Source organism: Arthrobacter endolithicus (genome assembly GCF_026627425.1).
Taxonomy (GTDB): Bacteria; Actinomycetota; Actinomycetes; order Actinomycetales; family Micrococcaceae; genus Arthrobacter_M.
The window spans coordinates 1-55,859 of sequence record NZ_JAPNLH010000012.1 but is presented as its reverse complement, the minus strand read 5'-3'; the positions used below and the strand labels follow the sequence as shown (position 1 = coordinate 55,859).

The window sequence follows — 55,859 nt, the reverse complement described above, 5'->3', positions numbered from 1 at the left end:
GACTAACGTTTAGCACCCTTCCGGCAGATCCGTGGGGGTGTCCACACCCTCACCGCTCCCGGGCACGCCGTAGTGGCCGGCTGTAATGACAAGGATTTCCGATGGACTCGCACACCAAAAATACCACCCGTGACAACACGCCCCGTTCGGGTAAAACCAGGCGTCGCGCGCTCAAGGCGACGCTTATTGCCGGGGCCACTATTGGCCTGATGACGGCCGGGCTGTCCGCGGCCTCGGCGCACGTGGATATTTCCCCGGACAGCACCGCTGCCGGTTCCTACTCGCTGCTGACGTTCAGCGTGGGGCACGGCTGCAACGGATCCCCCACCACCAAGATGACCATCGATCTGCCGAAGGAACTCAGCGACGCCACGCCTACGGTGAACCCGAACTGGACCATCAGCAAAACGACGGAAAAACTCGCAACGCCGCAGAAACTGGCGAACGGCAGCTCGGTCACGGAGCGGACCAGCCAGATCATTTACACTGCGAAAACCCCGCTTGACGCCCATCAGCGCGACGCGCTGGCGCTGTCCTTGCAGTTGCCGGACAAGGTCGGGGAGACGCTGTACTTCCCCACTCTGCAGACCTGCGAAACCGGCGAGACCAACTGGGTGGAGGTTGCCGCCGCAGGGCAGGATCCTGAGTCCTTGAAGGCGCCGGCACCCCTGGTGACGGTCACCGCGGCGCAGGCGGCTCCGAGCACGACGACGGCCGCAGGGGCAGCGTCCGGCGGCGGCGCCAACGTCGCGGGCGCCGACACCGGGAACTCCGACAGCGCCAGCCAGGCACCCGGATGGATCGGACTGGCCGCCGGCGTCTTGGGCCTGGGTATGGGCGGGGTCGCTCTGGCCCGGACGCGCAAACCGGCCGCAAAGTAGGTACGGAGAACTAGGCGCCCGGCGCTCCAGGTCCGGAGCGCCGCCCGGGGCTCCAGGTCCGGAGCGCCGGGCCGTTGGCCAGGGTCACGATCCTAAGAAGAATGCGCCGCAGGCTGTGGCGGAGATTGACTCGGGCAACCTGAGGGGTAAGTCTGGTTCAATGATGACTCGGGGACACGCGAAGATATTGACCGTTCTAACAGCGACGGCGGCAGCGATTGGGCTGGCTGGCTGCGGGGGTTCGACGACGCCGGTAGCCACCGGATTGGCCGGCGGCAGCACGCCGTCGTCCTCTGCGTCCAGCACGTCCAGTCATTCTTCCGCCGGCCCGTCCGCGAGCGCTTCCCCGTCGGCAGCGCCGTCCCCGTCGGCAGCGCCGTCGTCGGCAGTTCCGTCGTCAACAGCTCCGTCGTCAACGGCGCCCTCAACTACCGGGTCTCCGGTTGCCGGGCCCGCTCTCTGCACGGCCGCCATGCTGTCTGGCTCCGTTGATGACACCGGAGGCGGGGCGGCGGGCAGTATCTACATGAAAATAATCCTGCGGAACACCTCGAACGCAGCGTGCATCTTGGATGGCTATCCGGGAGTTTCCCTGGTCGGCAACGGCAACGGCACACAGTTGGGCGCTCCGGCCTCCCGTAACCCTGACCTGCCTTCCTCCGGCCCCATCACGTTGGAAACCGGTTCCAGTGGCGTTGCCGTCCTGCGGTACACCCAGGCGGGGAATTACCAGGGCTGCACCCAGGCACCGGCTGACGGCCTGCGGATCTACCCGCCAAGCGCCACCGACGCCCTCTATATTCCGCACCCGCTGACGGCCTGCACGGACACCAGTATTGTCCTGCTGACAATCGGTGCATTCCAAAAGTCCTAAGGGCACTGTGGCCGGGGCCTAGCGCCGACTAGAAGTGGATCAGCGAATCCAGATCGACTGTCTGGGCCGGAGGCCGCCGACCGTACCGCATCAGATGCAGGCGAAGGGCCGCCATGACAAAGGCGGCCGCCGTCAGGCCTTGAAGCGCGCCGCCCCACACTGCGGCGGTAATGATCATTCCCAGAAGGGCTGTCACGCAGGCCGTGGCCCCGGCCGTGACAATCACGCGAACGCGCTCCAGCACGCCGTAGGCGAGCACCCCGCCGCCAAGGGCCAGCCAGGGGACGCAGCCGTGCAGTATGCCGGTGAATCCGCCCAGCAGCAGCCCAAGCGCAACGGCACCGGCCGTATAAAGATAGGGCCGGAGCTCACCGCGCAGAACCGGCGGATTCCGGTAGGACCACCAGGCGGTGGCACCGGTAAACAGCAAAGAGGCAATGAGGTAGTAGAAAGGCACCGCGGCCTTACTGGAGTTGGCCATCAGGGCAATGGCTGCTCCGCCCAAAAAGAGCGCGCCCATGCAAGCCATGGGGAACCATGCATTCCCCATCTGCCGCGAACCCACGGCCCCTCCGTCCCCGATGTTTGGTGCTCTGCCGCTAGTGACCCACGGCAGAGGCAGCGTTGCCGTTTATACCGTCACAGTACAGCCAGATCGACGCGCTGCCGCGCAGACACAGCGTACGGCGGGAAATGTCAGTGCCCTGCGAGATGATGGAACCGTGGCGAGAAGTTCATGAGTCCTCAGATGGAGCAGTTCACGGCGGCAACCCGGGAGTGGTTTCTGGGTGCCTTTCCGGCGCCCACGCCCGCTCAAACGGGTGCGTGGAAGGCGATTTCCGGCGGATCCCATTCGCTCGTGATCGCCCCTACAGGTTCCGGCAAGACGCTCGCTGCATTCCTCTGGGCGCTGGACAGGCTGATTGCCGATGAGCGGGATCCGCAGGCCGGAGCCGGCACACGCGTGCTTTATATCTCACCGCTGAAGGCACTCGGTGTGGATGTGGAGCGGAACCTGCGCGCTCCGCTGATCGGCATTACGCAGACCGCGAAGCGGCTCGAGTTGGCAGCCCCGCACATTTCCGTCGGCGTGCGGTCCGGAGACACGCCCCCGGCGCAGCGGCGATCGCTGCTCGCGCACCCGCCGGATATCCTCATCACCACTCCCGAATCTCTGTTCCTGATGCTCACATCCAAGGCCCGCGCCACGCTGGCGCAGGTGGACACGGTGATCCTTGACGAGGTGCACGCCGTGGCCGGGACAAAGCGGGGCGCGCACCTGGCACTTTCGCTGGAACGCCTCGATGCGCTGCTGGACAAACCCGCGCAGCGGATTGGCCTCTCCGCCACGGTGGAGCCGCGGGAAACCGTGGCACGTTTTTTGGCCGGCTCGGCGCCGGTGGAGATCGTTGCTCCGGTCACGGCGAAGAACTGGGACCTCTCCGTCACGGTGCCGGTGGAGGACATGACGGCGCTGCCCGCACAAGCGGGAACGCGTGGTGGCGCGGGCGTGGACGGGCCGCCAGCGAACGCCTCGATTTGGCCGCACGTGGAGGAAAAGATTGTCGACCATGTGCTGGCCAACAAATCCACCATCGTCTTTGCCAACTCCCGACGGCTTGCCGAACGCCTCACCGCGCGGCTGAACGAAATCTACGCCGAACGGCTCGCCTCGATGGAGGCCGACGCTGTACTTCCGGATGCTGACCGGCCGCCGTCGGGAGCCCTCTCCACTCCGGCGCAACTGATGGCGCAGGCTGGAGCAACCAGTGGGGCCGAGCCTGTCCTCGCCAAGGCCCATCACGGTTCCGTATCCAAGGACCAGCGCGCCCTGATTGAGGACGATCTCAAATCCGGCCGCTTGCGCTGCGTCGTCGCCACGTCCAGCCTGGAACTGGGCATCGACATGGGCGCTGTGGACCTGGTGATTCAGGTGGAATCTCCACCGTCGGTGGCCAGCGGCCTGCAACGGGTGGGCCGCGCGGGGCACCAGGTGGGCGAAATTTCGCACGGTATTTTGTTCCCGAAGCACCGCGCGGATCTTGTCCATTCCGCTGTAACCGTAGAGCGGATGCTGGCGGGCCGGATCGAATCCTTGTCCATCCCGTCGAATCCGCTCGACATTCTGGCGCAACAGACGGTGGCGGCCACGGCCCTGGGCAGCATTGACGTGGAGGAATGGTTCGATACGGTACGGCGCTCGGCCCCGTTCGCAACATTGCCGCGGTCCGCCTTCGACGCCACCTTGGATTTGCTCGCTGGCCGCTACCCCTCTGACGAGTTCGCGGAATTGCGCCCGCGGATTATCTGGGACCGGACCGGCGGCACGATCACCGGACGCCCCGGAGCCCAGCGACTCGCGGTGACCTCCGGAGGAACCATCCCGGACCGCGGCCTCTTCGGCGTCTACATTGTCGGCTCGGAACAGGACGCCGCACCGGGAGCGAAGGCCAAGGGCGGCCGGCGGGTGGGTGAGCTGGACGAGGAAATGGTGTACGAATCCCGTGTCGGTGATGTCTTCGCCCTCGGGGCCACGAGCTGGCGGATCGAGGATATTACCCATGACCGTGTCCTGGTGTCCCCGGCGTATGGCCAGCCTGGAAAGCTGCCGTTCTGGAAAGGCGACTCGCTGGGCAGGCCCGTGGAGTTGGGCCGTGCGCTCGGTGCCTTCATGCGCGAGCTCTCCGGAGCGGACCCCGCCGCCGCGTTGCAACGATGCCTCGCCACGGGGCTCGACGACTGGGCGGCCGGCAACCTGCTCGGCTACCTCACGGAACAAAAACTGGCGACCGACGTCGTCCCCAACGACACCACCTTGCTGGTCGAGCGCTTCCACGATGAACTGGGCGACTGGCGGGTGGTCCTGCACAGCCCGTATGGAATGCCTGTGCACGCGCCGTGGGCACTGGCGGTGGGAGCGCGTCTGCATCAAAGGTATGGCCTGGACGGCTCCGCTATGGCCTCCGATGACGGCATAGTGCTGCGCGTGCCGATGATGGACGACGACCCGCCGGGGGCCGACCTTTTCCTCTTCGAAGCTGCCGAACTGGACAGCATTGTCACTGCGGAAGTCGGCGGTTCCGCACTGTTCGCCTCACGGTTCCGCGAATGTGCCGCCCGCGCTCTGCTGTTGCCGCGGCAGAACCCGGGTAAGCGCTCCCCGCTCTGGCAGCAGCGCCAGCGCTCCGCCCAACTTCTGGACGTGGCGCGCAAATATCCGACGTTCCCGATCGTGCTGGAAACCGTGCGCGAGTGCCTGCAGGATGTCTACGACCTGCCCGCACTAAAGGAGATCGCGGCCGGTATTGAACGGCGGGAATTGCGTTTAGTGGAGATTACGACCCCGCAGCCTTCACCCTTCGCCAGATCCCTGCTGTTCGGCTACGTGGCGTCGTTTTTGTATGAGGGTGATTCGCCGCTGGCCGAGCGCCGCGCCGCGGCGCTGTCCCTGGATCCGACCCTGCTTAATGAACTATTGGGCCGTGCGGAACTGCGCGAGCTGTTGGATCCGAAGGTCATCGACCAGACGGAGGCTCAGCTGCAACGGCTGGCTCCGGACCGCAGGGCGCGCGGCATGGAGGGTGTTGCGGATCTGCTGCGGCTGCTGGGCCCGCTGAGCGAGGACGAAATCCAGGCCCGGCTGGAACCGGCGGGGCTTACCGATGGCGACGGCGTCCCGGCCGGCGACTACGCAGACGGGACCGCCGCCGCGGCTGGCCTGCATGCGGCTGCCTTGGTCACGGCCAACCGGGCCTTGAAAGTCAAAATGGCCGGAACGGAACGATTCGCAGCTATCGAGGACGCGGCCCGGCTCCGCGACGCACTGGGAATTCCGCTGCCCATGGGCGTTCCGTTGGCCTTTATTGAACCGGTGGCGGACCCGCTCGGCGACCTCCTGGGCCGCTATGCGCGAACGCACGGGCCGTTTACCGCAGCGGAAGCTGCCGTTCGGCTGGGACTCGGTGTCGCCGTCGTCGGCGGCGGCCTTGCCCGGCTGGCCGCGGACGGGCGCGTGACCGAAGGCGAATTCCGTCCCACCGGGGCACCAACAGCCGCAACACTTACACTTATTTCATCGTCAGCAGCAGCCCCCTCGGAGTGGTGCGATGTTGAGGTGCTCCGCAAGCTGCGCCGCCGCTCGCTGGCGGCCCTCCGTGCAGAGGTGGAGCCGGTGGATCCTGCCGCCTATGCGCGGTTCCTTCCGGCGTGGCAGCATGTCCGCACCACCGGCAATCCCGTGCCGCAGGGCCAGACCACGCAGCTAAGGGGGCTCGATGGCGTGCTCACCGTGGTGGATCAGCTTGCGGGGGTTCCGATTCCGGCATCGGCCTGGGAGCCGCTGGTGCTCGCCGGCCGCGTCGGGAATTTTGTCCCAGCCATGCTCGATGAGCTCACCGCCGCCGGCGAAGTCCTTTGGTCCGGTGCGGGTTCGCTGCCCGGAAATGACGGCTGGATCAGTCTCCACGTCGCCGAATCGGCGCCGCTGACCCTTAATCCGCAGGCCGGGTTCGAACCCAGCGACCTGCAGCTGAGATTGCTGAATCATCTTTCCGGCGGCGGCGCTTACTTCTTCCACCAGTTGAAAGAGGTGGCCGGACCCGCCGCCGGGGATACCGAAGTACTCACCGCCCTGTGGGAGCTTGTCTGGGCCGGCCGAATCAGCAACGACACCTTCGCCCCGGTCCGGTCCCTGCTGGCAGGGGGCCATACGGCGCATCGGCAGCCGCCGGCAACTCCCCGACTGCGCTCGGCCGGCCGGTACGGGCGCTTGGGCCGCGCCTCGGCGGCGGGAACCGGGAGCAGCTCCGGCTCCGGTTCCGGTGGACCCGGCGCTGTTTTATCCGGGGGTGGACCACCCGGCGCCAGGGCAAAGCGGAGTGCGCCTGCGCTGGCCGCCGGGCGCTGGAATGTTTTGCCGGCCAAGGAAGCGGAGTCCACTGTCGCGGCCCATGCCATGGCCGAGTTGCTGATGGACCGGTACGGCGTCGTGACACGGGGCTCCGTGATGAATGAAAATATTCCCGGCGGCTTTGCCCTGATGTACAAGGTGCTCGCGCGGCTGGAAGAATCCGGGCACAGCCGGCGCGGGTACTTCATTGAACATCTCGGCGCGGCTCAGTTCGCCGTTCCGGCAACGGTGGACCGGCTCCGCTCCTTCACCCAGGATGACGCCGCGCGGCAATCCGAGCCGGCGGCCCTGGCCCTGGCGGCAACGGATCCCGCCAACCCCTACGGCGCCGCCCTTGCCTGGCCGGCGCTGGAGGTGGGGCACCGGCCGGGACGCAAGGCCGGGGCGCTGGTGGTGATGGTGGACGGCGAGCTGGTGCTGTATGTGGAGCGGGGAGGCAAGACAGTGCTCGCTTTCACCACCGACCCCGTTCATCTCACCCTGGCCGGACGGGCCCTGGCCGCCGTGGTCAAACGCGGCGCGGTGGACAAGCTCGCCATCGAAAAGGTCAATGGCCAGGGGATTCTGGACACGGTGCTGGCCGCTGCGCTGGTAGAGGCGGGCGCGTACACCACGCCCCGCGGGCTGCGGATCCGTGCCTGAGGGGGATCATGCCTGAGGGAGATACTGTCTGGCGCCAGGCCCGGCAGCTGGATCAGGCGCTCACGGGCAAGATCCTCACACGCTGCGATATCCGCGTGCCAACGTTCGCCACCGTGGACTTCACCGGTTCGCTGGTGGAAGGCGTTCAGTCCCGCGGGAAGCACCTGCTCATCCGGGTCGCCGGTGCGCTGATCCACTCGCATTTGAAAATGGAGGGCAGCTGGCATGTGTACCCGGCGGATGGCCCGGCGACGGGCACTGCACGAAATACCGTGAAGTGGCGTCGGCCGGCCTTCACCGCCCGCTGCATCCTCGGCACCAAGGACGCGACGGCCGTCGGATTTTCCCTCGGGCTGCTGGAGGTGCTGGCGCAGGAACGCGAGGCGGACGCCGTTGGCTATCTGGGCCCGGATCTGCTCGGCCCGGATTGGGACGCGGAAGTTGCGCTGCGCAGAATTTCCGCTGCCCCGGCCCGCTCCATCGGGCTTGCCCTATTGGACCAGCGGAATCTGGCCGGAATCGGCAACGTCTTCCGGTGCGAGCTGTGCTTTTTAGCCGGCGTCCATCCTGCCCTCCCGGTCAGCGACGTAGCGGCCCTGCCCAGGCTGATCGAGCAGTCCAAGCGGCTGCTCGAGGCTAATAAAAACCGTTCCTCGCGCAGCACCACCGGCGGTCCTGCCCGGGGGGACGCAGCCGTCTGGGTCTATGGCCGGGAGTCTAAACCCTGCAAGCGCTGCGGCGCCCTGATCCGGCATGGCACTCTGCCGGATCCGCAGTTTCCGGCGCAGCGGGCCCGCGACATCTACTATTGCCCCCGCTGCCAGCCGCCCCCGGCGTAGCCCCGGGCCGTTGACGCCTGGGCCATAAACGCCTCATAAGTGCTGCCTCGACGGGCCGGTAGAATTGAACCGTGATGAAATCCCCCCTTCCGGTGCGCAATGGCGTCAATGCAACTCGGCTGCGCCTGCCCGCGGAGGGGCCATGGCTCACCGCGATGGACTATGTACTGGAGCGCTTTGGCCATGTGGACGCCGCCGGCATCGTGAACCGATTTGCCCGCGGCGAGGTCCGTGCGCTCACCGGCAGCGTGGTCACCGAGCACACACCGCTGGCCGAGCACAGCTTCATCTGGTACTACCGTGAGGTCCCCCCGGAGGTTCGGATACCGGTAGAGCTGGAGGTGCTGCACCAGGACCATGATCTGGTGGTGGTGGACAAGCCGCATTTCCTCCCCACCACCCCCGGCGGCAGATATGTGGCCGAATCGGCGCTGGTCCGGCTCCGCAACCTGCTGGAGCTGCCGGAATTGGTGCCGATCCATCGGCTGGACCGGATGACCGCCGGCGTTTTGCTGTTTTCAGCCAACCCGGCAACCAGGGGAAAGTATCAGCTGCTCTTCGAAAAGCGTGCCGTGCAGAAACAGTACGAGGCCGTCGCAGAGGTCCGTCCCGAGCTGGAACTGCCGCGCACTGTGACCTCCCGGATGGTTAAATCCCGTACTTACTTGCTGGCGCGGGAGGTTCAGGGAGACCCTAATACGCAAACGCGCGTCGAGCTGTTGGATACGCACGACGACGGCACGGGCCGCCGACTGGGCAGGTACAAACTGGAGCCGCACACCGGCAAGACGCACCAGCTGCGCGTCCACATGGCCGGCCTGGGCATCGGCATCCTGAACGATCTGTTCTACCCCGAGCTGCATCCGGAGACCGCGGATGACTACAGCAAACCGCTGCAGCTGCTGGCACGCAGCATCGCCTTCACCGATCCGCTCACCGGCCGGGACGTTGAATACCGCAGCCGGCGTCAGCTCAGCGCATTGCCAGCCGCATAGGTTTCCCGGAAAACCGATGCAATGTCCCCCGTGAAGAGCACAAATTCAATCAGCTCAGGCTCACTCAGCGCAGCCCTAATCAGCGCCGTCTCACCCGGTGCAGCCGCACCCGCTGAACTATCGCCCGCGCGCTGCGCATGCTGGTACCGCCCGATCCCGTCAAACGCCACCTGGGCCACCTGGGCCGCCGGCCAGCCGTAGACCCCGGCACCAATAGCAGGAAACGCGACGGACCGCGCACCCAGCCGGGCGGCCTCCTGCAGGCTTGCAGTAAAGCACGATGACAGCAGCGCGGGGTCACGCTGACCGGCATGCCGGTTCGGACCCACCGTATGGATCACCCAGCGTGCGGGCAGATCGAAGGCCTCCGTTGTCACGGCCGCCCCCACGGGCAGGCCATCCGGGAGCACCGTCCGCCGCAGCTCACGGCACGCAGCCAGTAGCCGCGGCCCGGCCGCCCGATGAATGGCGCCATCGACGCCGCCACCTCCGAGCAGCGAAGAATTCGCCGCATTTACGATTGCATCGACCCTGCGGAGGGTAATGTCGCCTTCGACGATACTGATGTCCATGCCGCCAGTTTGGCACCGGCTAAGCGGCGGCACCACCGTCAGCCGGCGTGCTACCGGGATCGGCGTGCAACGGTTACATTGAAGCAGTGGACCTCTTGAGTGCAGGCGACTGGGCCTTCGCGCTCTACCCGATCATGGCAGCCGCTGTGGCGTTGGACGCTGCCATTCCGCCTATCCCCTCCGAAGCAATGGTGATTGCCGCCGGGTCGCTGTCGGCCCGCGGCGACGCGATTCTACCGCTGGCCTTGGCTGCGGCAGTTTTGGGCTCGATCCTCGGGGACCTGTTGGTCTATAGCCTGTTCAAGCGCCGGCTCACGCACGTGCTGGACCGTTTCCAGTGGGGCCGCATGGTCCATAAGGGCATCCGCAAGGCGGCGGCCAAGGGCGGCCGCTCCTCCACAGCTGCGGCCATGGTCGCGGGAAGATTCATCCCTGCCGGACGCACCGCCACAATGGCGGCCGCGGGGATTGCGAACGTCTCCACGCTGCGGGTGTGCAGAGCGAGCGCGCTGGGCTCGGTCATCTGGGCCTGCTGGATGGTTGGCCTGGGCTATCTCACCGGCCGCAATACCAGCCTGCCGTTCTGGGCCAATTCATTGATCGGCGTTGGGGTTGGCCTGGCCATCGGCGTCCTGATGGCCGGCATGATCGCTCTGCGGCGCCGCCAGTGGAAATACCGCCGAGCTGTGGGACCGATGGACACTTCAGCTGCGGAGCCGGACGACGTTGCCGGTCCGTCGCAGTCAGAGCCCGGTTCGTAGCAGTCAGAGCCCGCCGGCTCCACCGATCGGCAGCCACTTTCCCCGGATCCGCCGGGCAACAGTGACCGGCCCGGTGACGGCTACGGACTCCACGGCGTGCCGCACGCTCGCCCCGGCGTTGCTCGCCTGACGGTTTTCAGCGTCGAACTGGCCCGCCTCCACGGTGAAACGCAGGCTGATCTGCGGGACCCCACGGACAACGTCCAGCTGGTTGGCCTCTACCAGATGGATGGACCCGAGCGTGTCCACGGCGGTTGAAAGCACGGACTCCGGCGCGTTTCCCGGGCGCAGGCCGGAAATCCTGAGAATCACGCGGAAGGACGGCATGATTCCAGCGTACCGAATGGCTACAGAATCCGGCCTCGGGGCTAACGTGGATAACATGTCTAAGACCAATTCATCCATCGTCCTTCCGGCCACCGACACCGGTACCGCCCATCAGGAGTGGGACCGTTTCCGCCGGGACCGCAATGCCGGGTTGGCCGCGGAGCACGGCTGGCTGAGCCCAACATCGCTGCAGTGGCTCGGCGTCCAGGCAGCTGAGCTGCAGCTGTTTCCAGGGTTATGGTGCGCGGACAACGGACGGCCTGCGGAGAACGGACGGAACGCGGACGACGGCGCCGCCACCTTGCGCACGGAACCGGAAGACGGTCTCCAGCTGGTGGCCACCCAGCTCCCCGCCACCGGTAAATTAACCGCAACCCTGGCGGACGAGGAGTCGCTGCTCTGGGTGCAACATGGCAGCACAGTTGCGGAGCTGGCCCGGCGCGGAGGCCGCTATTTGGTGCGGACCAGGAATTCGCAATCGCCGGTGCTGCAGGCATTCCGCGGCGTACCCGTCTTCGATTTCCGGCCGGATCTGGTACTTCACGGCAGGTTCGAGCCCTATCCTGTGCCGCAGGTGGTGCCCCGTGCTACCGCGAATGAGTCGGTGCCGGCAAGCACGACCATTGTGGGCGAGCTGGTCTTCGAGCTGGACGGCCACAATCACCGCCTGTTGGCGGAGGACGGCGGGAACGGGTCCTTGGACGTCACCTTCCACGACGCTACTAACGGCCGGAGCACCGCCGGTTGGCGCAAGCTGACCGTCCCGCCCCCGGTCGGCGCCGCCGTCGTGCTGGATTTCAACCGGTCGGTGAACTACCCCAGCGCTTTCACCCCCTTCGGCACCTGCCCCATGCCCGTGCGCGGGAACCGCTTGGACGCGCCGATCGAAGCCGGTGAAAGGGCTCCGGACTCACACGATCGCTGAGACTCCGGTGATGGCCCGGCCCGTGATCAGCGTGTTGATCTCCTGCGAGCCCTCATAGGTGTAGATGGCCTCCGCATCGGCGAAGATTTTCGCCATCCCGTAGTCCGTGATAATCCCGTTTCCGCCCAGCACAGCGCGGCCCATCGCCACGGTCTCGCGCATTCTGGCAGTGGTGAAGGCCTTAGCCAGCGCTACCTGCTCCATCTTGGCTCCTGAACTACCGCCGGCTTCGGCCGCATCACGAAGCCCAGCGATCCGCACCATCATGGCCAGACTCGCGGTCGCATTTCCCAGCATCTGCACCAGCTGCTGCTGGATCAGTTGGAAGCGCGCCAGCGGCCGGCCAAACTGCTGACGTTCGACGGCGTACCCGCGGGCGACGTCGAACGCTGCCAACTGCTGCCCTACCGCCTGCCACGCCACCATCACCCGCGAGCCCAGGAGCAACTGGTTGGTGTCGGCGAACCCGTCAACCCCGGCAAAGCGGTCCGCTTCCGCAATCGTTACGTTGTCCAGCAGGATATGGGCATTCTGCACCGTACGCAGCGCTATTTTGTGCTCAATCTTGGTCCGCGTCACGCCCGGCAGTTGCGCATCGAGAATGAACCCGCGCACCTGCCCCGTATCGGTGTCCTTCGCCCAGAGCAGCATGTAGTCGCAGAACGTCCCATTGCCGATCCAGCGTTTGGCGCCGTTGATGAGCCAGCTGTCAGCGCTGCCTCCGGTGCCCCGGATCCGGGTTGCCGTCGTCGTCATCCCGCCCGCCACGTCGCTGCCGTGCTCCGGTTCGGTCAGGGCAAAGGCCCCGGTGATCCGCAACGCCATGGCATCGGCCAGCAGCCGCGACTTCTGCTCCGCAGAACCGAACTCCTGCAGCGACTGGACGAACAGGTCATGGTGGACCAGAAAAAACGTCGCCAGCGAGGTGTCCACCCGCGTCATCTCGGCCACTACAAAGCCGGCAAAAAGGTGGCTGTACCCCTGCAATGCCGGCGAACTCAGCTCCAGACACGCCAGCGCGGGCAAAATATGTGCCGGAAATTCCGCCGCGTTCCACCAATCCGCGGCGAACGGCGCTACCTCCGCTGCCAGAAACTCCCGCAGCTGCGCCAGCTTGGCCCGCTCCGGGACCGAGAGCAGGGCCTCAAAGTCGTAGAAATCCGCCGGCGGCAACTCTTCGCAGTCACCGGGCATTATTTGGGCTGCATTCGGATGGCGCCGTCGAGCCGGATGGTCTCCCCGTTGAGCATCGCGTTAGCCACAATGTGCTCCACCAGTGCCGCATATTCGTCCGGCCTCCCCAGCCTGGCCGGATGTGGAACCGCCGCGCCTAAAGAGTCCTGGGCCTCCTGCGGAAGGCCGGCCATCATCGGCGTCTGGAAGATCCCCGGCGCGATCGTCATTACCCGAATCAGCGAGCGGGCCAGTTCCCGGGCCACGGGAAGCGTCATCGCGGCCACCGCGCCCTTGGATGCTGCATATGCCGGCTGGCCGATCTGCCCGTCATAGGCCGCGACGGAGGCTGTATTGATGATCACGCCTCGCTCGGACGTCCCGAAGGGCCCCTCCAGAGGCTCGGTGGCAGCCATCGCCTGCGCAGCGAGCCGCAGCACATTGAACGTGCCGATCAGGTTGATCTGGATGACCTGACTGAAGTTCTCCAGCGGCAGCACGCCGTCGCGGCCCAGCACCTTGCCGGGGGTAGCGATGCCGGCACAGTTGACCAGGATGCGCAGTGGTCCCAGCTTGGTCGCGGCGGCGACGCCGGCCTGCACCTGCGCTTCGTTTGTCACGTCCGCGGCCGCGAAGACAGCCCGATCCCCGAGCTCCGCGGCCAGCTCCTCGCCCGCGGACTGCGGCAGATCCAGCAGGACGACGGCGGCACCAGCTGCGTGCAGGCGTCTGGCGGTTGCTGCTCCAAGACCGGAGGCACCCCCGGTAATGAGCGCGACGGCATTGTTGATGTCCATAATTTCCTCCACGATGAGGCTGCGATGGGATGAGGCTGCGAGGGTCCGTACCGAAACTGTTAATGAAGCCTAACTGAAATGTCTGACGCCTGGAACACGGGGAGGTTGGGCCAGTCGAGCCAGCCGAAATCACTGCCAACGGTAACGTTGCGACCGTGAGTGGGACACCGAGAACCGATGCTGCGCAGTGGGCCTTGCGGGCACAAGCCGCCGCGGACGCCGTGAACGTCGGCTTCGGCCACCGGCTGCTGGGATTGCCGTGCACCTGGCTCGCCTCCGTCCACAGCCCTGGCCCCCACCCTGCCCCACCGGGTCGATTCCGGCGCCCCTCCATACGCCATCTGACACCGTGGGCACACTGGCACTATTGGTGGCAGGCGCACTATCTGGACACCCTCGTCGATTTGGCCTGGCGGCAGAGGACGGAACACGGCACCGGCACGGGTACCGGCGCTGGCGGGCCGGCCCCTTTCGTGCAGTCCCGGCGGCTGCTGCGCACCATCAGGGTGCGTAACTTCCTGCGTCTGACCAACAGCTATTACGACGACATGGCATGGCTGGCGCTGGCGGCAGGACGGCTGGAGGCGTTGGCCCTGGAGATTAACAACCGCGGTCTGCGCAGCGCGCGCCGGGCCGGGGCGGTGTTGGAGACCCAGCTGATCCGGGCTCACACGAACGATCTGGGCGGAGGAATTTTCTGGTCGCGGAAGCGGGACTACAAAAACACTCCGGCCACCGGTCCCTCCGCGCTGCATTTTGCCCGCAGCGGCCGGCCCCTACGCGCCCAGCAGCTGCTGGATTGGCTCCACAGTACGCTATTCGATCCGGAGCAGGGCCTGTACATGGACGGCGTTCACCCGCATCCGGCCGGTCCCGAAATTGAACGCACCATCTACAGCTACAACCAGGGTCCGGTCCTGGGCGCGATGCTGGAGCTCGGCGGCGAGCGCAACCTGGCGCACGCCGCCGACCTGATTGACGCCGTCGCCCATCACCTGACCATTGCACTGACCGCAGACGACGGCGGCACTCGCCGCCCGCTGCGGCTGCACGGCGGGGGCGACGGCGGCCTGTTCACCGGAATCCTGATCCGCTATTTGACTATCGCGGCGCGGCATTCGGCTCTGCCCGAACGAACGCGCCGACTGGCTGAAAACCTAGTCCTGGATACCGCCGAGGAACTGTGGGCGGGCCGGAGCCCTGGCCCGCGCCCCATATTCAGCAGCGATATCGGCCCGCCCGCGGCCGCGACCTATAAGACGCCGCAGCCGGTGGAATTTTCCACCCAACTTCAAGCCTGGATGGCCTTCGAATCCTCCTTCCGGCTCACCGCCTCCAGCGATTTTTGATTCCGGTACGGCTGGCCGGGCACAGGGACGCGCGTATAGTAAGCGTACTGACGGTTCGAGGACTTCCCCCACTTCATGGTGGGGTGAAGGTGGCTTGTGCCGCGACTGCGGGAGCCACGAACGCCGGATCCGTATCCTTCGAGGATGTGGGAGGCGGGCAGACGCAGATACATCTGTCGCTGGACTACGGGGGACGATCAGCGAAGGCACCGCTGCCGGCACGCCCGTCCGCGGAGGACGCCGACCAGTCACGCGTCGACGCCGGCACCGGCGTCCTTCCGCCGGGACTGCCGGGCGGCAGCGTCAGCGGACAGCACTAATCTTGTACGATTAGCGCAGGGGAATAGTAATCACACTGATTATCGCCGGAGTCATGGACTTTGACGAAGTGTGAGGAAGAACTGTCGGCGTCACGCCGTCTTGGGTGCATCGAGTCAGTAGAGCCATAGTCACCGGAACGCCAACGCAGGCGCATTTCCTCTGTTGTGGCGTTCCGTTGTCTGTGCCCAGCACTGGGCCACGTTCCCAGCCCAAAGATAAGGACATGAGAAGACTATTGGGGTATGAGATTCCGACGCCCAGGACAGGAAAGCGGCAATGCAGGCTTTGACGCCGGGTTATTTATTGAGCGGTCGATACAGGGTAGCCAACGTCATCGGACGTGGCGGCCGGTCGATTGTCTATCGTGCGGTGGATGAGCTTCTCGAACGCGAAGTTGCCGTGAAGGTTGCGCATAACGAATACGAAGACGTCGAGCAGATCCGCCAGCACGAAAAGGAAACGAAAATTCTCGCGGGACTAAGCCATCATGCGCTGGTAACGCTGCTGGACGCCGGAGCGGACTTTAGCGATCCGGGGAACCGGCGCACCTATCTGGTGATGGAACTAATCCGTGGAGCTAATCTACGGGCCAGGGGCGCCCAAGGTCCCTTCTCAGCGGCGCATATGGCTCTCATAGGCCACGATCTTGCGGATGGGCTCTCCTACGTCCACCATCGCGGTATTGTGCACCGCGATATTAAACCGGCGAACATCCTACTGGTGGACTACAGTGGCCCGGACGTCCGTCCCCGGGCGAAGCTCACCGATTTCGGTGTTGCCACACTGCTCGATTCGCATCGAATTGACGACGAAGGTGGAACATCCGGTACCCCGGCCTACCTCAGTCCGGAACAGGCCGCCGGGGAAATTGTTGGGCCACCCAGCGACGTGTACTCCCTCGGGCTCGTCCTACTGGAGGGTCTTACTGGCATTATGGCTTACCCCGGGGCACCCTTGGAATCGGCCCTGGCACGGCTGCTCAGAGACCCGCAGATCCCCACCGGTTTAGCGCCCGTCTGGGCGGCTCTACTAACAGCGATGCTCGCCCGGGATCCGGCCCAGCGGCCGGACGCCCGGGAGGTTTCCCTGACACTGCGCCAGGAAGTCATCACCGGCTCCGGCCGGCACCGGAACTCCTCGGCACTCCTACCTTCCGATGAAGAGGCGAGGATGCAGGCGGTCCGCCGCTACCGTATTCTTGACACCCCGGCTGATGGCGCGTTCGACCGGATCACATCGCTGGCGGCGCGGCTGTTTTCCGTACCCGTCGCCATCGTCAGCATCGTTGACCACGACCGGATCTGGTTTAAATCCCATTTCGGTACCGATGTCGATCAGATCAGCCGGGACCCAGGGCTATGCGCCTCAGCCATCCTGCAGCAGAAAACGTGGGTAGTTTCAGATGCCCTTGCCGATCCACACACACTCACCAACCCCCTGGTCGCCGGGGAATTTGGGCTCCAATTCTATGCCGGAGTCCCCCTGCAGACGGTCGATGGGTACAACCTCGGCACGCTCTGCGTGCTCGATACCAAACCGCGCCACTTCGGCGAAGCTCAACTACGAATACTGCAGGACCTGGCAGCAATCGTCATGAACGACCTCGAAATGCGCCTGCAAAGCCGCCACAGCCGGATCACCCGCAGAGAGACTGAGCGTAATTAGATAAGGATTTTGTACTGTAATTGACGTGATCCTGCTCACAAACAGCCATTTTTGCTTGGAAACTTAGGATTGGCTCACCTAAAGTCGGTGGAGGAAACCGGGCAAACCGCCCTTGCGGTTCCACACCTCCTCTGGTCAATTACGGAAAGGCCTCCCAGACGTGAAGTTCCCCTTTAAGGTTGCATCCAAGTCCGCGGCCGGCATCGCGGCGCTCACCGTTGCCACGCTGGCGCTCACTGCGTGCGGGGGCGGCGGTTCCACCGGCGCTGGGAGCGGGGCCGCCGGTAACGGCATCACGGTCTACAACGCCCAGCATGAATCACTGACCAAAGCCTGGGCGGACGCCTTCACCAAGGAAACCGGCATTAAGGTCACCCTGCGCAGCGGCGACGATTCCGAGCTCGCTGCCCAGCTGACCCAAGAGGGCAAGAATTCCCCGGCTGACGTTTTCCTGACGGAAAATTCCCCGGCCATGACGCAGGTGGAAAATGCTGGCCTGTTCGCGGACATCGACAAGGACACCGTGGCGCAGGTTCCTGAGCAGTTCCGTCCCTCCACCAACAAGTGGACCGGCATTGCCGCCCGCAGCACGGTCTTTGCCTACAACAAGACCAAGCTCTCCGCCGATCAGCTGCCCAAGTCCATCATGGACCTGGCCGATCCCGCGTGGAAGGGCCGCTGGGCCGCATCTCCTTCCGGCGCGGATTTCCAGGCCATTGTCTCGGCCATGCTGGAACTCAAGGGTCAGGATGCCACCCTCAGCTGGCTCAAATCCATGAAGGAAAATTCCAAGGCGTACAAGGGTAACAGCACCGCGATGAAGGCCGTCAACGCCGGCGAGGTAGATGGCGCCATCATCTACCACTACTACTACTTCGGCGACCAGGCCAAGACCGGGGAGAACAGCAATAACATCTCATTGGAATACTTCAAGAACCAGGATCCGGGCGCGTTTGTTTCACTCTCCGGCGGCGGCGTTTTGGCCTCGAGCAAGCATCAGGCGCAAGCCCAGCAGTTCCTGAAGTTCGTCACCGGCAAGGCGGGGCAGACCATCGTGCAGACGGGTGGTTCCTTTGAATACCCGGTGGCCAGCAATGTCCCCGCCAATGACAAGCTCACGCCGCTGGCGGATCTGGACGCCCCGAAGATTGACCCCGCAAAGCTGAACTCCCAGAAGGTCAGCGAGCTCATGACCAGCGCAGGGCTACTCTAGAAGCTGTGGCAAGAACGACGGCGGCACGGCCGCTAACCGGTCCCGCCGGCACAGCTTTGGGTCCAGCACCCGGGCCAGCGGGGCGCAAGAGCAATCGCTCCGGCCCCCCGCTGGTCGTCGTGCTGATCTCCGTGCTGATCGCGGCATTTGCTTTGCTGCCGCTGGGTTATGTCGCCGTCATGACCGTCGGCGCCGGTTGGGAGACCATTTCCGCCCTGGTCTTCCGCCCCCGGGTAGCCGAGCTGCTGATGAACACCATCGCCCTCGTGGTCATTACCGTGCCGCTGTGCGTGGTGCTCGGGGTGGGCGGGGCGTGGCTGGTGGAGCGCACTTCGCTGCGCGGGCACAGGGGCTGGTCGCTGCTGCTCGCTGCCCCGTTGGCCATTCCCGCCTTCGTCAACAGCTATGCCTGGGTCAGCGCTATCCCGTCGCTGAGCGGGATCTTCGGCGGCGTGCTGATCTCCACGCTTTCGTATTTCCCACTGGTCTATATTCCCGTTGCCGCGACGCTGAGCCGAATGGACCCGGCACTGGAGCAGTCCGGCGCCTCCCTGGGCCTGGGGTCCTGGCGGGTGTTCGCCCGCGTGGTGCTGCCCCAGCTGCGACTGGCCATGGCCGGCGGCGCCCTGCTGGTGGCGCTGCATTTGCTGGCCGAATACGGCGCCTTCGCGATGATCCGCTTCGACACCTTCACCACGGCCATTTACGAGCAGTATCAATCCACTTTTAATGGAGCGGCGGCCAATATGCTCGCCAGCGTGCTGGTGGTTTTCTGCCTCCTGCTGCTGCTGGCTGAATCCCGCACCCGCGGCAACGCCCGCTACTCCCGGATCGGTTCCGGCGCGCAGGCCTCCCCCAGCCGGCTCGCACTCGGCCTGCAGGCCGTCCCCGCCCAGCTGGCGCTGGCGGCACTGACCGCACTGGCCCTCGGCGTTCCGCTCTATCACGTGGGCCGCTGGCTGATCGCCGGCGGTGGCCTCATCTGGGCCCGTCCGGAGCTGGTGTCCTCGCTGCTGCAGACGCTCGGCTACGGACTCGCCGGCGCCCTGGTCACCACAGCGCTCGCCTTCCCGTTGGCGTATCTTGCCGTCCGGCACCCGGGCTGGCTCAGTAAAACCCTGGAGGCAGTGAACTACATCAGCAGCTCCATGCCGGGTATCGTCGTCGCCCTGGCGTTTGTCACCATCACCGTGCACGGGCTGCCGACCATCTATCAGACCTCCACCGTCCTGGTTGCCGCCTATGTGCTGCTGTTCATGCCACGGTCCCTGGTCAACCTGCGCGCTGGGCTGGCACAGGCGCCCCGTGAGCTGGATGAAGCTGCGCGCGCCCTGGGTAAGGCACCTTTCACCGCCTTTTTGAAGGTGACGCTGCGGCTCAGCGCCCCAGCCGCGGCGGGCGGAGCGGCCTTGGTCTTTCTGGGTATTGTCAACGAATTGACCGCCACGCTGCTGCTCTCCCCGAATGGCACCACAACTTTGGCCACGGAGTTCTGGACGCTGAGCAGCGAAATCGATTACGCCGGTGCGGCCCCCTATGCGCTGCTGATGATCCTGCTTTCCACCCCCATGACCTACCTCCTATTTTCGCAATCCAAGAAAGCAGCCGGACAGTGACCGAATCGCGCCAGACCCAACAGCGGCCGCGCCACCCGCACACAGCCCGCGTCCGGCGGCCCTCTGCGCCCGTCGCCGCCACGACGGATAATCACCTGCTGATCGAGGGAGCCCGCAAGAGTTTCGGCGGGACCGAAATCCTGAAGGGAGTTGACCTAGCCGTCGCCAAAGGACGGACGACGGCGATAGTCGGGCCATCCGGATCGGGCAAGACGACGCTGCTGCGCCTCATCGCCGGCTTCGAGGCACCCGACGCGGGCACCATTTCACTGGACGGTCAGGCAGTGGCGGGTCCGTCGGACTGGATCCCGGCGCACCGGCGCAAGGTGGGTTACGTGGCCCAGGACGGCGCACTGTTCCCCCATCTGACGGTGGGGCAGAATGTAGCCTTTGGTCTGGCCGGCCGCAGCGGAAAGGCGGCTGCGGGCCGGGTGGCAGAACTGCTCGAAATGGTGTCCATGGACCCTTCCTACGCAAAACGGCGCCCGCACCAGCTCTCCGGCGGCCAGCAGCAACGCGTCGCCCTGGCCCGTGCGCTGGCCCGGGAGCCGGCGCTGATGTTGCTGGACGAGCCGTTTTCCGCACTGGATGCCGGCCTGCGTGTGGCCACCCGCCGGGCAGTGGCGGCGACACTGTCCGAGGCCGGGGTGACCACCATCCTGGTCACCCATGACCAGGCCGAGGCGCTCTCCTTTGCGGACCAGGTGGCCGTTATGCGGGACGGAACGCTGGCACAGATCGGCAATCCCTTTGTTGTCTACACCCGCCCTGCCGACCGCGCCACGGCTGAATTCCTCGGCGACGCCGTCATCCTTGAAGCGTGGATGGAGGGCTCCTTGGCCACCTGCTCGCTAGGCGGGATTCCCGTTCGCCGCCCACCCGCCCAGGGGCGCGTCCTGCTGATGCTGCGGCCCGAGCAGATCCGCATTGCCGAGGACGGTCCCATCCACGGAACGGTGGTGGACACGGACTATTTCGGCCCCGAAACCACCGTCCGGCTGCAGCTTGAACCACTTGCCCTGTCCGGGGATCCGCACCAGCCCACGGGTGGGGAAATCATCAGCATCCGGCACTGGAATGCCATGCTCGCCCGTCCGGGCGTCCGGCTCAGCCTGCGCGTGGTGGGCGAGGGCGTGGCGTTCCCCTTCGCCTAACGCGCTGCACCAGCGGCGTTTAAGGGGACCAGGTAGCAGCCCGCAGGATTTACTGCGGCCTTCGCTTTTGCGGGTAGGGTGTCTCCCCCGCTGCCAGCGCCCGGACAAAGCCGGCAATTTTGGCGTCCCGGGCAGCGGCATTCTTTGCCGCTCCCACTCGATAAATAAGTGCATACCGGTTAGTTGCCGTGAGCACATCGAACATCGCCTGGGCACGCGGGTCAGCGGCCACGGCCGCTGCCAGATCAGCCGGAACAACAGCCGTCCGTTGCCCCGCGTAGGCCCTTTCCCACTGCCCGTCCGCCTGCGCCGCCGCCACGGCGGCTTCCCCGGCCGGCTGCATCAGGCCCTCCTCCCGGAGCCTGGCAACATTGTCGACATTATTCTTGGACCACGCACTTCCCTGCCGCCGCGGCGTAAATCGAGTCAGGTAGCTGCCCTCGTCCCGGCGCCCGATCACGCCGTCGATCCAGCCGAAGCACAGTGCTTCCTTCAGCGCAGCCGCGTAGGTCAAAGCCGTCACGGAACCGCCCTTCTTGTGCAGCACCAATCGCACCCCCGGGCTGCTCCCATGGTTCTCCGCCAGCCAGCCCCGCCATGCCTGCTCATCCGGTACCAGTAGCTCGGCAAGTTCCGTCCCCATACTGCACACCTTACCCATCGCCGTCACCCGTGGCACCCGACTACGCCTCGTGCCGACGGTGAACATGGGTGCCGCCTGCGGCGTCGAGGGCAGCGGATGGGGTAGAACAGAAGCATGAGTGTACGCACCCCCGATCCCTACCCAGGCTGGCTTTCCGAGGATGACCTCTTCGAAGCCCGCAACCGGCTCCCGATGGTTTACGTGGAAGCGGTGCCGGTTCGGCTTGATCCGCTGGGCTATGTGAACGAGGTGGGTCTGCTGCTGCAGGCGGACGACGACGGCGCAATGGTCCGGACGCTGGTGTCCGGCCGGGTGCTCTACCGGGAAACGGTGCGGGCGGCCCTGCTGCGGCACCTTGAAAAGGATCTGGGGAACTTCGCCCTGCCGCAGCTGCCGATCAGCCCGGTCCCCTGCACTGTAGCCGAATACTTCCCCTCCCCGTCCCAGACCGGCTTCACCGACGAGCGCCAGCATGCTGTTGCCCTGGTCTACGTGATCCCGGTGACCGGCGAATGCAGCCCGCGGCAGGACGCCTTGGAACTGAGCTGGATGACCCCGCAGGAAGCACTCAGCCCCATGGTGCAAAGCGAATTCGCCGGCGGCCGCGGGGACATCCTGCGGCAGGCACTGGCCTTTGCCGGGATCGCCGGCTAAACAAAAGACTCCGCAGTGACGGGCGCAGCAGCGCGCTTTGGTCGTAAAACCGGGAGCCGTTGGAACCGGTCCGGGTCAGCGTTCGCGGCTGACGGCCCCCTCGGAGACCGGGGCCAAGGCCACCTCGAGCCAGAACTCGCCGTCCTCCTCCACCAGCCGCGGCTGGTACACCACCGTGGCCCGCTTGTGGTTCAGATACGCGATGCAGCCGCGCGAGGCGGCCAGCTTTTCCAGGATGATTTCACAGCCGGGCACGGTCAGCTCCGAGAGGGTGAGCCCCACCGTGTTCGGCTGACCGATCTCCTCGCCCAGGGCGACGCCGTCGCGTCCCGCGACCAGCTCCTCGGCACAGGCCCAGCGGCCCCACACTCTCTTGCTGTCCAGCTGTGATGGCGTCTGGTTCACGGGTGCGGCCGCCGCGAAATAGCGGGTATTGAACCTGCGGTGGGCGAAGTCCGGACTGAGCCAGTTGACCAGCGGCCTGAGCAGGTCGGTCCGCAGCGCCAGGCCGCGCTTGGCCAGCATTTCCCCGAATGTCTTGTCCTGGTTGGCAATCGCTTCCCTGGCAGCCATCCACTCGGGGCCCTGGTTTGCCTCGATCAGCGAGGACGCGTTGTCGCCGGCGAGCAGAATCCCGGTTTCCTCAAAGGTCTCGCGGATAGCGGCCACCACGTGCCGGCGCGCCAGCAGCTCGTCGCTCATCCCCATACTTTTGGCCCACGCGGCCGGAGAGGGGCCGACCCAATCCACGCCGTCGTCGTCGTGCGCCTCAACGCTGCCGCCCGGGAAGGAGACGATGCCAAGCGGTGAGACGCCGCGGCGGTAACCGAGATAGGTCTGCGGACCAGCGGGGCTGTCCTTGAGCAGAACTACCGACGAGGCGTACCGCGGCTTACTGGGGGTCCGCCCGCCGAACTCCACCCAGGTCCGCGCCGCGTCCAACTGATCGGGGAGCAGCCGGAACGTCCGGATCCCCGAAGGCTTACTGGAACTGAGCAATCAACTCAACCTCGACGGGCGAATCCAGCGGCAGCACTGCCACTCCCACGGCGGAGCGGGCGTGTATGCCGGCATCGCCGAACACCTGGCCCAGCAGCTCGGAGGCGCCATTAACAACGCCCGGCTGGCCGGTGAAGGACGGGTCGGAGGAGACAAAACCGACCACCTTCACAATCCTGGTAATACGGTCCAGGTCACCGATGGCGCTCTTGACGGCGGCGAGGGCATTAACGGCACAAACGGCGGCCAGCCCCTTCGCATCCTCGGCCGACACGCCCGCGGTTCCGACCTTGCCCGTAACTGTGAGTTTGCCGTCAATAAACGGCAACTGCCCGGACGTGTAAACGTGGTCGCCGGACACAACGGCTGGGACGTAGGCGGCAACCGGCGCGGCTACGGCGGGCAGGGTCAGTCCCAGCTCCTGCAGACGGGCCTCAACGGCGGACGATGCCGGAGCGCCTTCGGTGTGCTGGCGGATGTTTTGGTTCCCCGCGCTGTCATTTTCCGAAACTGTCACGGCTACGGCTTCTCCCTCTTCAGGTAGGCAACCAGACCATTGCCGTCTGGTCCGGTAATGACCTGGACAAGCTCCCAGCCGTCCTCGCCCCACTGGTCCAGGATCTGCTTCGTGGCGTGGATGATGAGCGGAATCGTGGCGTACTCCCATTTGGTCATGAGCTAAAGCGTAGCCCTTACCGGTAAACTGGGAAAATGGCAGCACTGAAGAACCCCATTTTCGACACGGCGACTACCCTGGGAAAGATCCTGGGGTTCCTTGCTGTCAGCGGCATCTGCGGCGTCTTGGTCGCGGGGCTGATGGTCCCGGCCGTGGCGGTTACGGGCACCACGGCGAGTAACTCCATCAGTTTCTTCGATAACCTGCCTGGCGAGCTGAAAATCGACGCGCCGGCACAGTCCACCAAGGTGCTGGCCAATGATGGCTCCGTGCTCGCCACGTTCTACGACCAGAACCGCCAACAGGTGGGATTGGACGCCATGTCACCCTTCATCAAGGAGGGCATTGTCGCGATCGAGGATTCCCGCTTTTATGAGCACGGCGGCATTGACAGCACCGGCATCCTGCGGGCGCTGGTTGCCACCGCCCAAGGCGGCCGGCAGGGCGCATCGACGCTGACCCAGCAATACGTTAATAACGTGATCATCCAGGCTCAGGAAGCCAAGGGAAACACGGCTGCGATAAAATTCGGTGACCAGAAGACCGTGGGCGACAAGGTCCGGGAGATGAAGCTGGCCATTGCGCTGGAGAAGAAGTACTCCAAGGACGAAATACTCCGCGGTTACCTCAATATCGTCTACTTCGCCAATGGTGCCTACGGCATTGAGGCCGCCGCGAACCTGTATTTCGGCGTCTCCGCCAAGGACCTGACGCTGCCTCAGGCGGCACTGCTGGCCGGCGTCGTCAACTGGCCCGAACATTACGATCCCATCCACGATCCGGCCAACGCCCTGGGCCGGCGGAACATGGTGCTGGACAAGCTGCTGCAGTCCGGGAAAATCACGAAGGCCGATCATGACGCTGCCGTTGCCACGCCCGTGACGCTGAACGTGCAACCCAGCAAGCAGGGCTGCACCTCGGCTGCCTCCGCACCATACTTCTGCGCTTACGTCCGCCAGGTCATCCTTAACAGCAATGCCTACGGGAGCACGCCGGAGGACCGGCAGAAGTTCCTGGACCGCGGCGGTCTGACCATCAAGACCACGCTGGACCCGCGGCTGCAGACCGCCGCGCAGAATCAGGTCAACGACACCCAGCCTGCGGATGACCCTAGTCAAAAGGGGACCTCACTGGTCACGGTGGAGCCCGGCACCGGCAAGATCCTGGCGATGGCTCAGAATACCGTCTACTCCAATGTCGACGCCCTGGGCAATACCAACCTAAACTTCAACGTGGATCAGGGCGACGGCGGTGGCGCCGGCTTCCAGCCCGGCTCAACCATGAAGGTGGTCACGTTTACGGAATGGCTCAATGAAGGCCATTCCATGAACGAGGTGGTTGATGCGAGTAAGCGGCTTTACCCCGGCAACTTCCCTTGGAAGGCGACGTGCATGCCGGACAAGCACTATTTCGGCGCGTACGATCCCGCTGAACCGGGCAGCTTTTTGCTTCCCAACGATGAACCGGGCGACTACCAGCAGATGACGGTGCTGAAGGGCATCACCCGGTCCATTAACACCGCAACCTTTGCTTCAGCCGCCAAACTGGACTTGTGCGGTCTGAACAATGTCGGCCAGACCATGGGCCTGCATGACGCTACGGACGGCACGCCGCTGGATTGGACCAGCCAGATCTCGAGCCTGATCGGCGGTGGCAAGAACGTTTCCCCGTTGACCATGGCCAATGGCTTCGCGACCTTCGCCAGCGGCGGGATCTTCTGCAACCCGACCGGCATCGTGTCCATCACGGACTACCAGAACAAGACCTACCCTGTTCCTGGATCGGACTGCAAGCAGACCATCAAGCCCGAGGTTGCGGCCGGTGTCAACTATGCCCTGCAGAACGTCGTCAAGGAGGGATCGGGCTACGGTCTGGGCATCCCCGGAACACCGGTTGGAGCCAAGACGGGTACCACCGACGGCTCGGAGCAGACCTGGTTCATTGGCTACACACCCAAGCTGGCTACGGCGTCCTGGTGGGGTTACTGGAAGGAAGGCGCTACCCGCTACGCCTTGGACTACACCTACAAGGGCAAGTTCTACCCCCAGGTCGATGGTGCTTACATCGCCGGTCCGCAGTGGCAAAAATACATGAAGCAAGCCGTGACGTTCTATCCGGGTGGAAGCTTCACCGCACCCCCGCCAAGCATGCTGGGTGCTCCGACGGCGCCGCGACAGCAAACTCCGGCTCCCAGCAGTCCTGCCACCAACCCGGCAGCCCCTGCGTCGGCACCAGCTCCGTCGGCACCCGCTCCGCCGGCACCCGCTGCGTCCCCGGCGTCCGCACCTCCTGCGCCCCCTGCGTCTGCACCCGCCACCGCGGCTGCGACACCTTAGGCCTATGGTGTCCTCATCGACCCGTCGGCCCAACCCTTGGTTGACGGGTATGGCGGCCAGCGCCGCCGCGGCCGCCGGCTGCGTCTCTTACGGCGTCTTCGTGGAGCGGAACTGGTTTAAACTGCGCCGGGAAACGGTGCCGTGCCTACCCGCTGGTGCCGGGACCCTGACGGTGCTGCACCTTTCGGATATTCACCTTGCCCCGGGACAGGGTAAAAAAATGCGCTGGCTGCGCTCCCTGGCGCAGTTGCGCCCGGACCTGGTGGTCAATACTGGGGATAATCTCAGCCACGTAGGCGCCATTGCGCCACTGCTTCAGGCGCTGGGCCCGCTGATGGACTTCCCCGGCGTCTTCGTCCCGGGATCCAACGACTATTTCGCCCCGATGCTGAAGAATCCGTTGCGCTACCTAACCGGCCCATCCAGACTCCCTGACCGCGCACGCGCGGTGCGACAACCCGCGAGGCTGGACACGGCCGCGCTGCACGCCGGTTTTGGGAAAGGCGGCTGGACCAACCTGACCAACCGTAATCAGTCCATCGGGCTGCGGGGGCTACGGCTCGATTTCACCGGAGTAGATGATCCGCACCTGAATCGGGAACGCTACGCCGGCTGGCCCGCGGGCGCGGTGGGACAGGACACTTCCCCTCACGTGAAGATCGCAGTGGCGCACGCCCCCTATCAGCGCGTGCTGGACAGATTCACCGCTGATGGAGCAGACCTGATCCTGGCCGGACACACGCATGGCGGCCAGGTGTGCATCCCCGGCTATGGCGCCCTGGTCACCAACTGCGATCTTCCGTCCTGGCGGGCGAAGGGCCTCAACGATTGGGTGCACCGCGGGCGCACCTCACCCGTCAACGTCTCCGGTGGCATCGGCACCTCCCCCGCCGCGCCCTTCCGCTTCGCCTGCCGACCAGAAGCCGTCCTGCTGACGCTCACCGCCCGTCCCTGACGCCGTCGCCCCTCCCCGCCCAACTAGGTCGCAGTTGGGGCACTCATACGTACCCCATACGTGCCGTGTGTGCGACCCAGTTGGGGGCTGACGCGGGGCCGTTTCGCGATGCGGGCGCAAATCCGCTATTCTTGAGAGGTTGCTTTTCCCAACCTTGAAAATGTTTGGGGCGGGACAACGGATCGGGGTGTGGCGCAGCTTGGTAGCGCGCGTCGTTCGGGACGACGAGGCCGCAGGTTCAAATCCTGTCACCCCGACCACAATGAATGTCCGAAATGGCGTCGAGAAATCGGCGTCATTTTTGTTGCCCACAAGCGGCCGCTGGACGAGAGAAGCAAAGAGGGCCCGTCTCCGAAATTCCGGAAGCGGACCCTCTCTCAGCTCATTGCGGCAAAGTGACGCCGCAGCCTATATTACGCCAGTGGGACGTCTCTACCTGGCAGCGACCGCCGGAGCAACAGCATCCGGCCAGTTCCCGACAAACTTCGCCGGAGCAACAGCATCCGGCCAGTTCCCGACAAACTTCAGCGGAGCAACAGCATCCGGCCAGTTCCCGACAAACTTCAGCGGAGCAACAGCATCCGGCCAGTTCCCGACAAACTTCAGCGGAGCAACAGCATCCGGCCAGTTCCCGACAAACTTCGCCGGTTGGACCGCCGATGCGGACGGTACGGACTGGAGTGCCGCTGCGTTGGCTGTGGCCGGCAGGGCGCACGCGGATACTGCCACGACTGCAGCAATAGTGAGGGACTTCGCAAACCTTTTCATCAATTCAGCCTTTGGATCGGTGGAGAAGGAGTGATTTCCAATTGTTGACAACAATTGTAAACTGAGTGTAAACCAACTGTCACAATAGTTACAGTGCCGGCGGCAACCTGCAGTGCGGACAGTGCGGACAGTGCGGGGCGGGTATCAGGAGGAACGAATGGGAAACAGTTTCGGAGACCGGCTTCGGGCTGAACGATTGTCCAGAAGTCTCACTCAGGCTGAGCTTGGGGGCGACCTCTACTCAGCGAGCTACGTGTCGTTACTGGAAAATGCCCGGCGTGAACCGACAGCGGAAGTCATCGTCCAGCTCGCCAAGCAGCTGCAATTGGCGCCGCATGCCGTCCAGGAATGGACCACTCCCGTTTCGGCGGAAGAAACCGAGTACCTCCTGGCTGTTCTCTACGCCCGGCAATCTTGGGATATGCGCGACTATGCCAGAGCGGCCACGCATGCGGCCAAGGCTGCATCGATGGCGCAGGAGAACAAGGACACGGTGTCCTGGTGGAACATGGCTCATCTGCACGCCAGCGCGCTGCTAAAGGATGCGGACTTCGAGCAGTGTCAAGAGGTCACCAGCGCAATTCTGAAGCATCCCCTCTCCGAGGAGACACCGGGGCTGGAAGTCCGCGCCCGGCAGCTGATGGCCTCGGCATGCCTTGGCCTGGGGAAGCTGCCGGAGGCCGTGGAGCATGCCTCCGTCGCCGTAGCCCGCGGTGCTTCCCTTCCCCAGGAGTCAACCGCCTATATCGCTGCCATTCGGACCCTGATCGCCGCACTCGCTGAAAGCGGGAGGCTGGATGATGCGTGGGTGCATTGCCAAACACTCTCCGACCTCGATGATGGTTCCATGCTGCCGCAGCTGGCAGGGGAAGTGTGCTGGGTGATCGGCAACGTAGCCTTCATGCGCAATGACGTTGACCAGGGCCTGGCCTACCATGCCAGGGCTTCGCTGCTGCTCTCCCCGGCCAGCGATCTGGCGCTATGGGCCCGCTTCAACAAGGCCACGGCGTCCGTTCGGTTATCTGCAGGCGTCGTGGAACCGGCCACTCTGGAGGCAATCGAACGGGCGGAACTTGCGCAGTCCGTGGTGGGCGCAAACCTTGCCGACGAGCTCGAGGTGGCCTTGATCCGCGCCCGCTGGCTGTACCTCACCGGCGCGCTCGATCCCGCGCTTGACCTTCTCAGTGACATTTACCGGCAACGGGAGAATCTGGCCAAGCACACAGCCGGGGAGGTGGCACTGCTGTTGGGCAAGACGCACAAGGCCATGGGCCAGTTCCCGGAGGCGCTCCAGTTGTTGACCGAGGCGAAGGAGCAGTTTGCCCATGCCGGGGCCGGGGACCGCGTAGCGCTGGCACTGGATAACATACTGGAAATGCGGGCTGCCGGGCGGGTCAGCTAGCCGGACACGCCTTTTAGTGGACGCTCAGTCAATGGAAACAAGACAGGAGACGGTGATGGGACGGAAGAAGAAGTGGAAGGACATGTCCGCCGGGAAGCGACGGACAACTCTGCTCGCGGCCGGCGTGCAGCTTGCACTGCAGGGCGCGGCGCTGGCGGACCTGAAGAAGCGCACGCCCGCGCAGGTCAACGGTCCCAAAGCCCTCTGGGTGGCCGCTTCGTTTATCAATTTCGCCGGCCCCATTCTTTATTTTCTTTGCGGGCGCAAGAACTAACGGCACGGCCGCACCGGCTCCGCTAGGCGAAAGTGCGCCCGGTCAGCTTTTCGAAGGCCTCTACGTAGCGGGCGCGGGTGCGTTCGACGACGTCGGCCGGCAGCGCCGGCGGCGGCTCGTCCGCGGTGCGGTCCCAGCCGGACGCCGGAGAGGTCAGCCAATCCCGCACAAATTGTTTATCAAAGCTCGGCTGCGCTTTTCCCGGCAGCCACTGCGCTGCGTCCCAAAACCGGGAAGAATCGGGGGTGAGCACCTCATCCCCGAGCGTGATGGTTCCGGTGGCGCGGTCCACGCCGAATTCAACCTTGGTGTCGGCCAGAATTATGCCGCGGCTCCGCGCGGTTTCCTCCGCCCGGGAATAGATTCCCAACGTCAGTGACTGCAGCTGCGCGGCGTTCTCCGCGCCAATGGTTTCGACCACCGCTGCAAAGGTGATGTTTTCATCGTGTTCGCCGACCTCCGCTTTCGCGGACGGTGTGAAGATGGGGCGCTCCAACCGGGACCCGTCCAGCAGTCCTTCGGGCAGCGGCAGATTGCACACCGTCTGCGTTTGCCGGTATTCGAGCAGCCCGGATCCGGTGAGATACCCGCGGGCAATACACTCGATCGGAAACATGGTGAGTTTCCGGCAGATCATCGCCCGCCCCGCCACCGCTGCCGGCACGCCGTCGGCAACGGTGCTGCCCAGCACGTGATGGGGGACCTGAAGCTGGTCGAACCACCACAGGCTCAGCTGCGTGAGAACCCGTCCCTTGTCCGGTATTTCGGTTGCCAGAATATGGTCGAAGGCGCTTATCCTGTCGCTGGCCACCACCAGGACCACATCTGCTCCGGCAGCTGCATTGCCCTCCGCGGGCTCGTACAGATCGCGTACCTTGCCAGAGTAAACGTGCTTCCAGCCGGTGAGCTGCGGGGCGCTCATACCCGATCCGCCTGCTCGTGAATGCCAGCAGGGGCCACCGATATTTCGCCCCGCGCCGCCTTTGCGGCAATGTCCCGGCGGTACTGTGAACCGTCCACCTTGATCAGGCCAATGCCCTCATAGGCCCGCTCGCGCGCCTCCTCCAGATCCGTTCCTAAGCCGACCACGGCGAGGACCCGGCCGCCCGCGCTGACTATCTTGCCGTCGTCGTCCAATGCCGTTCCGGCATGCAGCACATGCACCGACTCCAGAGCGTTGACCTTGTTCAATCCGCGGATCCTTTCCCCGGTGCGCGGCGCGTCCGGATAATTTTCGGACGCCAGCACGACGGCGACGGCGGCGTCCGGCGACCAGCGAAGGTCATCGATGTCGTCCAGCTGCCCCTTAGCTGCAGCCATCAGCAGACCGCCCAGCGGCGTTCGCAGGCGGGCAAGGACCGCCTGCGTCTCGGGGTCCCCGAAGCGGGCATTGAATTCGATAACGCGCATCCCTCGGCCGGTCAGCGCCAGACCGCAATACAGCACGCCGGCAAAAGGAGTGCCCCGACGGGCCATCTCGTCGATCGTGGGCTGGGCTACACGGGAGATAACCTCGGCCACCAGACCCGCCGGTGCCCAGTCCAGCGGCGAATAGGCGCCCATGCCGCCGGTGTTGGGGCCTTCGTCTCCATCGAAAATGCGCTTGAAATCCTGCGCCGGAGCCAGTGGAACGACCGTGCGGCCGTCGGAGAGCACAAAAAGCGACACCTCCGGGCCGTCCAGGAACTCCTCGATGACCACCTCACCGCCGGCATCAAAGCAGCTTTGCGCATGCGCCAAAGCCTCCGCCCGGTCTGAGGTGACCACCACGCCCTTGCCCGCCGCCAGTCCGTCGTCCTTGACTACATACGGGGCACCGAATGCATCGAGCGCATCCGCGGCCTGCTCGGCGTCGCTGGCCACGCGGGCCATCGCGGTGGGAACTCCTGCCTCGGCCATGATTGCTTTGGCGAACGCCTTGGAGGCCTCCAGCCGCGCCGCTTCCTTACTTGGACCAAAGACGGGAATGCGGGCTGCGCGAACGGCGTCCGCCACGCCGGCCGCCAGCGGCGCCTCCGGGCCGATGACGACCAGGTCCACCGCCAGCCTGACGGCCAATGCGGTCACTGCGCCGGGGTCATTGGCATCGATGGCATGGGTGGGGACCAGCCTGCCGATGCCCGCATTGCCGGGTGCGCAGTGAACCTCGGATACATTCGGGTCGCTGAGCAGGGAACGGACAATGGCATGTTCGCGGCCACCGGGGCCAATCACGAGAACCTTCACGATTCAAGGGTACTTCGCCGCGGCGGTCAACTCAGTCGCAGCAACCGCAGGCAAAACGCGATATGAGTGCACGTGCTGCGGCCCAGATGGTGTGGCCGCGGCCGCCTGCTCCCGCAACCGAATAGGATTGGCCCCATGCTGAACACATTCTCCGCGGATGCCGCCGTCGAACTGGCTATACTGGAACGCAGTGGATTCGTCGAGTCCCGACATATCGGTTCCGCCGTCGTCGTGGCCGGTGACGGTTCCGTGGTGACCGCCTTAGGAGACATCAGCGCGCCGGTGTTTCCGCGTTCCTCGCTCAAGCCCCTGCAGGCGCTCGCCTCCATGCAGGCTGGCGTTCCGCTGCGTGGAGTTCAAGCGGCGGTCGCCTGCGCCAGTCACGTGGGTTCACAGGCGCATATGGACGTGGTGGAGGGGATGCTTAAGGCCGCGGGTGTCACCGAGCAGGATTTACGCTGTCCGGAGGACTGGCCCGAGGACGATCAGACGCGCGACGATTTTGTCCGGGCGGGGCGCGGCAAACGCAAAATCGCGATGAACTGCTCCGGCAAACATGCCGCTTTCCTCTGGGCATGCAAGGAGAACGGCTGGGATCTGCAGTCTTATCTGGAGCCGAATCATCCCCTGCAACAGCGTGTCCGCTCGGTGATTGAGGAATATACCCAGGAGAGCGTGACACATACCGGTGTGGATGGCTGTGGCGCGCCGGTCATGGCCGTGTCCCTGACCGGCCTGGGCCGGGCCTTTTCACAACTGGCCAAGGCCCCGCTGGACAAGAACGCCAATGCCCGCGCCGCCACCATCAGCACTTCCATGCTGGACTACCCGTGGGCAGTGCAAGGCAGCGGTAAGTCAAACACGGTCGTGATGGAAGAGCTCGGCATCCTGTGCAAGCTCGGCGCCGAAGGTGTCTTGGCCATGGCCACTCCCTCGGGGGCCGCGGTGGCGCTGAAAATGCTCGATGGAAACGGCCGTGCCGCGACGCTGGTGGGGCTGACTATGCTGGCCGCGGCGGGGGCCGTGGATGTGCCCGAAATTGCCGGCGTGCTGGAGCGGGTGGTGAAGCCGATCTCCGGCGGCGGACGGCCCGTAGGCAGCCTGCGGCTGGGCTCGGCCGTCACCGCCCTGCTGGACTGACACTGCAGGTGAGTGGGGAGATCTGCCCCTTGAACCCGGTGATTTAGGGGCAGATCTCCCCACTCGACGATGGAGAGAGGGCCTCCTGGTGGCGAAGCGGCGGGTGGAGATCGGGGCAGGCAAGGCGGCGCTGGCGGACTGGCGCGCCGGCTCAGCGGACCGCACCACGGTGGCCGCGGCCGTCCGCTACACACTCGAAGAGGTTTCCGCCAGGGCACCGGGAAACTCCGTCGAGGTTCGGGTTCCCCCCTTCGGCGTGGCCCAGTGCGTCCAGGGGCCCCGGCATACCCGGGGGACTCCCCCGAACGTGATTGAGTGCGACGCCGCCACCTGGCTCGAGATGGCAACCGGCCAGCTGACGTGGGCAGACGCCATAGCCGCCGGACGTGTTGCGGCCTCCGGCCTCCGGGCCGATCTGGCCGGCCTTCTCCCGCTCTAACAGCACGCCCGAAACGCGGGTGCCGCCGGCGCGGGTAAACTTAGTCCCATGACTTCCCTGCCTTCCAGCGAGCCCGCCCACAGCCAGCAGGCACCCGAACTGCGGCGCGCTACGGTCCGACGAGCGCCGAAGTTCGTTCCCTTCCTCATCGCCGGTGCCCTGGTTGGGATACTGGCAGCGGCCATCGTCGCCCTGGCCGGTCCCGGCAGTGCCAGCTTTGACCGCACTACCGTCTTCGGCTTCTTCGCCGTCCTGCTGGCGCTCCCGGGCGTGGCCCTGGGCGCCGTCGTTGCGCTGCTGCTGGACCGCGGCAGTGTCCGCCGCAGTGAGCGGATTGTGCTCGAACGAGCCGACGACGCGACGTCCGCGTAATCCCGCGGGCAATACGTGAGATAATTTATCCGTGGCACGCGGAGACGGAAAACTTTCCCATGATCTTTTACCCGGAGAAAAAGGGCCCCAGGACGCCTGCGGCGTCTTTGGTGTTTGGGCACCCGGTGAAGAGGTTGCAAAACTAACCTATTACGGCCTGTACGCGCTGCAGCACCGCGGGCAGGAATCGGCCGGCATCGCGGCCAGCGACGGCAGCCGGATCAGTGTCTACAAGGACATGGGATTGGTGTCCCAGGTCTTTGACGAGACAACGTTGAACACGCTCACCGGGCATATCGCGGTCGGCCATTGCCGTTATTCCACCACCGGCTCGTCCAACTGGGCCAATGCGCAGCCCACCCTTGGCGCCACCGCAACGGGCACCGTGGCGCTGGCCCATAACGGCAACCTGACCAATACGGCCGAGCTGTATGACCTGGTGCTCGAACGCCACGGCAAGCCCACATCGGGCGAAATGGCGCAGGGTAATACCTCCGATACCGCGCTGGTCACCACGCTGCTCAAGGGCGACGACGGACGGTCGCTTGAGGACACGGCGATGGACCTGCTGCCGAAAATCCACGGCGCCTTTTGCTTCGTTTTCATGGACGAGGGCACCTTATACGCGGCGCGGGACCCGCACGGCGTCCGCCCGCTGGTCTTGGGCCGTCTGCAGCGCGGCTGGGTAGTAGCTTCCGAGGGAGCCGCTCTCGCCACTGTGGGCGCCAGCTTTATCCGGGACATCGAGCCGGGTGAATTGATCGCGATTGGCGACGACGGCGTGCGCAGCCAGCGGTTTGCGCCCGCCACTGCTGCCGGTTGCGTTTTTGAATACGTCTATCTCGCCCGCCCGGATGCCACCATCGCCGGACGCTCCGTCTATGAGTCCCGGGTGGAGATGGGCCGGCAGTTGGCCCGGGAAAACAGCTTCGATGCGGACATTGTGATTCCGGTACCGGAATCCGGAACGCCCGCCGCCGTCGGTTATGCGGAGGAATCCGGGATTCCCTTTGCTCATGGATTCGTCAAAAACGCGTACGTGGGCAGGACGTTTATCCAGCCCAGCGAGACGCTGCGCCAACTCGGGATCCGGCTGAAGCTAAACGCCCTGGAATCCGTCATCCGCGGCAAGCGGATTGTGGTGGTGGATGATTCAATCGTTCGCGGCAACACCCAGCGCGCCGTGGTAAGGATGCTGCGCGAAGCCGGTGCTGCCGAGGTGCACGTGAAAATTTCCTCCCCGCCGGTTCGCTGGCCCTGTTTTTACGGCATCGATTTTGCGTCCCGCGCGGAACTGATCGCCAACGGCGCGGCAGTCGATGAGATCAGCAAATCGATCGGCGCGGATTCCCTGGCGTATATCTCCGAGGATGGCATGATCAATGCCACCTTGCAGCCACGGGAACGGTTGTGTACGGCGTGTTTCACCGGAAATTACCCGATCGAGCTGCCGGCCGCAGACCGCCTTGGAAAAAACCTGCTCGAACGGACAGATCCGGCGGATGACACCACGTCCACCGGCTGTGACCCCGGACCGGATGCCGAATTCGAACCCCTCCTCACGGCCAGCGACAGGCAATCGTCCGGTTCCTCGGATACAGAGAAGAAAGAGACGGTATGACTTCCGCCGCCCCCCATTCGTCATCAGCCGCATCATCGGGCATCACCTACGCCAGCGCCGGTGTTGACGTCGAGGCCGGTGACAGAGCCGTGGAATTGATGAAGGACGCAGTCAGGGCCACGCACGGCCCGCAGGTACTCGGCGGCGTTGGCGGGTTCGCCGGCCTCTACGACGTTTCCCGGTTGCTGACCTACACGAAACCCCTGCTCGCCACGTCCACGGACGGCGTCGGGACCAAGGTTGCCATCGCACAGTCGATGGACATCCACGACACGATCGGCTTCGACCTGGTCGGGATGGTGGTCGACGACATTGTGGTGGTGGGAGCCGAGCCGCTGTTCATGACCGACTACATCGCCTGCGGCAAGGTGGTCCCAGAGCGCATCGCGGATATTGTCCGAGGTATTGCGGCGGCCTGCGAGGTTGCCGGGACAGCCCTGGTCGGCGGGGAAACCGCAGAACATCCCGGTCTGCTCGGCGAAAGCGAGTACGACGTTGCAGGAGCGGCCACAGGCGTCGTCGAAGCCAGTGACCTGCTCGGCCCGGACCGCGTCCGAGCCGGTGACGTGGTCATTGCGATGGCCTCATCCGGTCTGCACTCCAATGGTTATTCGTTGGTCCGCCGTGTCGTTAATCACGCCGGCTGGGCACTGGACCGCCAGGTCTCGGAGTTGGGCCGCACCCTCGGCGAAGAGCTCTTGGAACCAACCCGCGTATATGCGGCGGACTGTCTGGACCTCGCGCGCTTCCTGCCCGTCGGCCAACCCGCAGGCGTGCACGGATTCAGCCATGTCACCGGCGGTGGCCTGGCCGCCAACCTCGCCCGGGTGCTTCCGCAGGGACTGCTGGCGACGGTGGACCGTTCCAGCTGGAGCCTGCCGGCCATTTTCAGCCTCGTGTCCGAACTGGGCAGCGTTCCCCTCCCAGACTTGGAACGCACCCTGAATCTTGGCGTTGGAATGGTGGCCATCGTTTCGGCCGAAGCCGCAGACTCCGCCGTCGCCCGCCTCAATGGTCGTGGCCTGCCCTCGTGGGTGATGGGTACCGTCTCGACGGCTTCCGCGGACATGGATAAGCACGGCCCGGACTACGTCCAGGGCGCTAAAGGGGTCGACGGCGGTGCCGTCCGGTTGGTCGGCAGCTACGCCTGAGAAATCAGGATGCCGCCCCGGCCATAATGGCGAAGGAAGCTCTTTTGGGGATCGCTGAAGACTCCCACCCGGCCCAAGACCGGGCACGCCACACAGCGGTGCGATAACCGCCGGCAGGAAGAGAGACGGTAACAGCAAAAACCCCGCCATGACGTTACGGCTATCTCAATAACCGAACATGGCAGGGTTGAAGCTGCTGTTGCACCGGACGATGCCGGTGACAGGCGACCATCGGATCGATGAACCTAGCCGATCTGTCGGCTGTCTACCTCGTCATCGTCCTGCGCATATTTGTCCTCGTAGGCGGAGTAGTCCGGCTCTACGGGGGTCTGCGGGTAACGGCCTGAAGTGGCACGCCTCTCGGTGGCCCCCAGTTCGCGCTGGAGTGCCGTGTAATCAGTGTTCGGGGAATAATACTTGATATCCCGAGCCTGCTTGGTTGCCTTAGCCTTTTGACGGCCGCGCCCCATGGCGTGACCCCCTTTTACACTCGGACCGGAGGTGGTCGCTCGGCTAAGAGCGAGGCCCCGGAATATTCGGTCAATTTGTCGTACCTCTAGATTACATGCTTTCGGCACTGTCCGTGTGCCGAACACGGATGGAGGCTGTCACCGTAACATTTGCGGGCCCGGACTCTCCGCACCGACGCCGGAAACTTCGGTAGAGTCTTAGGACAGGGGAGGATCCCAGCGAACGCGGCGACCGGCAGGAAAGGTGTTTTCTTCGATGAACGAGCGGGACAAGGATCAGACCGGAGCCGGTCAGGAACAACCCCGCCCGGATAGCGTTGAGGCACAGACCGCGGCACGACTTTCCCCGACAGAGCCGAACAAGCCCGCGTTCACCCCCGTAGAACCTGCGTCGACCAGCAACCGGCGGCTGTATGTCATTATTGGGGCCGCCGTCGTCGCCGTGTTGGTGATCATCGCGCTGATCTGGCTGCTCGTCGCACTGATCAGCGGAGGCAAGGAGACGAGTACGGGCGCGGGTACGCCGTCGGTCGCTTCCGCTGCCGCGTCGAAGACGGTCCTTGCGAGTGGCACCCCCCAGCCCACACCCAGTGCGACGCCGTCGGCTTCGGCCGTTTCCACCGCGTCGCCCGGCGGCACCGGCCTGATCACCTCCGATGCCCCGCCAACCAAGTGGGCCAAGGGAGATTGCTTCCGCGCGTTCAAGGATGCCAGCCAGAACGCGGATATCGTCGACTGCGCAACCCCGCATGCAGCCCAGCTCGTCGCGACCTATAGCTATCCGGAAGCCGGCAACTACCCGGGGCTGGACGCGCTGAAGGCCAAGGCCGCCGATACCTGCAGCAGCGTTAAACTCTCGAGCGCGGCCAACAATTACACCTACAAACCAAAGTCGGGGTATCCGTCCCAAACCACCTGGGCCAAGGGCGACCGCCGGGTGGACTGCATCATTGTGGACGACTCGGGAGACAACATCCGGGAATCGCTGCTGAGCTGAACGGTCAGCTTATTTTGCGGCTGACCGAAAGGCCCGCCCCTGTGCCGCGGGCCAGTGCATCCACACTCAGCTCCTCCACATCGGCCGCCGTGTCCACCAGCACCGTATCGCCGTCGGCTACCGTCCCCGCAAGAATCTCCCGGGCCAGCCGGTCGCCGATTTCGCGCTGCACCAAACGCCGCAGCGGCCGGGCACCGTACGCCGGGTCGTAGCCGGTCATCGCCAGCCATGCCTTCGCCCCCTCCGTCACTTCGAGGCTCAGACGGCGCTCGTGCAGCCGGGCCGCCATCGACTGCACCTGCAGGTCCACTATCTTGGACAGCTCCGCCACGCTCAACGCGTCAAACATCACGATGTCGTCCAGCCGGTTCAGGAACTCCGGTTTGAAGGACGCATTGACCAGGTCCATCACCAGCTGCTGCTTCGCTTCCGGAGCCAGCGTCTGGTCCACCAGATACTGACTGCCCAGGTTCGATGTCAGCACCAGAATGACGTTGCGGAAATCAACAGTGCGCCCCTGACCGTCGGTGAGCCGACCGTCGTCGAACACCTGCAGCAAGATGTCGAAGACTTCCGGGTGCGCCTTTTCCACCTCATCCAGCAGCACCACCGAATACGGGCGACGGCGGACGGCTTCTGTGAGCTGGCCGCCCTCCTCGTACCCCACATACCCCGGAGGTGCCCCGACCAGGCGGGCCACCGTGTGCTTTTCGGAGTACTCGCTCATGTCGATCCGCACCATGGCACGCTCGTCGTCGAAGAGGAAATCCGCCAATGCCTTGGCAAGTTCCGTTTTACCTACGCCGGTGGGGCCCAGGAACAGGAACGAGCCGGTGGGCCGGTCCGGGTCTGAGACTCCCGCCCGGGACCGGCGCACGGCGTCCGAGACAACAGCAACGGCCTTGGATTGGCCGATCAGCCGCGCCCCGAGCACCTGCTCCATCTGCAGCAGCTTCTGCGATTCACCCTGCAGCATCCGGCCGGCAGGAATCCCCGTCCAGGCGGAAATCACTTCGGCGATATCGTCGGCAGTGACTTCCTCGGCGACCATCAGCTGGGACTTGTCCGGAAATTCCTCCTCGGCAGTGGCCGCGTCCAGTTCGCGCTGCAGTGCGGGAATCTCGCCGTACAGCACCCGCGAGGCCTGCTCCAGATCGCCGTCGCGCTGTGCCTTATCCGCCACCGAGCGCAGTCCGTCCAGCTTCGCCTTGAGTTCGCCAACCCGGTTTAGCCCCGCTCTTTCCGCATCCCACCGGGCGTTCAGCGCATTCAGTTCCTCCTTTTTATCGGCCATATCGGCGCGCAAAGCATCCAGCCGGTCACGGGACGCCGGATCGGTTTCTCCGCTCAAGGCCAGCTCCTCCATGGTCAGCCGGTCCACTGAACGCCGCAACTGGTCAATTTCCTCGGGGGCGGAGTCGATTTCCATCCTCAGCCGGGACGCGGCCTCGTCCACCAAGTCGATCGCCTTGTCCGGCAGCTGCCGGCCGGCAATGTACCGATTGGATAGCGTCGCTGCGGCCACCAGCGCTGAGTCGGCGATCGCCACCTTATGATGGGCCTCGTAGCGTTCCTTTAAACCGCGCAGAATGCCGATGGTGTCCGGCACACTGGGCTCACCAACATAGACCTGCTGGAAGCGCCGCTCCAACGCCGGATCCTTCTCGACGTGTTCGCGGTACTCATCCAAGGTGGTCGCGCCGATCAGCCGCAGTTCGCCACGCGCCAGCATCGGCTTGAGCATGTTGCCGGCATCCATGGATCCTTCCGACGCGCCGGCGCCCACCACGGTATGGATTTCGTCGATGAAGGTGACAACCTGACCGTCGGAATTCTTGATTTCCTCCAGCACTGCTTTGAGCCGCTCCTCAAATTCCCCGCGGTACTTTGCCCCGGCGACCATTGCCGCCAGATCCAGGCTGATCAGGGACTTCCCACGCAGGCTTTCCGGTACGTCTCCGGCCACCATCCGCTGGGCCAGACCCTCGACGACGGCCGTCTTCCCCACGCCTGGCTCGCCGATCAGCACCGGGTTGTTCTTGGTGCGTCGGCTCAGCACCTGGATCACGCGGCGGATCTCGGAGTCCCTGCCGATCACAGGATCCAGCTTGCCGGAGCGTGCGATTGCGGTCAGATCGACGCCGTACTTTTCCAACGCCTGAAAGGTATTCTCCGGGTCCGGCGTGGAAACCTTGCCGCCGCCGCGGACATTCGGAAGCGCCGCTTCCAGTGCTTTGGCCCCGGCCCCGGCATCGCGCAGCACCTTTCCGGCCTCTCCTGCGTCGGCGGCGACGCCGAGCAGCAGATGCTCGGTGGAGACATAGCTGTCCCCTAAGCGGTCCGCCTCCTTTTGGGCGGTCTGCAGGGCCAGCAGGGCATTCCGGCTCAACTGCGCCTGGGCGACGCTGGTGCCGGAGGAGGCGGGGAGGGAACGGATGGCTCCGCTGGCACCGCGGCTGATCTGATCCGGATCGACGCCGGCGCCCTTGAGTAGAGCGACGGCCACACCTTCGCGCTGATCCATCAGCGCCTTGAGCAGATGGGCCGGCTCAACCTGCGGATTGCCCGCCGTCGAGGCGTTCATGGCCGCGGCGGAAAGCGCCTCCTGGCTCTTGGTGGTGAACTTGGTATCCACGAAAAGACTCCCTTCACAGCGCTCTTTCGGCCCGTCACGGGGCCACATCTAAACTACTAACTTGAGTGTACTACGCTCAAGTTATCTAGGAGTGAAATTAGTATCCATGATTGCGCGGAGCGAAACCGGAGTCGGTGAAAGCAGCGGATGCAAAACCGGGGCCGATAGCCACTAGCGTAGAGGAATGGACTCCTGCGGACTGGTGATCTTTGACTGCGACGGCGTGCTGGTGGACAGCGAGCGGCTGACGGTGGCGATCGAGGCGCGCCTGCTCACCGAACTGGGTGCGCCGCATTCGGAGCAGGAGGTGGTGGACGCCTTCATGGGCAGGACCGCCGCCGCGGGACAGCTGGTGCTGGAGAGGCTTCTGGGGACGGAGCTGGCAGCGGAATTCGACCGCCGCTCAACGGTGGAAATCCGGCGGACCTTCAGCAGCCAACTCGCCCCGGTCGCAGGAGTGGAACGGGTGCTGGCGGCTCTGCGGGCGCAAAACCTGCCGTATTGCGTGGCCTCCAGCGGGTCCCATGAAAAAATGCGGCTCACCCTAGGCCTGACCGGGCTGGCCGGCGAGTTTGACGGGCGGATTTTCAGTGCCTCGGAGGTTGCCCGCGGCAAACCCTTTCCGGACCTCTTTGTGCATGCCGCACGGACGATGGGAGTGGATCCGGCGCGCTGCGTCGTCGTGGAGGACAGCGTTCCCGGCGTGCAGGCGGCGGCCACCGCGGGGATGACAGCCTACGGGTTCACCGGCGGGCTCGCCGCGGCGGGCTCGCTGGCCGCCGCCGGAGCCATTCCCTTCGGACGTATGGAAGAACTGCTGCGCGAATTCGAGCCCGGCGGAACCCGGTGACGCTCTATCTGGACCCGCCGGTCTGGCCGGCGCACGGCACCGTGTTTTCGCATCTGGTCTCGGACACCTCACTGGCCGAGCTGCATGAATTTGCTGACGCCGCGGGAATTGCCGTCCATGCCTTTGACCGGGACCACTACGACGTCCCGCAGCGCCGGTATGCCGACCTGGTCCGCCACGGAGCCGTCGAGGTTTCCGGTAAGGAACTGGTTCGGCGGCTGATTGCCAGCGGCCTGCGGGTTCCGGCGCGGGAGCGGCCGGAAGCTTTGCAGGGCGTTCTGCTGCAGCGCTGGAGCGTGTTGCTTCCGGGCCGGCAGGCGATCGGGCACGACCTGCTGGCACGCTGGAGTGAACCGCACCGGCATTACCACGGGCCCCACCGCCTGCTGGCGGTGTTGGAAGCCCTGGCGCTGCTGACTGCGCGCCCGGAGCGGGCCGTTTTGCTGGCCGCCTGGTTCCATGACGCCATCTACCGCGGCGTGGCGGGAGCGGATGAGGAGCAGTCCGCACAGCTGGCGCAGTCCCTCCTGGCACGGGCCGGGCTGCCCGCTGGACAGGTTCGTGAAACGGCGCGCTTGGTCCGGCTAACGGCCAGTCATGCGGCGGAGCCGGCGGACGACGGCGGCGCGCTGCTGTGCGATGCCGATCTGTCCGTACTGGGCGGCACTCCGGAACAGTACCGCCGCTATGTGAGCGCGGTTCGGGCCGATTACGCGCACGTTGGTGACACCGACTTCGCAGCCGGCCGCGCCGCCGTCGTCCGCCGGCTTCTTGAACTGGATCCGCTGTTCCACACCGGCGCCGCCCAAAACCGGTGGCTGGCGGCCGCGCAACGGAACCTCGAGGACGAGCTCAGCGGGGATCTTTGGACACCAGGACACTGAGGACAGCACCTCCTCGGTGAGCACCTCAGCTCACTGGATTGGCGGCCAGGCTTTCCGTGCTGAGTAAGACCACCACGGACGCGGCGGAGATCCCCATCGCCTGCCGGAGTGCGGCATTCTCCGCCACCACTTTTATCCCCGCCAGTGAGGCCGCCCCGCACGGCCCGCTATCGAGTCCCAGCCGCGCCAGCTCCCTCACGGCCTGGAGGTCCTGATCCTCCGTGATCGTGACGGCGGCGTCGACACCGCCCTGCAGTACGGGCCAGGCGATGCTGGAGACGGTGCCGCAGTTGAGCCCCGCCATCCGGGTGGGGCCGGTCCGCACCGACACGGGACGGCCCGCCCGGAGGGACTCGAGCAGACACGCCGATTCCTCCGGTTCCACGCTGAGCAGCGAAGGGCTGGCTACACCGGCGCCGCGGCCCTCGCCGCGGTAGTGGGCCACGGTGGCCTGGATCAGCGAACCGACCCCGCAGGGGGTGACCACAACGTCCGCACCGCTGGCCCTGGCATCGCGCAGCTGCGCGTCGATTTCGCGGAAGATCGTTGAATATCCCTGAACAATCCAGCCGGGAATCTGTTCGTATCCGGCCCAGGCCGTGTCCTGCACCAGCAGTGCCTGCGGATCCGCTGCAGCGGCGCGTGCGGCCTTGCGGACCACATTGTCATAGGGTTCATCGACTTCGGTCAGTTGCGCCCCCTCACTGACAATGCCGTCTTTGGCCCGCTGACCGATGGACGCGGGGACAAACACCCGGGCTTTCAACCCGAGCAGGGCGGCGGTGTGGGCCACAGCCCGGCCGTGGTTGCCGTCCGTGGCACAGACCAGCCGGACTCCACCATCCAGCTGTTTCCTCAGCTCATCAAAGGTCCAGAGCCGATCGGGTTCGGACGTGGTGGCTGCCAGGGCCCGGCACACGGCCCACGACGCCCCCACCATTTTGAACGCCGGGAGGCCAAACCGTTCGGCTTCCTCTTTCACGAAGACCCGTCCCACCCCCAGTTCCGCGGCGAGTTCGGGGCAGTCGCGCAACGGCGTGGGTGCATAGCCGGGCAGCCGAAGGTGAAAGTCCAGCACGTGACCCGGTGCCGAAACACTGGGAAAGTCCCGTGCTGATGGGTTGGAGTACCAATCGCCGCGCCGCCGGCTTTCCGTCGGGCCGGTGGAGGATGAAGCAGTGCCAAATGCCGGGGTGCCAGTCATGTGACCATTGTGCGGCCGGTGCCGTGAAACGGCCAGCACCGGCCACAGTCGGTAGGTCGGTCGGTAGGCTGGAAACCATGGTTTCCAAGTCCTCCCAAACCGGCCGTCTCCAAGCACCGCGGCTATCCCCCGTCACGCTGCACGATCTGCAGGAATCGGCAGATGCGTCCCTTCTCTCCGGCGACAGCTACGACAGCGAGCGCTTTGAGCGCCCCACGCTGGACGGACTGGATCTCACGGCCTGCGACTTCATCGACTGCCAATTCCAGGGCGCCACCTTCCACGAGGCTCAACTGCGCGGCGTCAGGTTCCGCAATTGCATCCTCGCCGATAGTTTTGCCCCGGTCTTCACCGCAGCCCGCTCCACCTGGCGGGATGTGGTCATCACAGCTCCGCGCTGGGGCTCGGCGGAGTTATACGACAGCAGCTGGCAGTCCGTGCGAATCGACGGCGGGAAGCTGGATTTCGTCAACCTGCGGGCATCGAAAATTTCCGATCTGCTGATCAGCGACTGCATCATCAATGAACTCGATCTTGGCGGCAGTACGGTGAACCGGATGGCGCTGAGGAACTGCCGGATCGGCACCCTTGACGTCACCGCGGCAAAATGTGCGGGTTTGGATCTGCGCGGCAGCGACTTCAGCGCCATCCACGGCCTCGGCAACTTGGCCGGAGCGGTCATCGACGAACACCAGCTGGGCCTGCTGGCTCCGCTGCTCGCCGAGCATCTGGGTATCAGCGTCGCCTGGGCCGGACGCTAAAATTCAATCATGACGCCATCCTTTGACCGTGTCCTGGCTACCCGCGGGATCGACGGCTACCGGCAATACCGGATTCCGGCTATGGCGGTGAGTACCCGCGGCACGGTCCTTGCGGCGTATGACGGCCGGCCAAATCTGGATGACCTGCCGAATCCGATCGATCTTCTGGTGCGCCGGAGCAGTGATTCCGGCCGGACATGGGGGCGGCAGCAGGTAGTTCGCACCGGAACTGGCCTGGCTGGCTTCGGCGACCCGAGTCTGCTGGTGGATGCGGAAACCGGCCGGATTTTCATGTTCCACGCGGCCGGCACGCAGGCAGGCTTCTTCGAAGCGGTAGCCGGGCTGGATCCGACTGATGCGGTGCAGCACTGCGATTACAGTTATTCCGACGACGACGGCGTCAGCTGGCAGCACCGCCGGATCACCGACCAGCTCAAAAGGGACCGGATCACCGGCATTTTCGCGGCAGCCGGCCAGGGTATCCAGCTGCACGCAGGCCCCTACCGAGGCAGGCTGATCCAGCAGTTCGTGGTCCTGGTCACCGAGGAGAAATCAGCAGGGAAGGCGGCTGGGAACATCCTGGCCGCCTCCGCCTACAGCGACGACCACGGCGACACCTGGACCCTGGGCGAGTTCATTGGTCCGGATACAAATGAGAACAAAACTGTGGGACTTTCCGATGGACGGGTCCTGCTGCACTCCCGCGCTACGCCGCACCGGCTGACGGCAATCTCCACCGACGGCGGGCACTCCTACTCGCGTCCCCGGCCGCATCAGGACCTCCCGGATCCCAGCGACAATGGCTCGGTGACCAGGTTCGACGGCCTCCCCGTCCTGGCCGGATTGTCCTCGCCAGGCACCGACAGCTGGCTGATCGCCACGCACAATCACGACACCGCGCTCCGGCGGAACACGGTGCTCAAGCTCTCCGTGGATAACGGCGCCTCCTGGCCGCACGCCGTGGTCCTGTGTCAGGGCAGCAGCGCCTATTCCACCGCCGCCCGGCTGCCGGACGGCAGAATCGGGGTGCTCTACGAGCGGCAGGGTTACCGGGAAATCGTTTTCACCTCAGTGGATTCGGCCCGCCTGCGTGCCGCACCGGCCGCGCCCAGGGCCGGCGCGGCGCGCAGAAACGAAGCGGATGTTGTTCTCGAGGTGGAACTGCGCTCTATCTCCCCGGGTCTGCCCGAAGTCTGGCAGACGGTGGGGGAAAGTGTGGCTTTGCCCGGCCCGCAGGGGGACTTCCCCGCGGCCGTCTGGAAGGAGATGGGCCAAGGGTACTCCGTCGACGCCGTCCAAATCCTCTCCAACCGGGAGTCGCAGGAGCTGAACTACGGGCCGCCCCGCCCCGGTTATGCCAGCGGGGACATTCTGGCGTTTTCCGCCAGGGTCACCAATCACGGCAGCCAGCCTGCCGCCGTCGTCCTGACCGGGAACTTCAACGCAGCCCCGGCCGAGCGTCCCGTCCAGCTCCCTCCCGGCGGCGAACACCTCTACCCCTCCCTGACCTACACCGTGACGGCGGCCGACGTTGCCGTCGGGTCCGCGGCTGTCTCCTTCGGTCTGCACTCCAGCGCCGCCGCCATGCGGGCATCCGATGGCGCCCCGGTGCCGGGCAGGGAGTTCCGGTTCGATACGGAAACCGGAGACGTACGGATCGGTTCCTAGACCAGCCGGGAGTGCCGGCTTGCCTTCATCAAGGACAGCTCGGCGTCCACCTGGTGCTCGGCGCTGACCCGGTCGAGCTCGCGGGCCACCGGGTCGTTGAACGGCTTGGTCGGGTCCTCCAGCGTGCCGGACCTGTTCATCTCCTCCAGTGCGGCCGACCGGGCCTGCATTTGCGCGGCGTGCTCCTCGGCCCGGGCCATCGTGAGGGAGACCTCGGCCATCTCTTTATTCAGCCCGCCCAGCGACTCACCGATCCGGGTCTGGGCTTCCGCGGCCGAGTACGTTGCCCTAATGGTCTGCGCCCGAATGCGGAAACCTTCCACGCGGATCTGCAATTGGCCGAATCCGGCCGTGAGCGCCGTTTCCTGCGCATACAGCCCATCACGCGCTTGCTTAATCCCGTCCAGTTGAGCGGACAGGTCGGCACGCCGGGACAGCGCCACATGGGCCAGCTCGTCCTGCTCCAGGTCCACGGCCTGCTGCGCCTGCTGCTGCAGGCGCCCCATCGCCGAATGCAGCTCATTGGCCTGGATCTCCAGCCGGTGCCGGCTGGTAGCTACATCTGCAATACCGCGCCGCACCTGGTGCAGAGCCTCCAGCTGGTTCCGGTAGGCATAGTCCAAACTGCGCTGCGGGTCCTCATATCGATCCACCGCGGCGTTGGCCTTGGATCGAAAAATCATCATGATGCGCTCAGTCAGCTTCATGGCCATGCTCCTGTCGTTGCTGATGTCGGCGGGGGGCCGGCTAAGGGTGCCCCAGACGGGTATAGGTGGCAGCCCAGTTGTCCAGCATCTTAGCTTCAACGTCCAAACGCCGTGTGAGAGCGGAAATGTCGACGGCGGTCATCGGCTGCGAGGTCCTAGCCAGCGCCTCCCGCACGCCGGCGCAGGTGTGCAGTACCTGTTCGCTCTGGGTTCCAAGGGTCTGTGCGTAGACCCGCGCGATGGCGGGATCCGGCTCCTTTTCCGCGACCGCCAGCTGGCGGTCAAGCACGCCGGCGGCATGATTCAAGGTCTGCACAATGTAGCCAAGGTTCCCCACGTGCTGGCGCGAATCCACGGCGACGGCCAGGCTCCTGTTGGTGGCCGCCAGACTATCCTGCAATTTCAGCCGCGTCACGGCCAGGCCACGACGCTGCGGATCCGGGCTCTTGGTCCGGTAGATGAGGGCACCCCGGCGCGCTCTGCTCACGGGAGCGACCCGCCGCGCGACATTTCGGCCGCCGCGATACAGCAGTACACCGGCAATAGTCACTCCTGCGCCGACAACCACCACGAGGATCAGCAGCAGAATCAGCAGAACGCTTCCGGCATCCATTTTCCCGTTGCCTCCACACAATCGTCAGGCCGCAATCGTGTTCGGCACTGCGGCCTATGCGCAGTAGCCTAGCACGCAGCACAGGTAACTTAGAGGGCCGGCACCTGCTTAGCCCCCCGGCACCTGCTTAGCCCCCGGTTGCGCGGTGCGCCAGTTTTCGACCTCGGCCAGCAGTTCCTCGCACCGCTCCGGCGTCAGGAACGCCGAGCGGACCGAGTTGGCGGCCAGTTTGGCCAACTGCGTGCTGTCCAGAGCAAACGTGCTAACCAGCTGCGCCATATTGTCATCGAGGTAACCGCCGAAGTAGGACGGATCATCCGAATGTACGGAGATATTCAATCCACGGGCCAGCATGTCGGGCAGGGGGTGGTCCGCCAGCGTATCCACCGCCCTCAGCCGCACGTTGGACAACGGGCAGACGGTGAGTGGGATCTGCTCCGCAACCAGGCGGTTGACCAGTTGTTCGTCCTCAACGGCCCGGATTCCGTGGTCGATTCGGGCCACGCCCAGCAGATCCAGAGCTTCCCAGATGTAGTCGGGTCCGCCTTCCTCGCCGGCGTGCGCTACGCATCGGAGTCCGGCGGCATGGGCGCGCCTGAACACAGCAGTAAATTTCGACGGCGGATGGCCCACCTCCGCTGAATCCAGGCCGATGCCGATGATCGGCGCGTCCATGGCAATCAGCTGCTCGAGGACATCGAGGGCCTCCTCCGCGGTCCTGTCCCGCAGGAATGCTGCGATCAGTGACGTGCTCAGGCCGTATCGAGCCTCGCTGTCCGCCAGCCCCCGGGTGACGCCGTTGATGCAGGTCTCCAGCGCCACACCGCGGAGCAGATGCGCCTGTGGATCGAGGAAAATCTCTGCATGCCGCACACCCGCGGCACCGGCCCGCACCAGGTACGCCCGCGTCATATCCTCGAAGTCCTGCTCAGTCAGCAGGACGGCCATATTGCTGTAGTACAAGGTCAGGAACGACTGCAGATCGGTGAACTCGTACTGGGCCCGCAACGCGGAAACGTCCCGATACGGCAGCGCGATGCCGTTGCGCACGGCCAGCGCGAAGATGAGCTCCGGCTCCAGCGTCCCCTCGATATGCAGGTGCAGCTCGGCGGTAGGCAAGCGGGCGGGACTCAAACGCGATGTTGGCATGCACCATTCCATCACGCCGCGGGCCCTCGCCGGCCACGGAGAACCGCGGGGTGTCGCGCAGTGGGTCTTGACACGGGAGTAAACTGAGCCGATCCGAGCGGTGGCACGATCTTCCGGAGGCACTGATGAGTCAGCTGGCAAACCCCTACTCAATCTGGCGGCGCAAACCCGTCCAGGATGTCGATGAGGAAAAAGGCGGCGGGCTGCTGCGCAGCCTTGGTCTATGGCAACTGACAGCCATCGGCGTCGGCGGCATTATCGGCGTTGGGATCTTCACGCTCGCCGGGGTCGTAGCCCACGGGGACAGTGGCAACCCGGGCGTCGGACCAGCCGTCGTCATCTCCTTTCTCGTCGCAGGGCTGGCCAGTGGCGCGGCCGCTCTCTCCTATGCGGAGTTCGCCGGGATGATTCCCCGCGCCGGCTCCGCCTATACGTATGGTTACGTGGCACTGGGCGAGCTGGTGGGCTGGTTCATCGGCTGGGACCTGCTGCTGGAATATATCGCGATAGTGGCCGTGGTGGCGATTGGGATTTCCGGATATTTCAGTGCCTTTATGGGCGGCATCGGCGTCACCGTGCCCGACTGGATTTCCAGTGCCTGGACCCCCGATACGCCGCACGGCATCATCAACCTGCCCGCCGTCGTCGTCTGCCTGCTGGTGACGTGGATCCTTAGCCGGGGTTCGAAGAGTTTCGGCCGGTTTGAACTGGTGGCCGTGGCGGTGAAGGTACTGCTCATCCTCGGAATTATCGGGATCGGCATGTTCCATATCAACGGCTCCAACTTTGTTCCGTTTATGCCCACCAGTTTTGGGCCGGTCCTGGGAGGCGCCGCCACAGTTTTCTTCGCCGTCTTTGGTTATGACGCAATGAGCACCGCCGCCGAAGAAGCCACGGACGCGAAAAAACACATGCCCAAGGCGATTATTCTCTCGCTGATTATCGCGATGGTCCTCTACGTGATGGCGACCCTGGTGCTCACGGGCATGCAGAAATACACCGACCTCAACCCGAACAGCGCGTTCGCTTCAGCCTTCGATTCCGTAGGGCTGCCGACGATTGCTACCATCATTGCGGGGTTTGCCGTGATTTCCATCCTGACGGTGATGCTGACGTTCCTGCTCGGCGTCACCCGCGTCTGGTACGCCATGAGCCGCGACGGCCTACTCCCGAAGTGGTTCTCCCAAACGGATAAGAAACGCGTTCCGCAGCGCGTCACCTGGATTGCCGGCGGGGCCTCCGCGGTGCTGGCCGGGGTGCTTCCCATCCGGCTCGTGGCCGATTTGACCAATATCGGCATCCTCGCGGCCTTCGTGGTGGTATGCATTGCCGTCATCGTGCTGCGGCGCACCAAGCCCGATGAGCCCCGGACCTTCCGGCTTCCCTTCATGCCCGTTGTGCCCGCGTTCGGTGTGCTCGCCTCCTTGTTCCTGATCACACAGCTGCATTGGGAGACCTGGCTAAGGTTCGCGATCTGGCTGATCATCGGCCTGATCGTTTATTTCTTCTACGGCCGCCAGCACTCATTGATGAATCCGGACAGTCCGCGCCACGCTGCTTTGTCCGCTCCCGTCAGTGACTGATACCGGCACATCCGCCGAGTAGTCTGGGGACATGCGTAAAAAATCGGGTCGGGCGGATCTGGTCTTCCAATTCGTCAGCTTTGCTCTGGTCTGCCTGGTCCTGTCGGTGCTTCCCTGGCCGTTCCTGCTCAAGGTGGCAGCCGCTTTCGCGCTGTCCCTGCTGCTGTCCGCGGTGTACACGCGGGCCCGGCGGAACGCACAGCGCCGGAAGATGGAGCCTAAACGGATGCGCGTCATCAGCGTTAAAAGCGTGGAGGACTAGCCCGTGCAGGTCATCCGCTACAGCCAGCTCAGCCCCGAGCGCTGGGCCAACGGCGACGGTGTCACCCGCACGCTGGCCGCGCAGAAGGCAGCCGACGGCGATGGCTGCCTTTGGCGGATCAGCATCGCGGAAGTGAGTACGGCGGGTCCGTTCTCGGCGATGCCGGGCATCGACCGCATCGTCACCGTGATCGACGGTGAGCTGCTTTTGTTGGAGGTCGACGGCAGCGAGCATCTCCTGGAGAAATACCGCCCCTTCCGTTTCTCCGGGGACAGCAGCACGAGTGCATCGCTGCCCACGGGCAATGTCATGGACCTTGGCGTACTGGCCCGAAGACGGAATATCAAGGCGTACACCACTGTTGTTGAGCTCTCCAAAAAGCGGCCGCATCCCGTTTTTGCCGACCAATTCGCGGTTCTCCTGCAGGGTCAGGCAACGGTGAGCGAAGGAGCAGTGCCTGGGGTGACCGCCGCGGCGGCAGGCGGCGTGGGGGCAGCCGAGGTGGCGTCGGGCCAGGATGTCGGCACCGTCGCGCTCTCCCGTTTTGACGCCGTCGCCGGTTCCGATGCCGCCCCCGAACTCACCGGGCGGGGCTTTGTCGCTATTGTCAGCATCGGCGCCGCGCAGTGACGGCAGCCCTACAGTAACAGCGTCCCCGAACACCCCCCGAATTACCGGCAGTCGCGGCTCAATCCGCGACGCTGCCGATCACGACGGTTGCGTTCAAATCCGGGCAGTGGATAACTTGTGGGGTCAGCCCATTGCGGCTGAAAATGGCGGCCGACTCCGCGGCCTGGCGCTCACTCGTCTCGATCAGCAGATGTCCGCCCGGCGCCAACCAAACAAGCGCCCCCGCTACAACCCGGCGCTGCACGTCAAGCCCGTCCCCCCCGCCATCCAACGCCGTTCGGGCCTCATATAGGCGCGCCTCCGGTGGCATCATCGCGATGGCCTCGGTCGGCACATAAGGAGCATTGGCCACCAGGATGTCCACGCGTCCGCGCAGCTCGGCAGGCAACGGGGCAAAGAGGTCGCCCTTGAACACCCGGCCGCTGACGGCAGCAACGTTGGTTACGGCACACCGAACCGCGGCCGGATCGATGTCGACCGAATACAGCTGCCCGTGAGGGATGGTGGCGAGCAGTGCCGCACCCACGGCGCCCGAGCCGCAGCACAGGTCCACGAGGACCGCAGCCGGGGCCGCCAGCGCTGCGGCCTGAAGGACCAGGAATTCGGTGCGGCGCCGAGGCACGAAAACGCCCGGCGCCACGACCATCCGGAGGCCGCAGAATTCCGCCCAGCCCAGAATCTGTTCCAGCGGCAGACCCGACAGCCGGCTCTCCAGCATGGCAGCGAGGTCGGCCGGCGTTTGTGCGCAGTCTAGGAGCAAATCCGCTTCTGCCTCGGCAAAAACACATCCCGCGGCCCTCAGCGCCCGGACGACGTCAGCGCGAGGCGGAAACCGCGGGGGACCTGTCACGGCAACCGTGCTGATCCCCGAGCGCGCCCGTCAACGGTATGGTTCGACATGCGTTCACCCTAACAACTGCGCAAGGTTTCCACGCCCGTCCTTCGTTAGCGGCCTGAAGTATCCTGCCCTGCAGTTCCCTGCAGTGCCCTGCCCCGCCTTGGGTTACCTGCGGTCTATGCCGAACCGGGCAGCCGGCGAAGGCTAGAAAGTCTGCCCTCGCCGACCACCCGGCCGGATGAAACCTGCGCGCCTAACGGCCGCGGCGCTGATTCGACGCTGGTGCCGAGGCGCGGCGGGGACCGCCGGAGCGGCCTGCGCCGCCGGAACCCCCACCGTTGTAGCTGCCGGTGGACGTTCCCCCGGTGTTTGAGGACCAGACCTGGGCGGAGCCCTGCGTGCGGGGGGCAGTGCCGCGCTGACTTGCGGCGTTCTGCCCGGCACCGGAGCGGCCTGCGCCTCGGGATGCATCGTTGTGGTGTGATGCTGCGTGGGGGGCGCGCTTGGGGCCGCGCGCTACATCGGCGCCGCCCTCGGCACGGGCCGGACGACGGTTCTCACTGCCGAAACGGGGGGCCTGCGTTTGGTCCTTGCGGCGGTCCTCGCGGTTACCCGCTTCGGTTGTGCCGGCGGAAACCCGGCCACGTCCGCCGCGTCCCCCGCGACCTCCGGCGGTCGGCGCGGCCTGGCCCGAACGGCGGGCGCGCTTGCGCTCGGCATTCGCGCCAGTGGACTCGCCGCCGCCTTGCTGGCCGTTCTTTGCCGCCTGCAATGCCGCACGGGTGCGCGGGTCAACCTTGCCGGCGACCTCGCCCACCAACTTGGCGATCAACGGATGGCTGGCCGTGACGCGTTCAAAGGAGACGTCGACGCCGGCGGCCTTCATCAGCTTCTTCACGTCCGACTGCTGCTCCGGCAACGTGATGGTGACAACCGTTCCATCAGATCCGGCTCGAGCCGTCCGGCCGGAACGGTGCAGGTATGCCTTGTGCTCCGTCGGCGGATCAACATGGATGACCAGTTCGACGTCGTCGACGTGCACTCCGCGCGCGGCAACATCCGTGGCCACCAGGACGCGCACGTCGCCAGAGGAGAACTCGGCCAGGTTACGGTCCCGGGCGTTCTGCGACAGGTTTCCATGCAGGTCCACGGCGGGAATACCGGCGTCGGTCAGAGTTTTGGCCAGCTTGCGGGCATGGTGCTTGGTGCGCATGAACAGCAGGCGGCGGCCGGAGCCGGACGCCAGCTCGGTGATGATCTGCTTCTTCACCGTCTGATCGTTGACCACCAGGACGTGGTGTTCCATGGTGCTCACGGACGCCTTGGGATCATCGACCGAGTGGGTCAAAGGGTTGCTGAGGTAACGCTGGACAATCTTGTCCACCCCGTTATCCAATGTGGCGGAGAACAGCAGGCGCTGACCGTCCTTGGGCGTGGTGTCCAGGAGCCGCTTGACCACCGGCAGGAAGCCGAGGTCAGCCATATGATCTGCCTCATCCAGCACGGTGATTTCGACGGATTCGAGGGTGACCAGACGCTGCTTCATCAGGTCTTCCAGCCTCCCCGGGCAAGCAATGACGATGTCCACGCCGGCCTTGAGCGCGCGCTCCTGACGCTGCTGCGAAACGCCCCCGTAGATCACGGTGGTGGTGAGGCCCATTTCCTTGGCCAGCGGTTCAATCGTGTTGTTCAGCTGGGTAGCCAACTCCCGGGTTGGCGCCAGCACCAGGCCCAAGGGGCGGCCGGGCTTGCGGCGGTAGGCTGCCTCGGCCTCGGCCAGACGAGCGACCAGCGGAAGGGCAAAGGCAATGGTCTTTCCGGAGCCCGTACGGCCGCGGCCCAGCACATCCCGACCTGCCAGCGTATCGGGCAGCGTCTTGACCTGTATGGGAAATGGCTCTTCAATGCCTTTGGCGGCGAGGGAAGCGGCGAGGACCTTGGGCACACCAAGGCTGGAGAAAGTAGTCATAAAAAATGGTTGCTTTCGGTTCGGCATAAATACGATGCCCCGGAGCCGGTCGGCACGCAGGGATTCGCCGAAGAAATGTCAGAAAATGTCTACCGCAGACCATGCACTGGGCCCGGCGTACGGGCTCAACTGTTGCAATGGAAGAGAACTTGCGGGACTGGATCAACGCGTTCATCGACGCATGAAGGGCGAGAAAACGCGCTTCAAGTTCCTTCAGTCTAACAGGTTTTGACGGCGGGCCTCCACGGTGGCCGGACCTTCTACCGTCGTCGAACCCCGACGCCGTCCGAAAGGTACGCTGGTGATGATGAGTGACTCCGAAGATCCAACTGCCTTCCTTCCCCGTGCCGTGACCCCCGGCAGCCAGGCCGCGCACGGAACCTATCAGGGGCAGCCCGTTTCGTTTGTCCGCCGCGGCACCCGCCTGCAGGGCCGACGCGAGCGGGCTTGGCTGGAGCACCAGAAGGCTTACGCCGTCGACGTGCCGCGGCACGTTGCCGACACCTCCGTGCACCCGGACTTCATCTTTGACGCGGTTAAGGTTTTCGGACGCCGGGCGCCGCTGATCGTGGAAATCGGCTCCGGACTTGGCGATGCCGTCGTCCATGCCGCCGAACAAAACCCGGAAAAGGACTTCCTGGCGGTGGAGGTCTACCTCCCGGGCCTGGCGCAGACCCTGCTCAAGGTTGCCTCGCGTGATCTGACCAACGTCCGGGTCGTCCAGGCGAACGCGCCTGAGGTCCTCAGCACCATGCTTCAGCCAGCTTCAGTGAGCGAGGTATGGGTCTTTTTTCCGGACCCGTGGCACAAGACAAAACACAACAAGCGCCGGATGGTCAAGGATTCCTTCGCGCCGCTGGTCGCGCGCGTGCTCCAGCCCGGCGGCCTATGGCGGCTGGCCACGGACTGGTCGGATTACGCGCGGCAAATACGTGATGTTGCGCGTGCATCCGAAGACTTTGACAACGTGCACGACGGCGAACGCGCCGGCGCAGAGAGTCCGCTCACCGAGGCGCGGCTTTCCGGAGTTGATTGTGATCCCTCCGATGAAACGGATACGGAGGGCGGCTGGGCACCGCGGTTCCCGGGGAGAATTTTGACTGGGTTTGAAAATAAGGCACATCTGGCGGGGCGGACGATTTTTGACCTGACCCTGCGGCGCCGCCAGTCCCTGCACGGGTAGTCGGTGCACTGGTGCTCCCTGCACTGGCGATCGGTCCACAAGCGCTCCCTGCACTGGCATTGCGGACACCGGGCTTATCCACAGCAGCACAATTTGCCGGGCCGAGGGCGGCGGACGCACCTAACCTGAGGGACATGAAAGAGCACACAGCCATAGCCCAAATGAGTATCGCTGATCGCCCTCGGGAGAGATTACTCTCCGTGGGGGTCCGCCGGCTCAAAGATGCAGAAGTGCTGGCGGTCATCATCGGATCGGGGATACCCGGCTGCAGCAGCATCGAATTAGCCGCACGCATCCTGCGCAGGACATCCGGTACTGCGGGCCTCGCGGAAGCCAACGTGGAGCAGCTACTGGCGATCGACGGCGTGGGGCCCGCGCTGGCCATGCGGATAGTCGCAGGCTGCGAACTCAGCCGAAGGGCCGCACACCGGGCAAAGGGCTGAAAGCCGGCGGCCCAATGCTATCCACCACATCAACTTCGTGGTCGCCCAATTTTTCGGTGGCCGCCCAACGCTGGTCACGGCCGGGTTGGGGCCTGGGGAACCCAGCCCGCAAACATGCCTCGCAAAGCGCCCAGAACTCCCCGAAATTCCTTGTCCACAGACCCGTATTCTATTGTTTGTTCTACTTGATAGGTCTAGAATGAATATATGTTCGACAACGGGAGGACGGGTACCGGAACCAGCGAAACGACCGACGCTTCGCCCGCTAGGCCTGCTGTCCTCGCACCCTCTGGCGTCTCGGTCCCCATCGCGGCCGGGATCTCTACCCTCGTACCGTTACCCTC

General features: G+C 65.0%; 55 protein-coding genes, 1 tRNA gene and 1 pseudogene (1 of these 57 running past the window's edge). 36 read left to right on the top strand and 21 right to left on the bottom strand.

The features are described from left to right. Both OS914_RS11960 and OS914_RS11955 read left to right on the top strand, forming a co-directional pair. Positions 1-13, top strand: partial view of a hypothetical protein gene (locus OS914_RS11960; protein WP_267546287.1) — the final stretch only. The gene continues 278 nt to the left of window position 1, outside the view; 13 of the gene's 291 nt are visible here — the last part of the coding sequence; its start codon lies off the left edge, out of view; the stop codon is at positions 11-13. An 88-nt stretch (positions 14-101) separates the two neighbouring features. Further along, on the top strand, positions 102-881 hold the full coding sequence (locus OS914_RS11955; RefSeq protein ID WP_267546286.1) for a YcnI family copper-binding membrane protein: 780 nt from the start codon (positions 102-104) through the stop codon (positions 879-881). A gap of 84 nt (positions 882-965) precedes the next feature. Here the strand turns inward: OS914_RS11955 and OS914_RS11950 are convergent, their stop codons facing one another. Together OS914_RS11950 and OS914_RS11945 are read right to left on the bottom strand one after the other, a co-directional pair. Beyond that, entirely contained in the window at positions 966-1,187 is a 222-nt protein-coding gene (locus OS914_RS11950) for a hypothetical protein (RefSeq protein WP_267546285.1), read from the bottom strand. Between the two features lie 6 nt (positions 1,188-1,193). Beyond that, the gene (locus tag OS914_RS11945; protein ID WP_267546284.1) at positions 1,194-1,355 is read right to left on the bottom strand and encodes a hypothetical protein; all 162 of its coding nucleotides are present in this window, start codon (positions 1,353-1,355) and stop codon (positions 1,194-1,196) included. On the opposite strand from OS914_RS11945, the gene OS914_RS11940 reads away from it, so the two are divergent. Next, entirely contained in the window at positions 1,354-1,755 is a 402-nt protein-coding gene (locus tag OS914_RS11940; RefSeq protein WP_267546283.1) for a DUF4232 domain-containing protein, read from the top strand. The genes OS914_RS11945 and OS914_RS11940 overlap by 2 nt on opposite strands. Before the next feature lie 28 nt (positions 1,756-1,783). Here the strand turns inward: OS914_RS11940 and OS914_RS11935 are convergent, their stop codons facing one another. Next, complete coding sequence (locus OS914_RS11935) at positions 1,784-2,275, bottom strand: hypothetical protein (RefSeq protein WP_267546282.1); 492 nt, start codon at positions 2,273-2,275, stop codon at positions 1,784-1,786. 216 nt (positions 2,276-2,491) lie between these two features. On the opposite strand from OS914_RS11935, the gene OS914_RS11930 reads away from it, so the two are divergent. From OS914_RS11930 to OS914_RS11920, 3 genes are all read left to right on the top strand, one after another. Next, a complete protein-coding gene (locus OS914_RS11930) occupies positions 2,492-7,306 on the top strand; it encodes an ATP-dependent helicase (RefSeq protein ID WP_267546281.1) in 4,815 nt (1,604 codons plus the stop codon). Positions 7,307-7,314: 8 nt separating this feature from the next. Continuing rightward, entirely contained in the window at positions 7,315-8,145 is an 831-nt protein-coding gene (locus tag OS914_RS11925) for a DNA-formamidopyrimidine glycosylase family protein (protein ID WP_267546280.1), read from the top strand. A gap of 74 nt (positions 8,146-8,219) precedes the next feature. Next, entirely contained in the window at positions 8,220-9,140 is a 921-nt protein-coding gene (locus OS914_RS11920; protein ID WP_267546343.1) for a pseudouridine synthase, read from the top strand. On the opposite strand, the gene OS914_RS11915 is transcribed toward OS914_RS11920, so the two are convergent. Continuing rightward, a complete protein-coding gene (locus OS914_RS11915) occupies positions 9,113-9,712 on the bottom strand; it encodes an O-acetyl-ADP-ribose deacetylase (RefSeq protein ID WP_267546279.1) in 600 nt (199 codons plus the stop codon). The genes OS914_RS11920 and OS914_RS11915 overlap by 28 nt on opposite strands. 86 nt (positions 9,713-9,798) lie before the next feature. On the opposite strand from OS914_RS11915, the gene OS914_RS11910 reads away from it, so the two are divergent. Further along, positions 9,799-10,473 carry a DedA family protein gene (locus OS914_RS11910; RefSeq protein WP_267546278.1) on the top strand — a complete coding sequence of 225 codons (675 nt, stop codon included), beginning with the start codon at positions 9,799-9,801 and terminating at the stop codon, positions 10,471-10,473. Positions 10,474-10,476: 3 nt separating this feature from the next. Here OS914_RS11910 and OS914_RS11905 read toward each other — a convergent pair whose 3' ends face one another. Beyond that, a complete protein-coding gene (locus tag OS914_RS11905; protein WP_267546277.1) occupies positions 10,477-10,800 on the bottom strand; it encodes a hypothetical protein in 324 nt (107 codons plus the stop codon). Between the two features lie 16 nt (positions 10,801-10,816). Here OS914_RS11905 and OS914_RS11900 point away from each other — a divergent pair, with 16 nt between their 5' ends. Next, on the top strand, positions 10,817-11,725 hold the full coding sequence (locus OS914_RS11900) for a DUF1684 domain-containing protein (protein ID WP_267546276.1): 909 nt from the start codon (positions 10,817-10,819) through the stop codon (positions 11,723-11,725). On the opposite strand, the gene OS914_RS11895 is transcribed toward OS914_RS11900, so the two are convergent. Continuing rightward, the gene (locus OS914_RS11895; RefSeq protein ID WP_267546275.1) at positions 11,711-12,919 is read right to left on the bottom strand and encodes an acyl-CoA dehydrogenase family protein; all 1,209 of its coding nucleotides are present in this window, start codon (positions 12,917-12,919) and stop codon (positions 11,711-11,713) included. The two genes, OS914_RS11900 and OS914_RS11895, sit on opposite strands and share 15 nt — an antisense overlap. Continuing rightward, positions 12,919-13,695: an SDR family NAD(P)-dependent oxidoreductase gene (locus OS914_RS11890; RefSeq protein ID WP_267546274.1), complete on the bottom strand. Its 777-nt coding sequence runs from the start codon at positions 13,693-13,695 to the stop codon at positions 12,919-12,921. Before OS914_RS11890 ends, OS914_RS11895 begins: the two co-directional genes overlap by 1 nt. A 155-nt stretch (positions 13,696-13,850) precedes the next feature. On the opposite strand from OS914_RS11890, the gene OS914_RS11885 reads away from it, so the two are divergent. The 6 genes and pseudogenes from OS914_RS11885 (at position 13,851) to OS914_RS11860 (ending at position 21,013) form a co-directional block, all read left to right on the top strand. Then, a complete protein-coding gene (locus tag OS914_RS11885) occupies positions 13,851-15,044 on the top strand; it encodes a glycoside hydrolase family 76 protein (protein WP_267546273.1) in 1,194 nt (397 codons plus the stop codon). 86 nt (positions 15,045-15,130) lie between these two features. Continuing rightward, positions 15,131-15,232: pseudogene (locus tag OS914_RS11880) on the top strand (SRPBCC family protein); the annotation flags it as partial. Positions 15,233-15,641: 409 nt separating this feature from the next. Next, complete coding sequence (locus OS914_RS11875; protein WP_267546272.1) at positions 15,642-17,030, top strand: GAF domain-containing serine/threonine-protein kinase; 1,389 nt, start codon at positions 15,642-15,644, stop codon at positions 17,028-17,030. A 160-nt stretch (positions 17,031-17,190) separates the two neighbouring features. Continuing rightward, positions 17,191-18,243, top strand: a complete 1,053-nt coding sequence (locus OS914_RS11870; protein ID WP_267546271.1) for an iron ABC transporter substrate-binding protein — start codon at positions 17,191-17,193, stop codon at positions 18,241-18,243. 119 nt (positions 18,244-18,362) lie between these two features. Further along, complete coding sequence (locus OS914_RS11865) at positions 18,363-19,859, top strand: ABC transporter permease (protein WP_420713947.1); 1,497 nt, start codon at positions 18,363-18,365, stop codon at positions 19,857-19,859. A 95-nt stretch (positions 19,860-19,954) separates the two neighbouring features. Continuing rightward, the gene (locus OS914_RS11860) at positions 19,955-21,013 is read left to right on the top strand and encodes an ABC transporter ATP-binding protein (RefSeq protein ID WP_267546341.1); all 1,059 of its coding nucleotides are present in this window, start codon (positions 19,955-19,957) and stop codon (positions 21,011-21,013) included. 49 nt (positions 21,014-21,062) lie between these two features. Here the strand turns inward: OS914_RS11860 and OS914_RS11855 are convergent, their stop codons facing one another. Beyond that, a complete protein-coding gene (locus OS914_RS11855; protein WP_267546270.1) occupies positions 21,063-21,656 on the bottom strand; it encodes a YdeI/OmpD-associated family protein in 594 nt (197 codons plus the stop codon). A gap of 114 nt (positions 21,657-21,770) precedes the next feature. Here OS914_RS11855 and OS914_RS11850 point away from each other — a divergent pair, with 114 nt between their 5' ends. Further along, a complete protein-coding gene (locus tag OS914_RS11850; RefSeq protein WP_267546269.1) occupies positions 21,771-22,310 on the top strand; it encodes an NUDIX hydrolase family protein in 540 nt (179 codons plus the stop codon). Between the two features lie 75 nt (positions 22,311-22,385). On the opposite strand, the gene OS914_RS11845 is transcribed toward OS914_RS11850, so the two are convergent. From OS914_RS11845 to OS914_RS11835, 3 genes are read right to left on the bottom strand one after another with little or no spacing between them, the layout of a single operon-like run. Beyond that, positions 22,386-23,309: an NUDIX hydrolase gene (locus OS914_RS11845; RefSeq protein WP_267546268.1), complete on the bottom strand. Its 924-nt coding sequence runs from the start codon at positions 23,307-23,309 to the stop codon at positions 22,386-22,388. After that, entirely contained in the window at positions 23,293-23,787 is a 495-nt protein-coding gene (locus tag OS914_RS11840; RefSeq protein ID WP_267546340.1) for a RidA family protein, read from the bottom strand. Before OS914_RS11840 ends, OS914_RS11845 begins: the two co-directional genes overlap by 17 nt. 41 nt (positions 23,788-23,828) lie before the next feature. Continuing rightward, the gene (locus tag OS914_RS11835) at positions 23,829-23,984 is read right to left on the bottom strand and encodes a Sp36 family protein (protein ID WP_267546267.1); all 156 of its coding nucleotides are present in this window, start codon (positions 23,982-23,984) and stop codon (positions 23,829-23,831) included. A gap of 36 nt (positions 23,985-24,020) precedes the next feature. Between OS914_RS11835 and OS914_RS11830 the strand changes: the two genes are divergently transcribed. The 6 genes from OS914_RS11830 to OS914_RS11805 all read left to right on the top strand — a co-directional run bounded on the left by OS914_RS11830 (position 24,021) and on the right by OS914_RS11805 (position 29,720). Further along, the gene (locus OS914_RS11830; RefSeq protein ID WP_267546266.1) at positions 24,021-26,321 is read left to right on the top strand and encodes a transglycosylase domain-containing protein; all 2,301 of its coding nucleotides are present in this window, start codon (positions 24,021-24,023) and stop codon (positions 26,319-26,321) included. Between the two features lie 4 nt (positions 26,322-26,325). After that, positions 26,326-27,276, top strand: coding sequence for a metallophosphoesterase (locus OS914_RS11825; protein ID WP_420713944.1), 951 nt, complete (start codon positions 26,326-26,328; stop codon positions 27,274-27,276). Positions 27,277-27,459: 183 nt separating this feature from the next. Then, positions 27,460-27,536: transfer RNA gene (locus OS914_RS11820), tRNA-Pro, on the top strand. Positions 27,537-27,697: 161 nt separating this feature from the next. Beyond that, positions 27,698-28,078, top strand: coding sequence for a hypothetical protein (locus OS914_RS11815; RefSeq protein ID WP_267546265.1), 381 nt, complete (start codon positions 27,698-27,700; stop codon positions 28,076-28,078). 123 nt (positions 28,079-28,201) lie between these two features. Beyond that, entirely contained in the window at positions 28,202-29,446 is a 1,245-nt protein-coding gene (locus OS914_RS11810) for a helix-turn-helix domain-containing protein (protein WP_267546264.1), read from the top strand. Between the two features lie 31 nt (positions 29,447-29,477). Continuing rightward, positions 29,478-29,720: a PLD nuclease N-terminal domain-containing protein gene (locus OS914_RS11805; RefSeq protein ID WP_267546263.1), complete on the top strand. Its 243-nt coding sequence runs from the start codon at positions 29,478-29,480 to the stop codon at positions 29,718-29,720. A gap of 22 nt (positions 29,721-29,742) precedes the next feature. On the opposite strand, the gene OS914_RS11800 is transcribed toward OS914_RS11805, so the two are convergent. Further along, positions 29,743-30,642 carry a phosphoribosylaminoimidazolesuccinocarboxamide synthase gene (locus OS914_RS11800; protein ID WP_267546262.1) on the bottom strand — a complete coding sequence of 300 codons (900 nt, stop codon included), beginning with the start codon at positions 30,640-30,642 and terminating at the stop codon, positions 29,743-29,745. Beyond that, the gene (gene purD / locus OS914_RS11795) at positions 30,639-31,946 is read right to left on the bottom strand and encodes a phosphoribosylamine--glycine ligase (protein ID WP_267546261.1); all 1,308 of its coding nucleotides are present in this window, start codon (positions 31,944-31,946) and stop codon (positions 30,639-30,641) included. The genes OS914_RS11800 and purD overlap by 4 nt, the downstream gene beginning before the upstream one ends. A gap of 135 nt (positions 31,947-32,081) precedes the next feature. On the opposite strand from purD, the gene OS914_RS11790 reads away from it, so the two are divergent. The 5 genes from OS914_RS11790 to purM all read left to right on the top strand — a co-directional run bounded on the left by OS914_RS11790 (position 32,082) and on the right by purM (position 36,669). Further along, positions 32,082-33,086: an asparaginase gene (locus OS914_RS11790; RefSeq protein ID WP_267546260.1), complete on the top strand. Its 1,005-nt coding sequence runs from the start codon at positions 32,082-32,084 to the stop codon at positions 33,084-33,086. Positions 33,087-33,171: 85 nt separating this feature from the next. Then, the gene (locus OS914_RS11785; RefSeq protein WP_267546338.1) at positions 33,172-33,525 is read left to right on the top strand and encodes a sterol carrier family protein; all 354 of its coding nucleotides are present in this window, start codon (positions 33,172-33,174) and stop codon (positions 33,523-33,525) included. 48 nt (positions 33,526-33,573) lie between these two features. Next, positions 33,574-33,897 (top strand): hypothetical protein, encoded by a 324-nt coding sequence (locus OS914_RS11780; protein WP_267546259.1) that lies wholly within the window; start codon positions 33,574-33,576, stop codon positions 33,895-33,897. Positions 33,898-33,928: 31 nt separating this feature from the next. Beyond that, positions 33,929-35,518 (top strand): amidophosphoribosyltransferase, encoded by a 1,590-nt coding sequence (gene purF / locus OS914_RS11775; protein WP_267546258.1) that lies wholly within the window; start codon positions 33,929-33,931, stop codon positions 35,516-35,518. Next, positions 35,515-36,669, top strand: coding sequence for a phosphoribosylformylglycinamidine cyclo-ligase (gene purM / locus OS914_RS11770; RefSeq protein ID WP_267546257.1), 1,155 nt, complete (start codon positions 35,515-35,517; stop codon positions 36,667-36,669). Before purF ends, purM begins: the two co-directional genes overlap by 4 nt. A gap of 245 nt (positions 36,670-36,914) precedes the next feature. Here the strand turns inward: purM and OS914_RS11765 are convergent, their stop codons facing one another. Next, the gene (locus OS914_RS11765; protein ID WP_267546256.1) at positions 36,915-37,139 is read right to left on the bottom strand and encodes a DUF3073 domain-containing protein; all 225 of its coding nucleotides are present in this window, start codon (positions 37,137-37,139) and stop codon (positions 36,915-36,917) included. Between the two features lie 256 nt (positions 37,140-37,395). Between OS914_RS11765 and OS914_RS11760 the strand changes: the two genes are divergently transcribed. Then, positions 37,396-38,136, top strand: coding sequence for a septum formation family protein (locus tag OS914_RS11760; RefSeq protein WP_267546255.1), 741 nt, complete (start codon positions 37,396-37,398; stop codon positions 38,134-38,136). Between the two features lie 4 nt (positions 38,137-38,140). Here OS914_RS11760 and clpB read toward each other — a convergent pair whose 3' ends face one another. After that, positions 38,141-40,771, bottom strand: coding sequence for an ATP-dependent chaperone ClpB (clpB, locus tag OS914_RS11755; RefSeq protein WP_267546254.1), 2,631 nt, complete (start codon positions 40,769-40,771; stop codon positions 38,141-38,143). Positions 40,772-40,955: 184 nt separating this feature from the next. Between clpB and OS914_RS11750 the strand changes: the two genes are divergently transcribed. Further along, positions 40,956-41,621: an HAD family hydrolase gene (locus OS914_RS11750; RefSeq protein ID WP_267546253.1), complete on the top strand. Its 666-nt coding sequence runs from the start codon at positions 40,956-40,958 to the stop codon at positions 41,619-41,621. Then, complete coding sequence (locus tag OS914_RS11745; RefSeq protein ID WP_267546252.1) at positions 41,618-42,505, top strand: DUF4031 domain-containing protein; 888 nt, start codon at positions 41,618-41,620, stop codon at positions 42,503-42,505. The genes OS914_RS11750 and OS914_RS11745 overlap by 4 nt, the downstream gene beginning before the upstream one ends. Positions 42,506-42,530: 25 nt before the next feature. Here the strand turns inward: OS914_RS11745 and OS914_RS11740 are convergent, their stop codons facing one another. After that, on the bottom strand, positions 42,531-43,709 hold the full coding sequence (locus tag OS914_RS11740; RefSeq protein ID WP_267546251.1) for a diaminopropionate ammonia-lyase: 1,179 nt from the start codon (positions 43,707-43,709) through the stop codon (positions 42,531-42,533). 77 nt (positions 43,710-43,786) lie between these two features. Here OS914_RS11740 and OS914_RS11735 point away from each other — a divergent pair, with 77 nt between their 5' ends. Further along, the gene (locus OS914_RS11735; RefSeq protein ID WP_267546250.1) at positions 43,787-44,470 is read left to right on the top strand and encodes a pentapeptide repeat-containing protein; all 684 of its coding nucleotides are present in this window, start codon (positions 43,787-43,789) and stop codon (positions 44,468-44,470) included. A 9-nt stretch (positions 44,471-44,479) separates the two neighbouring features. Continuing rightward, the gene (locus tag OS914_RS11730) at positions 44,480-46,138 is read left to right on the top strand and encodes a sialidase family protein (RefSeq protein ID WP_267546249.1); all 1,659 of its coding nucleotides are present in this window, start codon (positions 44,480-44,482) and stop codon (positions 46,136-46,138) included. Here OS914_RS11730 and OS914_RS11725 read toward each other — a convergent pair. From OS914_RS11725 to OS914_RS11715, 3 genes are all read right to left on the bottom strand, one after another. Further along, positions 46,135-46,845 (bottom strand): PspA/IM30 family protein, encoded by a 711-nt coding sequence (locus tag OS914_RS11725; protein ID WP_267546248.1) that lies wholly within the window; start codon positions 46,843-46,845, stop codon positions 46,135-46,137. The genes OS914_RS11730 and OS914_RS11725 overlap by 4 nt on opposite strands. Before the next feature lie 40 nt (positions 46,846-46,885). After that, positions 46,886-47,458 carry a hypothetical protein gene (locus OS914_RS11720; RefSeq protein WP_267546247.1) on the bottom strand — a complete coding sequence of 191 codons (573 nt, stop codon included), beginning with the start codon at positions 47,456-47,458 and terminating at the stop codon, positions 46,886-46,888. 108 nt (positions 47,459-47,566) lie between these two features. Beyond that, positions 47,567-48,607, bottom strand: coding sequence for an adenosine deaminase (locus OS914_RS11715; RefSeq protein WP_267546246.1), 1,041 nt, complete (start codon positions 48,605-48,607; stop codon positions 47,567-47,569). A gap of 125 nt (positions 48,608-48,732) precedes the next feature. Here OS914_RS11715 and OS914_RS11710 point away from each other — a divergent pair, with 125 nt between their 5' ends. From OS914_RS11710 to OS914_RS11700, 3 genes are read left to right on the top strand one after another with little or no spacing between them, the layout of a single operon-like run. Beyond that, positions 48,733-50,190, top strand: coding sequence for an amino acid permease (locus tag OS914_RS11710; RefSeq protein ID WP_267546245.1), 1,458 nt, complete (start codon positions 48,733-48,735; stop codon positions 50,188-50,190). 31 nt (positions 50,191-50,221) lie between these two features. Then, positions 50,222-50,452: a hypothetical protein gene (locus tag OS914_RS11705; RefSeq protein WP_267546244.1), complete on the top strand. Its 231-nt coding sequence runs from the start codon at positions 50,222-50,224 to the stop codon at positions 50,450-50,452. 3 nt (positions 50,453-50,455) lie between these two features. Then, positions 50,456-51,082 (top strand): HutD/Ves family protein, encoded by a 627-nt coding sequence (locus tag OS914_RS11700; protein ID WP_267546243.1) that lies wholly within the window; start codon positions 50,456-50,458, stop codon positions 51,080-51,082. Positions 51,083-51,140: 58 nt separating this feature from the next. Here the strand turns inward: OS914_RS11700 and OS914_RS11695 are convergent, their stop codons facing one another. Next, complete coding sequence (locus OS914_RS11695; protein WP_267546242.1) at positions 51,141-51,932, bottom strand: putative protein N(5)-glutamine methyltransferase; 792 nt, start codon at positions 51,930-51,932, stop codon at positions 51,141-51,143. A 241-nt stretch (positions 51,933-52,173) separates the two neighbouring features. Next, the gene (locus OS914_RS11690; RefSeq protein WP_267546241.1) at positions 52,174-53,889 is read right to left on the bottom strand and encodes a DEAD/DEAH box helicase; all 1,716 of its coding nucleotides are present in this window, start codon (positions 53,887-53,889) and stop codon (positions 52,174-52,176) included. Between the two features lie 307 nt (positions 53,890-54,196). On the opposite strand from OS914_RS11690, the gene trmB reads away from it, so the two are divergent. Both trmB and OS914_RS11680 read left to right on the top strand, forming a co-directional pair. Then, complete coding sequence (gene trmB / locus OS914_RS11685; protein WP_267546240.1) at positions 54,197-55,072, top strand: tRNA (guanosine(46)-N7)-methyltransferase TrmB; 876 nt, start codon at positions 54,197-54,199, stop codon at positions 55,070-55,072. A gap of 134 nt (positions 55,073-55,206) precedes the next feature. Next, positions 55,207-55,515 carry a UPF0758 domain-containing protein gene (locus tag OS914_RS11680; protein WP_267546239.1) on the top strand — a complete coding sequence of 103 codons (309 nt, stop codon included), beginning with the start codon at positions 55,207-55,209 and terminating at the stop codon, positions 55,513-55,515. The last annotated feature ends 344 nt before the right edge of the window (positions 55,516-55,859 follow it).

Excerpts from the sequence above, each read along its gene's own strand:
- OS914_RS11955 (WP_267546286.1), top strand. The coding sequence starts at position 102 with ATGGACTCGCACACCAAAAATACCACCCGTGACAACACGCCCCGTTCG.
- OS914_RS11940 (WP_267546283.1), top strand. The coding sequence starts at position 1,354 with ATGCTGTCTGGCTCCGTTGATGACACCGGAGGCGGGGCGGCGGGCAGT.
- OS914_RS11945 (WP_267546284.1), bottom strand. The coding sequence starts at position 1,355 with ATGGCGGCCGTGCAGAGAGCGGGCCCGGCAACCGGAGACCCGGTAGTT.
- OS914_RS11935 (WP_267546282.1), bottom strand. The coding sequence starts at position 2,275 with ATGGGCGCGCTCTTTTTGGGCGGAGCAGCCATTGCCCTGATGGCCAAC.
- OS914_RS11930 (WP_267546281.1), top strand. The coding sequence starts at position 2,492 with ATGAGTCCTCAGATGGAGCAGTTCACGGCGGCAACCCGGGAGTGGTTT.
- OS914_RS11925 (WP_267546280.1), top strand. The coding sequence starts at position 7,315 with ATGCCTGAGGGAGATACTGTCTGGCGCCAGGCCCGGCAGCTGGATCAG.
- OS914_RS11920 (WP_267546343.1), top strand. The coding sequence starts at position 8,220 with ATGAAATCCCCCCTTCCGGTGCGCAATGGCGTCAATGCAACTCGGCTG.
- OS914_RS11915 (WP_267546279.1), bottom strand. The coding sequence starts at position 9,712 with ATGGACATCAGTATCGTCGAAGGCGACATTACCCTCCGCAGGGTCGAT.
- OS914_RS11905 (WP_267546277.1), bottom strand. The coding sequence starts at position 10,800 with ATGCCGTCCTTCCGCGTGATTCTCAGGATTTCCGGCCTGCGCCCGGGA.
- OS914_RS11900 (WP_267546276.1), top strand. The coding sequence starts at position 10,817 with ATGGCTACAGAATCCGGCCTCGGGGCTAACGTGGATAACATGTCTAAG.
- OS914_RS11895 (WP_267546275.1), bottom strand. The coding sequence starts at position 12,919 with ATGCCCGGTGACTGCGAAGAGTTGCCGCCGGCGGATTTCTACGACTTT.
- OS914_RS11890 (WP_267546274.1), bottom strand. The coding sequence starts at position 13,695 with ATGGACATCAACAATGCCGTCGCGCTCATTACCGGGGGTGCCTCCGGT.
- OS914_RS11875 (WP_267546272.1), top strand. The coding sequence starts at position 15,642 with ATGCAGGCTTTGACGCCGGGTTATTTATTGAGCGGTCGATACAGGGTA.
- OS914_RS11855 (WP_267546270.1), bottom strand. The coding sequence starts at position 21,656 with ATGGGGACGGAACTTGCCGAGCTACTGGTACCGGATGAGCAGGCATGG.
- OS914_RS11850 (WP_267546269.1), top strand. The coding sequence starts at position 21,771 with ATGAGTGTACGCACCCCCGATCCCTACCCAGGCTGGCTTTCCGAGGAT.
- OS914_RS11835 (WP_267546267.1), bottom strand. The coding sequence starts at position 23,984 with ATGACCAAATGGGAGTACGCCACGATTCCGCTCATCATCCACGCCACG.
- OS914_RS11830 (WP_267546266.1), top strand. The coding sequence starts at position 24,021 with ATGGCAGCACTGAAGAACCCCATTTTCGACACGGCGACTACCCTGGGA.
- OS914_RS11825 (WP_420713944.1), top strand. The coding sequence starts at position 26,326 with ATGGTGTCCTCATCGACCCGTCGGCCCAACCCTTGGTTGACGGGTATG.
- OS914_RS11810 (WP_267546264.1), top strand. The coding sequence starts at position 28,202 with ATGGGAAACAGTTTCGGAGACCGGCTTCGGGCTGAACGATTGTCCAGA.
- OS914_RS11805 (WP_267546263.1), top strand. The coding sequence starts at position 29,478 with ATGGAAACAAGACAGGAGACGGTGATGGGACGGAAGAAGAAGTGGAAG.
- OS914_RS11800 (WP_267546262.1), bottom strand. The coding sequence starts at position 30,642 with ATGAGCGCCCCGCAGCTCACCGGCTGGAAGCACGTTTACTCTGGCAAG.
- OS914_RS11790 (WP_267546260.1), top strand. The coding sequence starts at position 32,082 with ATGCTGAACACATTCTCCGCGGATGCCGCCGTCGAACTGGCTATACTG.
- OS914_RS11780 (WP_267546259.1), top strand. The coding sequence starts at position 33,574 with ATGACTTCCCTGCCTTCCAGCGAGCCCGCCCACAGCCAGCAGGCACCC.
- purM (WP_267546257.1), top strand. The coding sequence starts at position 35,515 with ATGACTTCCGCCGCCCCCCATTCGTCATCAGCCGCATCATCGGGCATC.
- OS914_RS11765 (WP_267546256.1), bottom strand. The coding sequence starts at position 37,139 with ATGGGGCGCGGCCGTCAAAAGGCTAAGGCAACCAAGCAGGCTCGGGAT.
- OS914_RS11760 (WP_267546255.1), top strand. The coding sequence starts at position 37,396 with ATGAACGAGCGGGACAAGGATCAGACCGGAGCCGGTCAGGAACAACCC.
- OS914_RS11750 (WP_267546253.1), top strand. The coding sequence starts at position 40,956 with ATGGACTCCTGCGGACTGGTGATCTTTGACTGCGACGGCGTGCTGGTG.
- OS914_RS11740 (WP_267546251.1), bottom strand. The coding sequence starts at position 43,709 with ATGACTGGCACCCCGGCATTTGGCACTGCTTCATCCTCCACCGGCCCG.
- OS914_RS11735 (WP_267546250.1), top strand. The coding sequence starts at position 43,787 with ATGGTTTCCAAGTCCTCCCAAACCGGCCGTCTCCAAGCACCGCGGCTA.
- OS914_RS11730 (WP_267546249.1), top strand. The coding sequence starts at position 44,480 with ATGACGCCATCCTTTGACCGTGTCCTGGCTACCCGCGGGATCGACGGC.
- OS914_RS11725 (WP_267546248.1), bottom strand. The coding sequence starts at position 46,845 with ATGAAGCTGACTGAGCGCATCATGATGATTTTTCGATCCAAGGCCAAC.
- OS914_RS11720 (WP_267546247.1), bottom strand. The coding sequence starts at position 47,458 with ATGGATGCCGGAAGCGTTCTGCTGATTCTGCTGCTGATCCTCGTGGTG.
- OS914_RS11715 (WP_267546246.1), bottom strand. The coding sequence starts at position 48,607 with ATGCCAACATCGCGTTTGAGTCCCGCCCGCTTGCCTACCGCCGAGCTG.
- OS914_RS11710 (WP_267546245.1), top strand. The coding sequence starts at position 48,733 with ATGAGTCAGCTGGCAAACCCCTACTCAATCTGGCGGCGCAAACCCGTC.
- OS914_RS11705 (WP_267546244.1), top strand. The coding sequence starts at position 50,222 with ATGCGTAAAAAATCGGGTCGGGCGGATCTGGTCTTCCAATTCGTCAGC.
- OS914_RS11690 (WP_267546241.1), bottom strand. The coding sequence starts at position 53,889 with ATGACTACTTTCTCCAGCCTTGGTGTGCCCAAGGTCCTCGCCGCTTCC.
- trmB (WP_267546240.1), top strand. The coding sequence starts at position 54,197 with ATGAGTGACTCCGAAGATCCAACTGCCTTCCTTCCCCGTGCCGTGACC.
- OS914_RS11680 (WP_267546239.1), top strand. The coding sequence starts at position 55,207 with ATGAAAGAGCACACAGCCATAGCCCAAATGAGTATCGCTGATCGCCCT.